Source organism: Paraclostridium bifermentans, assembly GCF_019916025.1.
Taxonomy (GTDB): domain Bacteria; phylum Bacillota; class Clostridia; order Peptostreptococcales; family Peptostreptococcaceae; genus Paraclostridium; species Paraclostridium bifermentans.
The window spans coordinates 1,038,084-1,095,754 of the sequence record NZ_CP079737.1; the positions used below are offsets into that span (position 1 = coordinate 1,038,084).

General features: G+C 28.3%; 58 protein-coding genes (1 of these 58 only partly in view). 53 read left to right on the forward strand and 5 right to left on the reverse strand.

The features are described 5' to 3' along the window. Nucleotides 1–28: 28 nt before the first annotated feature. The 14 genes from KXZ80_RS05000 (at nt 29) to KXZ80_RS05065 (ending at nt 15,195) form a co-directional block, all read left to right on the forward strand. Nucleotides 29–514 carry a hypothetical protein gene (locus KXZ80_RS05000; protein WP_021432357.1) on the forward strand — a complete coding sequence of 162 codons (486 nt, stop codon included), beginning with the start codon at nt 29–31 and terminating at the stop codon, nt 512–514. A 221-nt stretch (nt 515–735) separates the two neighbouring features. After that, on the forward strand, nt 736–921 hold the full coding sequence (locus tag KXZ80_RS05005; RefSeq protein WP_021432358.1) for a hypothetical protein: 186 nt from the start codon (nt 736–738) through the stop codon (nt 919–921). Between the two features lie 35 nt (nt 922–956). Beyond that, a complete protein-coding gene (locus tag KXZ80_RS05010) occupies nt 957–1,649 on the forward strand; it encodes an iron-sulfur cluster assembly scaffold protein (RefSeq protein ID WP_021432359.1) in 693 nt (230 codons plus the stop codon). Between the two features lie 22 nt (nt 1,650–1,671). Continuing rightward, the gene (locus KXZ80_RS05015) at nt 1,672–2,670 is read left to right on the forward strand and encodes a GGGtGRT protein (protein WP_021432360.1); all 999 of its coding nucleotides are present in this window, start codon (nt 1,672–1,674) and stop codon (nt 2,668–2,670) included. 215 nt (nt 2,671–2,885) lie between these two features. Continuing rightward, nucleotides 2,886–3,302, forward strand: a complete 417-nt coding sequence (locus KXZ80_RS05020) for a hypothetical protein (protein WP_021432361.1) — start codon at nt 2,886–2,888, stop codon at nt 3,300–3,302. 320 nt (nt 3,303–3,622) lie between these two features. Continuing rightward, nucleotides 3,623–4,852, forward strand: coding sequence for a nitrogenase component 1 (locus tag KXZ80_RS05025; protein WP_021432362.1), 1,230 nt, complete (start codon nt 3,623–3,625; stop codon nt 4,850–4,852). A 118-nt stretch (nt 4,853–4,970) separates the two neighbouring features. Continuing rightward, the gene (locus KXZ80_RS05030; RefSeq protein WP_021432363.1) at nt 4,971–5,495 is read left to right on the forward strand and encodes a hypothetical protein; all 525 of its coding nucleotides are present in this window, start codon (nt 4,971–4,973) and stop codon (nt 5,493–5,495) included. Nucleotides 5,496–5,629: 134 nt separating this feature from the next. Then, nucleotides 5,630–6,166 carry a hypothetical protein gene (locus KXZ80_RS05035; protein ID WP_021432364.1) on the forward strand — a complete coding sequence of 179 codons (537 nt, stop codon included), beginning with the start codon at nt 5,630–5,632 and terminating at the stop codon, nt 6,164–6,166. A gap of 189 nt (nt 6,167–6,355) precedes the next feature. After that, nucleotides 6,356–7,177 carry an N-acetylmuramoyl-L-alanine amidase gene (locus KXZ80_RS05040; RefSeq protein ID WP_021432365.1) on the forward strand — a complete coding sequence of 274 codons (822 nt, stop codon included), beginning with the start codon at nt 6,356–6,358 and terminating at the stop codon, nt 7,175–7,177. Between the two features lie 172 nt (nt 7,178–7,349). Further along, the gene (gene kdpA, locus KXZ80_RS05045) at nt 7,350–9,095 is read left to right on the forward strand and encodes a potassium-transporting ATPase subunit KdpA (protein ID WP_021432366.1); all 1,746 of its coding nucleotides are present in this window, start codon (nt 7,350–7,352) and stop codon (nt 9,093–9,095) included. A gap of 25 nt (nt 9,096–9,120) precedes the next feature. Continuing rightward, on the forward strand, nt 9,121–11,181 hold the full coding sequence (gene kdpB, locus KXZ80_RS05050; protein ID WP_021432367.1) for a potassium-transporting ATPase subunit KdpB: 2,061 nt from the start codon (nt 9,121–9,123) through the stop codon (nt 11,179–11,181). Between the two features lie 20 nt (nt 11,182–11,201). Further along, nucleotides 11,202–11,771: a potassium-transporting ATPase subunit KdpC gene (gene kdpC / locus KXZ80_RS05055; RefSeq protein WP_021432368.1), complete on the forward strand. Its 570-nt coding sequence runs from the start codon at nt 11,202–11,204 to the stop codon at nt 11,769–11,771. Between the two features lie 15 nt (nt 11,772–11,786). Continuing rightward, the gene (locus KXZ80_RS05060; protein ID WP_021432369.1) at nt 11,787–14,483 is read left to right on the forward strand and encodes a sensor histidine kinase; all 2,697 of its coding nucleotides are present in this window, start codon (nt 11,787–11,789) and stop codon (nt 14,481–14,483) included. Between the two features lie 16 nt (nt 14,484–14,499). Beyond that, nucleotides 14,500–15,195, forward strand: coding sequence for a response regulator transcription factor (locus tag KXZ80_RS05065; RefSeq protein ID WP_021432370.1), 696 nt, complete (start codon nt 14,500–14,502; stop codon nt 15,193–15,195). A 282-nt stretch (nt 15,196–15,477) separates the two neighbouring features. Here the strand turns inward: KXZ80_RS05065 and KXZ80_RS05070 are convergent, their stop codons facing one another. After that, the gene (locus KXZ80_RS05070; RefSeq protein WP_021432371.1) at nt 15,478–15,897 is read right to left on the reverse strand and encodes a flavodoxin; all 420 of its coding nucleotides are present in this window, start codon (nt 15,895–15,897) and stop codon (nt 15,478–15,480) included. Nucleotides 15,898–16,093: 196 nt separating this feature from the next. On the opposite strand from KXZ80_RS05070, the gene KXZ80_RS05075 reads away from it, so the two are divergent. From KXZ80_RS05075 to KXZ80_RS05090, 4 genes are all read left to right on the forward strand, one after another. Beyond that, nucleotides 16,094–16,813: a ribonuclease H1 domain-containing protein gene (locus tag KXZ80_RS05075; protein WP_021432372.1), complete on the forward strand. Its 720-nt coding sequence runs from the start codon at nt 16,094–16,096 to the stop codon at nt 16,811–16,813. 263 nt (nt 16,814–17,076) lie between these two features. Then, nucleotides 17,077–18,342 (forward strand): MFS transporter, encoded by a 1,266-nt coding sequence (locus KXZ80_RS05080; protein WP_021432373.1) that lies wholly within the window; start codon nt 17,077–17,079, stop codon nt 18,340–18,342. A 107-nt stretch (nt 18,343–18,449) separates the two neighbouring features. Continuing rightward, nucleotides 18,450–18,674: an alpha/beta-type small acid-soluble spore protein gene (locus KXZ80_RS05085; protein ID WP_021432374.1), complete on the forward strand. Its 225-nt coding sequence runs from the start codon at nt 18,450–18,452 to the stop codon at nt 18,672–18,674. Nucleotides 18,675–18,825: 151 nt separating this feature from the next. After that, nucleotides 18,826–20,781: a sensor histidine kinase gene (locus KXZ80_RS05090; protein ID WP_021432375.1), complete on the forward strand. Its 1,956-nt coding sequence runs from the start codon at nt 18,826–18,828 to the stop codon at nt 20,779–20,781. A 58-nt stretch (nt 20,782–20,839) separates the two neighbouring features. Here the strand turns inward: KXZ80_RS05090 and tnpA are convergent, their stop codons facing one another. The 3 genes from tnpA to KXZ80_RS05105 form a co-directional block, all read right to left on the reverse strand. Beyond that, nucleotides 20,840–21,241, reverse strand: coding sequence for an IS200/IS605 family transposase (tnpA, locus tag KXZ80_RS05095; RefSeq protein ID WP_021432376.1), 402 nt, complete (start codon nt 21,239–21,241; stop codon nt 20,840–20,842). Between the two features lie 9 nt (nt 21,242–21,250). Next, the gene (locus KXZ80_RS05100) at nt 21,251–22,318 is read right to left on the reverse strand and encodes an aromatic acid exporter family protein (RefSeq protein WP_021432377.1); all 1,068 of its coding nucleotides are present in this window, start codon (nt 22,316–22,318) and stop codon (nt 21,251–21,253) included. 124 nt (nt 22,319–22,442) lie between these two features. After that, complete coding sequence (locus KXZ80_RS05105) at nt 22,443–23,795, reverse strand: MATE family efflux transporter (RefSeq protein WP_021432378.1); 1,353 nt, start codon at nt 23,793–23,795, stop codon at nt 22,443–22,445. Nucleotides 23,796–23,984: 189 nt separating this feature from the next. On the opposite strand from KXZ80_RS05105, the gene KXZ80_RS05110 reads away from it, so the two are divergent. The 35 genes from KXZ80_RS05110 to KXZ80_RS05280 all read left to right on the forward strand — a co-directional run bounded on the left by KXZ80_RS05110 (nt 23,985) and on the right by KXZ80_RS05280 (nt 56,964). After that, entirely contained in the window at nt 23,985–24,623 is a 639-nt protein-coding gene (locus tag KXZ80_RS05110; RefSeq protein ID WP_021432379.1) for a nitroreductase family protein, read from the forward strand. 453 nt (nt 24,624–25,076) lie between these two features. Then, complete coding sequence (locus tag KXZ80_RS05115; protein WP_021432380.1) at nt 25,077–25,661, forward strand: accessory gene regulator B family protein; 585 nt, start codon at nt 25,077–25,079, stop codon at nt 25,659–25,661. 179 nt (nt 25,662–25,840) lie between these two features. After that, nucleotides 25,841–26,884, forward strand: a complete 1,044-nt coding sequence (cax, locus tag KXZ80_RS05120; RefSeq protein ID WP_021432381.1) for a calcium/proton exchanger — start codon at nt 25,841–25,843, stop codon at nt 26,882–26,884. A gap of 117 nt (nt 26,885–27,001) precedes the next feature. Beyond that, a complete protein-coding gene (locus KXZ80_RS05125) occupies nt 27,002–29,233 on the forward strand; it encodes an EAL domain-containing protein (protein WP_038285098.1) in 2,232 nt (743 codons plus the stop codon). Between the two features lie 74 nt (nt 29,234–29,307). Beyond that, nucleotides 29,308–29,973 carry a response regulator transcription factor gene (locus KXZ80_RS05130; protein ID WP_021432383.1) on the forward strand — a complete coding sequence of 222 codons (666 nt, stop codon included), beginning with the start codon at nt 29,308–29,310 and terminating at the stop codon, nt 29,971–29,973. Between the two features lies 1 nt (nt 29,974). Then, complete coding sequence (locus KXZ80_RS05135) at nt 29,975–31,414, forward strand: sensor histidine kinase (protein ID WP_038285463.1); 1,440 nt, start codon at nt 29,975–29,977, stop codon at nt 31,412–31,414. Between the two features lie 77 nt (nt 31,415–31,491). Then, nucleotides 31,492–31,905 (forward strand): hypothetical protein, encoded by a 414-nt coding sequence (locus tag KXZ80_RS05140; protein ID WP_021432385.1) that lies wholly within the window; start codon nt 31,492–31,494, stop codon nt 31,903–31,905. A 777-nt stretch (nt 31,906–32,682) separates the two neighbouring features. Then, on the forward strand, nt 32,683–33,624 hold the full coding sequence (locus tag KXZ80_RS05145; protein WP_021432386.1) for an SH3 domain-containing protein: 942 nt from the start codon (nt 32,683–32,685) through the stop codon (nt 33,622–33,624). 269 nt (nt 33,625–33,893) lie between these two features. Continuing rightward, a complete protein-coding gene (locus tag KXZ80_RS05150) occupies nt 33,894–34,868 on the forward strand; it encodes an arsenic resistance protein (RefSeq protein WP_021432387.1) in 975 nt (324 codons plus the stop codon). Nucleotides 34,869–35,032: 164 nt separating this feature from the next. Continuing rightward, entirely contained in the window at nt 35,033–35,911 is an 879-nt protein-coding gene (locus tag KXZ80_RS05155) for a Rossmann-like and DUF2520 domain-containing protein (RefSeq protein ID WP_226883759.1), read from the forward strand. After that, entirely contained in the window at nt 35,886–36,713 is an 828-nt protein-coding gene (panB, locus tag KXZ80_RS05160) for a 3-methyl-2-oxobutanoate hydroxymethyltransferase (RefSeq protein WP_021432389.1), read from the forward strand. The genes KXZ80_RS05155 and panB overlap by 26 nt, the downstream gene beginning before the upstream one ends. 13 nt (nt 36,714–36,726) lie before the next feature. Next, complete coding sequence (gene panC / locus KXZ80_RS05165) at nt 36,727–37,566, forward strand: pantoate--beta-alanine ligase (RefSeq protein WP_021432390.1); 840 nt, start codon at nt 36,727–36,729, stop codon at nt 37,564–37,566. A gap of 100 nt (nt 37,567–37,666) precedes the next feature. Further along, nucleotides 37,667–37,816 (forward strand): hypothetical protein, encoded by a 150-nt coding sequence (locus tag KXZ80_RS05170; RefSeq protein WP_021432391.1) that lies wholly within the window; start codon nt 37,667–37,669, stop codon nt 37,814–37,816. Between the two features lie 170 nt (nt 37,817–37,986). Beyond that, nucleotides 37,987–39,105, forward strand: coding sequence for an FtsW/RodA/SpoVE family cell cycle protein (locus KXZ80_RS05175; RefSeq protein WP_119472403.1), 1,119 nt, complete (start codon nt 37,987–37,989; stop codon nt 39,103–39,105). Between the two features lie 28 nt (nt 39,106–39,133). After that, entirely contained in the window at nt 39,134–39,820 is a 687-nt protein-coding gene (locus KXZ80_RS05180) for a response regulator transcription factor (RefSeq protein ID WP_021432393.1), read from the forward strand. Next, complete coding sequence (locus KXZ80_RS05185) at nt 39,810–41,210, forward strand: sensor histidine kinase (protein WP_021432394.1); 1,401 nt, start codon at nt 39,810–39,812, stop codon at nt 41,208–41,210. The genes KXZ80_RS05180 and KXZ80_RS05185 overlap by 11 nt, the downstream gene beginning before the upstream one ends. Nucleotides 41,211–41,368: 158 nt before the next feature. After that, on the forward strand, nt 41,369–42,499 hold the full coding sequence (locus tag KXZ80_RS05190) for a 1-propanol dehydrogenase PduQ (protein WP_021432395.1): 1,131 nt from the start codon (nt 41,369–41,371) through the stop codon (nt 42,497–42,499). A 187-nt stretch (nt 42,500–42,686) separates the two neighbouring features. Next, nucleotides 42,687–43,037, forward strand: coding sequence for an ethanolamine utilization microcompartment protein EutS (gene eutS, locus KXZ80_RS05195; RefSeq protein ID WP_021429273.1), 351 nt, complete (start codon nt 42,687–42,689; stop codon nt 43,035–43,037). A 2-nt stretch (nt 43,038–43,039) separates the two neighbouring features. Further along, nucleotides 43,040–43,465: a EutP/PduV family microcompartment system protein gene (locus KXZ80_RS05200; RefSeq protein WP_021432396.1), complete on the forward strand. Its 426-nt coding sequence runs from the start codon at nt 43,040–43,042 to the stop codon at nt 43,463–43,465. 20 nt (nt 43,466–43,485) lie between these two features. Next, a complete protein-coding gene (locus KXZ80_RS05205; protein WP_021432397.1) occupies nt 43,486–44,061 on the forward strand; it encodes an ANTAR domain-containing response regulator in 576 nt (191 codons plus the stop codon). A gap of 4 nt (nt 44,062–44,065) precedes the next feature. Further along, nucleotides 44,066–45,442: a histidine kinase N-terminal domain-containing protein gene (locus KXZ80_RS05210; RefSeq protein ID WP_021432398.1), complete on the forward strand. Its 1,377-nt coding sequence runs from the start codon at nt 44,066–44,068 to the stop codon at nt 45,440–45,442. Between the two features lie 160 nt (nt 45,443–45,602). Then, the gene (eutA, locus tag KXZ80_RS05215) at nt 45,603–47,036 is read left to right on the forward strand and encodes an ethanolamine ammonia-lyase reactivating factor EutA (protein WP_021432399.1); all 1,434 of its coding nucleotides are present in this window, start codon (nt 45,603–45,605) and stop codon (nt 47,034–47,036) included. Nucleotides 47,037–47,053: 17 nt separating this feature from the next. Then, nucleotides 47,054–48,418: an ethanolamine ammonia-lyase subunit EutB gene (locus tag KXZ80_RS05220; RefSeq protein WP_021432400.1), complete on the forward strand. Its 1,365-nt coding sequence runs from the start codon at nt 47,054–47,056 to the stop codon at nt 48,416–48,418. Nucleotides 48,419–48,429: 11 nt separating this feature from the next. After that, nucleotides 48,430–49,311 carry an ethanolamine ammonia-lyase subunit EutC gene (eutC, locus tag KXZ80_RS05225; protein ID WP_021432401.1) on the forward strand — a complete coding sequence of 294 codons (882 nt, stop codon included), beginning with the start codon at nt 48,430–48,432 and terminating at the stop codon, nt 49,309–49,311. Between the two features lie 22 nt (nt 49,312–49,333). Further along, complete coding sequence (gene eutL / locus KXZ80_RS05230; protein ID WP_021429304.1) at nt 49,334–49,987, forward strand: ethanolamine utilization microcompartment protein EutL; 654 nt, start codon at nt 49,334–49,336, stop codon at nt 49,985–49,987. A 9-nt stretch (nt 49,988–49,996) separates the two neighbouring features. Then, the gene (locus KXZ80_RS17795; RefSeq protein WP_021432402.1) at nt 49,997–50,566 is read left to right on the forward strand and encodes a BMC domain-containing protein; all 570 of its coding nucleotides are present in this window, start codon (nt 49,997–49,999) and stop codon (nt 50,564–50,566) included. Nucleotides 50,567–50,568: 2 nt separating this feature from the next. Beyond that, complete coding sequence (locus tag KXZ80_RS05240) at nt 50,569–52,038, forward strand: acetaldehyde dehydrogenase (acetylating) (protein WP_021432403.1); 1,470 nt, start codon at nt 50,569–50,571, stop codon at nt 52,036–52,038. A 60-nt stretch (nt 52,039–52,098) separates the two neighbouring features. Next, complete coding sequence (eutM, locus tag KXZ80_RS05245; protein ID WP_021429341.1) at nt 52,099–52,386, forward strand: ethanolamine utilization microcompartment protein EutM; 288 nt, start codon at nt 52,099–52,101, stop codon at nt 52,384–52,386. 74 nt (nt 52,387–52,460) lie between these two features. Further along, nucleotides 52,461–53,219, forward strand: a complete 759-nt coding sequence (locus KXZ80_RS05250) for a cobalamin adenosyltransferase (RefSeq protein WP_021432404.1) — start codon at nt 52,461–52,463, stop codon at nt 53,217–53,219. Between the two features lie 12 nt (nt 53,220–53,231). Beyond that, the gene (gene eutD / locus KXZ80_RS05255; RefSeq protein ID WP_021432405.1) at nt 53,232–53,864 is read left to right on the forward strand and encodes an ethanolamine utilization phosphate acetyltransferase EutD; all 633 of its coding nucleotides are present in this window, start codon (nt 53,232–53,234) and stop codon (nt 53,862–53,864) included. Between the two features lie 14 nt (nt 53,865–53,878). Further along, complete coding sequence (locus tag KXZ80_RS05260; protein ID WP_021432406.1) at nt 53,879–54,559, forward strand: TIGR02536 family ethanolamine utilization protein; 681 nt, start codon at nt 53,879–53,881, stop codon at nt 54,557–54,559. A gap of 13 nt (nt 54,560–54,572) precedes the next feature. Further along, nucleotides 54,573–54,845 carry a EutN/CcmL family microcompartment protein gene (locus KXZ80_RS05265; protein ID WP_021432407.1) on the forward strand — a complete coding sequence of 91 codons (273 nt, stop codon included), beginning with the start codon at nt 54,573–54,575 and terminating at the stop codon, nt 54,843–54,845. After that, nucleotides 54,838–55,395: a BMC domain-containing protein gene (locus KXZ80_RS05270; RefSeq protein ID WP_021432408.1), complete on the forward strand. Its 558-nt coding sequence runs from the start codon at nt 54,838–54,840 to the stop codon at nt 55,393–55,395. The genes KXZ80_RS05265 and KXZ80_RS05270 overlap by 8 nt, the downstream gene beginning before the upstream one ends. A gap of 2 nt (nt 55,396–55,397) precedes the next feature. Beyond that, complete coding sequence (eutH, locus tag KXZ80_RS05275) at nt 55,398–56,489, forward strand: ethanolamine utilization protein EutH (RefSeq protein WP_021432409.1); 1,092 nt, start codon at nt 55,398–55,400, stop codon at nt 56,487–56,489. A gap of 1 nt (nt 56,490) precedes the next feature. Then, complete coding sequence (locus KXZ80_RS05280; RefSeq protein ID WP_021429301.1) at nt 56,491–56,964, forward strand: cupin domain-containing protein; 474 nt, start codon at nt 56,491–56,493, stop codon at nt 56,962–56,964. A gap of 137 nt (nt 56,965–57,101) precedes the next feature. Here KXZ80_RS05280 and KXZ80_RS05285 read toward each other — a convergent pair whose 3' ends face one another. Further along, nucleotides 57,102–57,671: the 3' portion of a peptidoglycan-binding protein gene (locus tag KXZ80_RS05285; protein WP_021432410.1), read on the reverse strand. 672 nt of this gene lie beyond the right edge of the window; only the last 570 of its 1,242 coding nucleotides appear in the window; its start codon lies beyond the right edge, outside the window — the gene reads right to left on this strand; the stop codon is at nt 57,102–57,104.

The window sequence follows — 57,671 nt, forward strand, 5'->3', positions numbered from 1 at the left end:
TAATAACAAAAAAAGGGTGAATAGATTTATGACATGCAACTACAAAAACAAGTTTAATAAATGTAATCCAGGTTGTAATGAGGAATGCTTAAATGACTGTAGTGAGTGTAGTAAGTACCAACAATTAGCTCATGAAAAATGTGAACAAGCTAACTGTATGATAAACAAAGCTAGTAGAGTTGCTCAGCAAGCTAAACAAGCAGAACAAAGAGCTGATTGTTTAAAACAACAAGCACTAGAAGAATGTGCAAGAGCAAATTGCTTATGGGAAGAATATAGAAGATTAGCTAAACAAGGTGAATCTTTAATGAATGAAGCTAAAAATTGTATGGAAGCAAGTGTAAAATGCTATAAAGATTGCTACAAAGACGATTTTGGATGCAATATGGGTGACTATGGTTATAAACCATGTTTAAATGAAAACCATGGATGTAATCAAGAGTGTAACCATGAATGCAGTCACGATTGCAATCATGTAAATAAATGTAGTCACAATGATAATTGTGAATGCTAATAAATAAAATGTATTAATTAAGAGCAACACTATTTAAAAATAGTGTTGCTTTTGATTTTATATTAAATAAGAAAAGTAAGAAAAATAAGAATATTAGGTATTATACATCTAATATTGATTTAATTTTAACGTAGTCATATAATAAATTCATAATAAATTTTCAAAAATTTTACTTTTAATATTTAACGTATATGGAAATCCTAAACATGAGGTGATTTAATATGAAGGAAAACAATATCAAAAATAATATTAAAAGTGAAAGCTTACAAAAAAAAGAGAAAAGAATTAACTCTGTTGTAAACTCTATATTAAGTGAAAGTACTAGCAAATCAGATCCAGATGGACACTATACAGGTTGTCCTAAAGGAGAAGCTATTAGACCTATACAAGATGTGGATGATTTATAAGAAGAGAAAAATTACACCGAGGAAGGAGATTTCTTATGATTTACACAACAGAAATCACAAATATGTGTAAAATAAACAAAGGACCAAACCATGGACCAGCTCCAATACCAGAAGAAGGTAAATGGGTAAAAGCAAGTCAAATTACAGATATATCAGGATTAACACATGGTGTAGGATGGTGTGCCCCTCAACAAGGAGCATGCAAACTGACACTAAATGTTAAAGAGGGTATAATTCAAGAAGCCTTAGTTGAAACAATAGGATGTTCAGGTATGACACATTCAGCAGCGATGGCTTCTGAAATTCTTCCAGGAAAAACTATATTAGAAGCATTAAATACAGACTTAGTATGTGATGCGATAAATACTGCTATGAGAGAACTATTTTTACAAATAGTATATGGTAGAAGCCAAACTGCATTTTCAGAAGGTGGATTACCTGTAGGAGCTGGGCTTGAAGATCTTGGAAAAGGACTTAGAAGTCAAGTTGGAACTATGTATGGAAGTCTTGAAAAAGGACCTAGATATTTAGAAATGGCAGAAGGATATATTACCAAATTAGCATTAGACGAAGATAATGAAATAATAGGATATGAATATGTTCACCTAGGAAAAATGATGGAAATGGTGGCTAAGGGAATTGAAGCAAATGAAGCTCTAGAAAAAGCTAAGTCTAACTATGGTAGATTTGATGAAGGTGTTAAATTTGTTGACCCAAGACATGAATAAATAATAAGGAAGGTGAACTATAATGGCTTTATTTGAAAGTTATGAAAGAAGAATAAATCAAATAACTCCAGTATTAGAAAAATACGGAATTAATTCTATAGAAGAATGTAGAGAACTTTGCAAATCAAAAGGATTTGATCCTTATCAAATAGTTAAAGATACTCAAAACATAGCTTTTGAAAATGCATGCTGGGCATATACACTAGGAGCAGCTATAGCTATAAAAAAAGAGTGTAAAAAAGCAGCAGAAGCAGCAGAAGCAATAGGAGAAGGATTACAAGCGTTTTGTATTCCAGGTTCTGTTGCAGATGATAGAAAAGTTGGACTAGGACATGGAAACCTAGGTGGGATGCTTTTAAGAGATGAAACTAAATGTTTTGCGTTTTTAGCAGGACACGAGTCTTTTGCAGCAGCTGAAGGTGCTATAAAAATAGCTGAAAAAGCTAATAAAGTTAGAAAAGATGATTTAAGAGTTATATTAAATGGACTTGGAAAAGATGCAGCATATATAATATCAAGAATAAATGGATTTACATATGTACAAACTGAGTTTGACTATTATACAGGCGAATTAAAAGTAGTAAAAGAGAAGGCTTTTTCAAAGGGAGATAGAAGTAAAGTAAAATGTTATGGATGTGATGATGTTAGAGAGGGAGTTGCAATTATGCACCATGAGGGAGTGGATGTATCTATAACTGGAAACTCAACCAACCCAACAAGATTCCAACATCCGGTAGCAGGAACTTATAAAAAGGAATGCTACCAAGAAGGGAAAAAATATTTTTCAGTAGCTTCAGGAGGAGGAACAGGAAGAACTCTTCATCCTGATAATATGGGTGCTGGACCAGCATCTTATGGTATGACTGATACCATGGGTAGAATGCATTCTGATGCACAGTTTGCTGGATCTTCATCTGTACCAGCTCATGTTGAAATGATGGGACTTATAGGTATGGGAAATAATCCTATGGTAGGAGCTACAGTTGCAACTGCAGTTGCCGTAGAGGAAAGTTTTAAATAAATTTTAGTGTGTGTAAAATAAAAAGGCAGTGATTAAAATTTTTAATCACTGCCTTTTTACGTTTAAAATATTACAATTTTAACATTTTATTATAAAAATATATAATAGTATTTAATGATTTATATAGGTACTTTAATAGAAAAAAACTATACTAATAGACTATCGTTCATAAATACAAATCAACTTGATATAATAGAAGAAAAGGGGGGATTATTGTGAATTTAAATTCAATGGATTGCAGATTAGAAGAACAAAAGAAAAAGGTTATACAAGAATATAGACTACATTTAAACTCTAATTGTAATTGGGAGTATATACACCCAAAAGGAAAGTATCAGCCTATTGAATACTTTTCACAGAAATTTGTGGAAAAACATTCTGCGCTTGCTATGGTGTTTCAAATACATAAACTTTGCTTTGCTAAGATTAAATATTTTGAAAACAATGTAGATGATTTTATACCATATTCATACTCCTTTAAGTCTGGATTTGAAAGATGTGAAATGCATAAAGTTCAGTTTTTATACCACATATATAGTCAATATATGATTGGGATTGCTGAACTTCAGGATATAAAAGATATAAATGAATTTAAAAAATTATGTGCTTATTTAGAAAGCTTTAAAAACTAATTTTAAAAAAATAAAAAAATATGTTATAAATAGAAAAAAATGGGTATAAACAAAAATAAACGTTTAAATAAGTAATATTAAATATAAAAGCTTATATATGGACAATCCAACTATTGCTTTTGAAATTGTGAATATTTAAATGATTTAATAAAATTATATAGTTAAAATTAAAAATCTAAACAGTATATAAATTATTTAAAGTAAATCTTTTCCAAAATGGAATTCCAATATGTAAGCTGAAAATAGCTTTTAACTTATTTATACAATCTATATTTTAATGGGTGTATAAAATACATTGGCACCGTTGGAGGAATGATATTATGGATGAAGGATTTAAATATTTAAAAATACCTGATGATAAAATAGGAATGATATGGACCCTATCTTGTATAAGTGATATTTGTGTTATTGAATTTGGTACACATATAAAAACTCATCATGTTGTAGAAAACATAAATAAGATATGTAAAGAGGATAGATGTAAGATATATTCTATACATATTGATGAAAATGAAAATGTTTGCAGTATATTTGAAAAATTAAAAAATACTATTATAAATTTAGATAATGACATTAAACCTAAGTATATTTTTATTGTAGAATCTTCTCAACCTTCTATAATTGGTGAAAAAATATTAGATTTATGTAAAGATTTAAAGGGAATTTCAAATTGTAAGCTGTTACCTATAAATATGAGTAACTTAAATTATGATTATAATATAGGGAGAGAGTTTGCATTAGAATTTTTAGCTAAAAAAATAGTAAAACAAAATGAAAAAGATATGAATAAATATAATATAATAGGATTTAGTATTGATAAATATAATTATCTAGCAGATATAAAAGAGTTACAAAGAATGATGAAAGAATTATTTAACAAAGAAGTAAACACTATGTTTACCATTAACGCTAGTATTGAGGAAATAGAAAATGCATCTAAAGCATCACTTAATATAGTGGCTAGAAAAGATGCACTAAAAGCTGCTAAATACATGGAAGAAGAGTATGGAATTCCATATATTTATATAAATTTATATGGATTTAAAAATGCCATAAAATTTATAGAATCTATAAAGAAAATAGATGGATATGAATTAGATGAAGAAAAATACACTTATGAAATGGATCAAGTAAAAAAGAGATTGCTTCAAGTAAAAAAGAAATTTTACTTTTATAAAGGAAGTAAAGACTGTGCCATATTTGGTGACTTTGATACTGTTTTAGGAATTAGTGAAATGTTAAAAGAGCTTGGATTTAATGTTGATAAAAAAGAAATCATTTATAAGACTTGCGATGATGCAAACATTGTAAATGAGCAAGCATATCTAGAAACAACAAAATATTTAAATGATAAAGAACTATTGATACTCTTAGGCGATAGAGTTAGCATTGATATGAGACACAAATCTAAAAAAGATTTACAGATAAGCAATACGAGTTTAGACTCAGCTGATAAGTGTATTGATACACCATATATTGGGTTTAAGGGATGCATGTATATCATTAATCAAATTTTAAATATAGACATAAATAGTGAAATAGAAGCTTAGATAGCTTCTGTTTTTTTGTTTTAAAATAGAAGAAAATGTTAACAAATATATTATTTAGGCATATTATATATTACAGATAAAAAATCTGTAGAATAAATAAAAGGGTGTGTATTTATCTATGAGTTGTAAAAAGAATATGTGGAATAACTGCGAAAGTAATAAATGGGATAACGTATGCTATTACAAATGTAAAAATGGATGTTCTAAAAATTGTAATAAAGAAATAGCTAAAACAAAATGTCTTATAGATGATATAAGAGCTAAAAATAATTTATTAGGTAAAGACCTAAAGGATGCTAAGCAAAATCAAAAAGTTGTTAAATCAGCTTTAGATAATATAGATGATAATGTAGCTAACTTAGTTAAAGATATAGGACATATAGAAGATGCTTTAATTAATGCTGTAAAGAGCTTAAATTGCATAATAAAAGATTTAGATAACGCTATACCAGCACAAAATGCAGCATTAGAAGATATAAAAGATGCACAAGACAAACAAAAAGATTTAAAAGATTTAATAGACAATTTAGATTGTGCTTTTGATGATACAGTAGAATGCTTAAAAGAAAAAGACGGAAATCCAATATTAATACCTTTGGATGATTGTGATGAAGAAAAACCAGACTGGGGTTGCCATTGCTAGTTATATAGTATTTTTAGGAATGTAAATTTATTTACATTCCTTTTTTGTTTGGTCAAAAAGTAAACAAAAGCATGTGTTAGGCATAATATGGATTACAGGCTAAAAGCTTAAAAATTTGTAAGGGGGATTTAAAGATGAGCTATAAACAAAATGGTTGGAATGAATGTGAACATGCAAATAAATGGGAAAATGTATGCTATTACAAATGTAAGGATCATGGATGTGGTGGAGAAAATTGCAAAAAGGATATAGAGAGAACAGAAAATATTATAGATAGTATAAAATTAAGAAATGAAGAATTAGGAAACGATTTAAAAAATGCTAAAGAAAACCAAAAAGAAGTAAAATCAGCACTAGTTACAATTAATGATAATGTTGGAAACTTAGCAAATAATTTGGGAGAAATAGAAGCTGCACTAGCGCAAGCAGCTTGTGATTTAAAATCTATAATGGATGCATTAGAAAAAGCTGTTCCAGCGCAAAATGCAGCTATTAAAGATATAAAAGATGCTCAAGGCAGACAAAATGATATAAATGTATTAGCTGATGAGCTAGAAAAGTCATTTGAAAAAACTGTGAATTGTTTAAAAAGAAAAGATAAACCTCCAGTACTAATTCCTTGGGATGATTGTGATGATGATTCTGAAGAATCTGGATGTGATTGTGATTAATAATTAAAATAAAAAAGGTGCATTCAAGTTAGATTGAATGCACCTTTTTTATTTTAATTATTAATTTGATAAAATTTGGGTACAGACTCACAAAATGTCAAAAAAAATAAGGGTGTTGAAAAAAATGAAAAATTATGTATAATAGTTTGTGTAGTAAAAATTACACAAAAGTTAAAAAGGAGGAATATTTTGAAAATTACGACAATAAGGAAGAGTGTAGTAGCTGTAGTTTTATCAACAGCATTTATGTCGACAATGACAGTTTCTCACGCAAATAATTATAAGGTGTTCATAGATGCAGGCCATGGTGGAAATGATAATGGATCTGCTTATAATAATAGAATCGAAGATAATTTAAATCTTCAAATAGCTAATAAAGTTGAAGCAAAGCTAGAAAAACGTGGAATAGATGTTATGACTAGTAGAAAAAGTGATGAATATGTTTCACTAAGAGAAAGAACAAATAAGTCAAACTTAGCAGATATTGATATGTTTGTATCTATTCATCAAAATGCAGCAGAAGATACAACTACAAAAGGTATAGAAACTTTTTATTATAATGATGAAAATAAAGAGTTTGCAGATGTAGTTCAAAAAAGTTTATTAAGTAGCACTAATGGACTTAATAGAGGCGTTAAAAAAGGAAACTTACAAGTTTTAAGAGACAATGAAGCTCCAGCAGTACTTGTAGAGTGTGGGTTTATATCCAATGAGGATGAAGGAAGTAAGTTAACAACTAATGAATATCAAGAAAAAGTAGCTAATGGTATAGTTGACGGAGTTATTTCTAATTTAGGATTTAAAGATGAAAAAGGTCTTAAAGTTAATAAAAATGTAGCTATAGCTTTATCTGATGGAGTTTGTGTAAGAAACGGAAGAGGTAGTATGTTTAACACAATCGGTTACTTATCAAAGGGAGAAAAAGTTGAAGTTTTAGACACTAAGTTTGATTGGCATAAAATAAAGTTTAATGGACATATTGGATATGTATCTAACGTGTATGTAAAATAATAAATAGTATTTTAAAAGGTTATCTAATAAATTAGGTAACCTTTTTTTAGTTTAAGTCAATTTTGTTTACTCTTTTAATCTTTATACAATCTTAATACAGCAATAATTATCTTAACCTCCACTTTATACTAAAACACATAAAATGAGTATATAGAAAATTTAGGAGGAGATTATGAAGATGAGTATTGTAATTCAAGTATTTGTTTTTATTGCAGTAGTTATATTACTAGCAAAACCTTTAGGTATTTATATATCCAAAGTATTTAAAGATGAAAAGGTGTTTTTAACTAGGATAGTATCACCGATTGAAAAGTTTATATATAAAGTGTTAAATGTAAAAAAAGATGAAGAAATGAATGGTAAAGAATATATATTAAGTGTTATTTCATTTAGTTTAATAAGTTTAATAGTTGTATTCTTATTGCAAATGATTCAATATATACTTCCGTTAAATCCAGAAAATCTAAAAAATATAGATTGGAAATTAGCTTTTAATACAGCTACAAGTTTTGTTACAAATACAAACTGGCAAGCTTATAGTGGAGAAAGTACTTTAAGCTATTTAACTCAAATGGTAGGATTAACTGTTCAAAACTTTTTATCAGCAGCGGTAGGAATAAGTGTACTTATGGTATTAATAAGAGGATTTAAAAGAAGTAAATGCAATTATATAGGGAACTTCTGGAAAGATTTAACTAAGTCAACTTTATATATACTTTTACCACTTTCTGTTGTTTTAGCTGTATTTTTAACTACACAAGGAGTAGTACAAAATTTAAAGCCTTATCAAGAAGTTAAGTTAGTACAGAGTGTAGAAACAGAAAATAAAGGGGTAATAGATAATCAAATAATTCCAGGAGGGCCTGCAGCAAGTCAAATTGCTATAAAACAATTAGGAACTAATGGAGGTGGATTCTTTGGTACGAATTCAGCATATCCATTTGAGAATCCAACTTACTTATCAAATATGGCACAAGTTGTTTCTATAATTTTAATACCTGTAGCATTATGCTTTACATTTGGAGAGATGGTAAACGATAGAAAGCAAGGAAATGTAATTTTATGTGCAATGATGATTATATTCACACTAGCAATATCATCTGCAATGTATTTTGAATTTAAAGCTACTCCAGAGCTTGCACATAATAAATATATAACAAGTGAATTTAAATCTGACCAATCTGGTGGAAACATGGAAGGAAAAGAAGCTAGATTTGGAGTAATAAATTCATCTATATGGGGAGTAACAACTACTTCAGCATCAAATGGATCTGTAAACTCTATGCATGACTCTTTTACACCAATGGGAGGAATGATTTTAACACTACTTATGCAATTAGGTGAGGTTGTATTTGGAGGAGTTGGATGTGGACTTTATGGAATGCTTGCATTCGTAATTCTTACGGTGTTTATATCAGGGCTTATGGTAGGTAGAACTCCAGAATATCTAGGCAAAAAAATAGAACCATTTGAAATGAAAATGGCGTCAATTTTAATAATAACTACTCCAGCATTAGTATTAGTTGGAAGTGCTATCACATGTATGGTTCCAAATATAGATTTTTTCTTAACTAATAATGGACCACATGGTTTTTCGGAGATTTTATATGCACTAAGTTCTACAGGAAACAACAATGGAAGTGCATTTGCAGGATTTTATGTAAATAATAGTTTTATGAATATATTAACAAGTTTAATAATGATATTAGCTCGTTTTATACCAATAGTTTTAATTATAAAAATAGCACAATCATTAGCTAGTAAAAAAATAGTACCACAAAGTGCAGGAACACTAGCAACTAATAATATGTTATTTGTATTTTTATTAGTTGGAGTTGTTCTTATGATAGGGGCATTAGGATTTTTACCATCACTAGCTCTTGGACCAATCGCAGAACATCTGAATATGTTTTTTTAAACTTTAGTATAAGGGAGATATTATTATGAGTAATTCAAATAAAAGCTTTGTAAGCAAAGATATTATAAAAGATGCTATAAAAGATTCTATTAAAAAGTTAAGTTTTAAAGTACAGCTTAAAAATCCAGTTATGTTTGTAGTATATATAGGATCAATAATTACTAGTTTAATGACTATTATGTCATTTTTTAATATGACGAATGACAATACATCATTTGATTTAATGATAAGCATTTTCTTATGGTCTACAGTATTATTTGCAAACTTTGCAGAAGCTATAGCAGAAGGAAGAGGTAAAGCTCAGGCTAGTAGTTTAAGAGCTGCAAAGAAAGATGTATTAGCTAAAAAGTTAAAGTATTGCGACAAAAATAGTGAGTTTGAAATGATACAATCAAGCTTATTAAAAAAAGGAGATATAGTTTTAGTTGATGTAAATGAGCAAGTTCCTGCAGATGGAGATGTTATAGAAGGAGTTGCTTCAGTAGATGAAAGTGCTATAACTGGGGAGAGTGCTCCAGTTATAAGAGAATCAGGTGGGGATAGATGTGCAGTAACAGGTGGAACTACACTAGTTTCTGATTACTTAATAGTTGAAGTAACATCGAGTCCAGGTGAAAGTTTTTTAGATAAGATGATTGCTATGGTAGAAGGGGCTAAAAGGAAAAAAACACCAAATGAGATAGCCTTACAAACATTATTAATTGCACTAACTTCAATATTTTTAATAGTAACAGTAACTTTATATCCATTTAGTTATTTTGCAGTAAAACAAAATGGGGTAGGGACTGTGGTTTCTATAACTTCACTTGTGGCTTTATTAGTTTGTTTGGCTCCAACGACTATTGGAGGGTTACTTTCCTCAATTGGAATTGCAGGAATGAGTAGATTAAATAATAAAAATGTTTTAGCAACATCAGGAAGAGCTATAGAAGCAGCTGGAGATGTGGATGTGCTACTTTTAGATAAAACAGGTACTATAACTCATGGAAATAGACAAGCAAGTGATTTTATACCTCTTAAACATGTAGATATGGAAGAGTTTGTGGATTGTGCAAAATTGAGTTCTGTATTAGATGAAACTCCTGAAGGAAGAAGCATAGTTGTGCTTGCAAAACAGATGAATTCATTGGATGATAATGACTTATCAAATGATGATATAGAATTTGTAGCCTTTTCTGCAAAGACTAGAATGAGTGGAGCCAACTTAATTCAAGATAAGATAAGAAAAGGTGCAGCTAGTGCTATAAAACAGTTTGTAGAAGAACAAGGGGGTAAATATCCAAAGGAATGTGATGAAATTGTTGAGGAAATTTCAAAAAAAGGTGGAACGCCTTTAGTTGTTTGTAAAAATAATAGGGTATTAGGGGTTATATATTTGAAAGATATTCTTAAAAAAGGAGTATACGAAAAGTTTAATGATTTAAGAAAGATGGGAATAAAGACAATAATGATAACGGGAGACAATCCTTTAACAGCAGCGGCAATAGCAGCAGAAGCTGGAGTGGATGATTTTTTAGCAGAGGCAACACCTAAAGCTAAACTTGATTTAATTCATGAGTATCAAAGAAAGGGTCATTTAGTAGCTATGACAGGTGATGGAAGTAACGATGCTCCTGCACTTGCTCAAGCAGATGTTGCTGTTGCTATGAACACAGGTACACAAGCGGCAAAAGAAGCAGGGAACATGGTAGATTTAGATTCTAGCCCAACAAAATTAATAGAAATCGTAAAAATAGGTAAACAGCTACTTATGACAAGAGGAGCACTTACGACTTTTAGTATTGCAAATGATATAGCTAAGTATTTTGCAATAATACCACCATTATTTTTAGGGGTTTATCCACAATTGGATAAGTTGAATATAATGAATCTTAATAGTCCTGAAAGTGCTATAATTAGTGCGGTTATATATAACGCAATTATAATAATTGCATTAGTACCACTTGCGCTTAAAGGGGTTAAGTATAGGGAATTACCTGCAAGTAAACTTTTATCAAGAAATTTAATGATATATGGTGTAGGTGGTATTATAACACCATTTATATGTATAAAAATTATAGACATGATTATAGGTACAATTTTATAATATTATAAGGAGATTGAGATATGAAATATATAAAAAGAGCATCTTTAATATTTTTAATTATGACAGTCATAACTGGGGTTATATATCCATTAACAATAACTGCTTTTGCTCAAATATTTGTACCAGATAAAGCAAATGGTAGTATAATTGAAGAAAATGATAAAAAGATAGGATCAAAACTTATCGGGCAAAACTTTACAGACCCAAAATATTTCTGGTCAAGACCATCAGAGACACAAGATTATCCATATAATCCGCTAGGGTCTTCTGGAAGCAATATGTCTCCAACTGGAGAAGCATTTGATAAAGTATTAAATGAAAGAATAAAAATGTACAAAAAATATGATGAAAAAAATACAGAAAAAATTCCTGTAGATTTAGTAACTGCATCAGCCAGTGGGTTAGATCCAGATATATCTTTAAGTGGTGCTAAGTATCAAGTTGATAGAGTTTCTAAGTATAGTAAAGTTTCCAAAGAAAAATTATTAGAACTTATAGATAAAAATACAAATTCAAAGCTTATGGGTATGTTTGGAGAACCTACAGTAAATGTATTACAGCTTAATCTAGATTTGGAAAAAATTAAATAATTAGTAGGGGGATGTATGAATAGACCAGATCCAGAAAGTTTATTAAATAAAATAAATAAAGAAGAAAAAAGCCAAAAAAGAGGTCAATTAAAAATTTTCTTTGGATATGCAGCAGGAGTAGGTAAAACCTACTCCATGCTTGAGTCTGCACATAGTTTAAAAGAAAGTGGAATAGACGTAGTAGTTGGATATATAGAACCTCATTCTAGAAAAGAAACACTAGCGCTTCTAGATGGATTAGAGGTACTTGAATTAAAATATATAAAATATAAAACTATAGATTTAAAAGAATTTAACTTAGATTTAGCACTTAAAAGAAAACCAGAGGTTATACTAGTAGATGAACTAGCACATACAAATGCTAAGGGTTGTAGGCACAGCAAAAGATGGCAAGATATAGAGGAACTTTTAATAGCTGGAATAGATGTATATACAACTGTAAATGTACAACATTTAGAAAGTTTAAACGATATAATTGAAATTGTAGCTAATGTTTCAGTTAAAGAAACTATACCTGATAAGTTAATTGATATTTCATCACAATTAGAGCTTATAGATGTAGAACCAGATGTTTTGCTAGAAAGGTTTAACCAAGGCAAAATATATAAAAAAGAGCAAGCTGTAAAAGCACAAGAAAATTTCTTTGTAAAAGAAAACTTAGTAGCATTAAGAGAATTAGCATTAAGAAAAACAGCTGAAAAAGTTAATAAAGAAGTTGAGATAACCAGATTATCAAAAGGTGGAGTAGAAGTATTGCCAACAAGCGAGACTATTCTTGTTTGCATATCTCCATCACCATCTACTGCTAAGTTAATAAGAACCGCATCTAGAATTTCTCAATCATCACTATCAAGGGTAATTGCTATTTATATAAAAGACCCTAATAAAGAAGAATTACCTAAAGAAGCAAAAGCTCAACTAGAGTCTAATTTAGAACTTGCAAAGAAGTTAGGTGCAGAAGTTGTATTATTGCATGGAGATAATATGGTAGAAGATATACTAAGGTATTCTAAAATGAGAAATGTAACCAAAATTATAATTGGAAGAAATCATAGAAAACACAGTGTATTTTCGAGGTTTGTAAAAAGAGATGTAGTAGATAAATTAATTGATGAGGCAGATCATATAGATGTGCATGTAATACCATATAAAGGCGAAAAAAGCAGACATTATAGACCTAAAAAACAAAATGGATTTATTTCTAAATTTAAAATTAGTGGAATAGATATATTTAAAATATTTATTATAACGACAATAACAACGCTCATTGCACATGTATTAAAAAATGCTGGATTTATACAAGAAAATATATATTTAATGTATATGCTCGATATAGCATTAATATCTGTATTTACAAATGGATATGGAACAGGTATAATAAGCTCTATTTTAAATATAATTTTATTAAACTATCTATTTACAAGTCCACTATATACTCTAGATATAGATGATACCAACTATATAATTACTTTATTTGTATTTTGTATAGTTGGAATAATAACGTCATCACTTACATCAAGAATAAAGCAGCAAGTGGAAATTTATTCAAAGCGTGAGCAAAATACACAGATGTTATATAAAGTTGGAAGAAGTTTTTTAAGATTATCAAATAAAGAAGATATTATAAATACTGGTTTAGAGCTTTTATCAATAGGATTAAATAAAAATGTTGCATGCTATGCGATTGATAAAAATAAAAAGCAGTTAAATCTTTATAAAAATATAAAAAACAAACAAGATGAAGAATTTTTTATAAATGATTCCGAAAAAGCTGTTGCAACTTGGGCTTTTAATAATAATTCTATAGCAGGTACAGGGACAGATACTTTGCCAGGGTCAAATGGATTTTATATGCCTATAATTGGTATGAGCGAAACTCTAGGAGTGATAGGAGTAGCTTGTATTGATAAAAAACTTGATAATGAAGATATATGTTTAATTGAAGCAGTAATTGCTCAAATGGCTATAGCACTAGATAGAGAAATTTTATCAGAAGTTCAAAAAGAAGCTAGTCTTGAAATAGAAAGTGAACGATTAAGAAGTAGCTTATTACGAGCTATTTCTCATGATTTAAGAACTCCACTTGCTGGAATAAGTGGAGCTGTGAGCACTATAATTAAAAATAAAAACTTGATAGATGAAAGTATTATTGATGAACTGTTAAATGGAGTATTTGAAGATACACAATGGTTAATTAGGCTAGTCGAGAATTTACTTAGTATGACTAGGATAGATGAAGGAAAACTAGAGGTAACTAAAAATCCAGAAATAGTTGAAGAGGTTATATCACAATCTTTATCTCATATAAAAAAGAGAATCCAAGATATAAAAATTAAAATAGAAATGCCAGATAAAATACTTTTTGTGCCAATGGATGCAAAGCTTATAGAGCAAGTTTTTATAAACTTAATTGACAATGCTATAAAGTATTCAAATGGAGCATGTGAAATTAAAATAAGTGTATATGAATTAGATAATAAGGTAGCTTTTGAAGTTATAGATAATGGACCTGGAATTAATGAAAAAGTAATAGATAATATATTTGATAGGTTTTTTACTGGAGAATTAAATTATTCAGACTCAAGAAAAGGAGTAGGTCTTGGGCTATCAATTTGTAAGTCAATAATAAATGCTCATAAAGGCGAAATAAGCGTTAAAAACAACTTAGGGAAAGGTGCGACTTTCAAATTTACACTACCTAAGGAAGATTAATTAAATGGGGGACAATATGAATAAGTATAGTATTTTGATTGTTGAAGATGATGACACAATTCGTAAATTTATAAATGCCTCTCTTACAACTCAAGATTATATAATAAAAGAGGCAATAAATGGGAAAGAAGGAATATCGCTAGCTATGTCACATTCTCCAGATGTTATATTGTTAGACTTAGGTTTAGGAGATATGGATGGGATAGATGTAATAAAAAATATAAGAAACTTATCTGATGTTCCAATAATTGTAGTATCTGCAAGAGAACAAGATAGAGAAAAGGTAGAAGCATTTGATATGGGAGCTGATGATTATATAACTAAGCCATTTTCAATAGCAGAATTACTAGCAAGAGTTAGGGTAGCTATTAGACACTCTGAAAAAAATAAACCAAAGGTAAACTCGAAAACTGATTTTGAATATAAAGGTTTATTTATAGACTTTGAAAAAAGAAAAGTTAGTATTGATGGTGAAGAGATACATTTAACACCTAGTGAATATGATATACTATCATTACTCGTAAAATATCATGGAAAAGTTTTAACTCATAATTTTATTGCAAAAGAAATATGGGGAAGTGCACTTGGTAGTGAGATAAAATCATTAAGAGTATTTATGGCAACATTAAGAAGAAAAATAGAAAAAGAGCCAGCTAATCCTGAATATATAATAACTGAAATTGGGGTAGGATACAAATTAAATGATGAATAACAAAAAGGACTGTTTCAATTGATAAATTGGGGGACAGTCCTTTTTGAAATTTGTTTGTTTTAGGAAATATACAATATTTTAAAATATAGGCTTACTTATGAGCTAAGTGAAATGATATTAATTATCATTTACTCTAATATAATGATAATTGTTTTCAATTAAAAAGTCAAGATTAAATTGAATAAATTAAAAAAAAGTTTTATATAAAAAATAGAGCTAATTTCTTAGCTCTATTTTTATGAACATAATAATTTTAGGATGCATTTGTTGACTTTAAAAAATTTATAATTTAGCTATATTTTCTCCGAATTTAATACAAAGGTCTTTATCATCACCTTCGGGAGCTTCGTTTACTATTATTGATTCTAATGGAAGTTCAAACCCGTATGAATCCATTTGTTCTTCCCATTTTTTCATCCATTCACCATCGCCCCATCCATAAGAGCCGAATAAAAATGCTTTCTTACCTGCACCTAGACCTTTTAAAGATTCTATGAAAGGCTCAAAGTCAACCTCTTCTAGATTTTCATCACCCATTGATGGGCAACCTAGTATTAATATATCTTCATTTTTTAAATCATCTACATTTACTGACTCTACTCTTAAAAGCTCAGCTGACTTACCTTGATTAGATAGACCTTTACTTATAAGATTTGCCATAGTTTCTGTATTACCAGTACCACTCCAATATATAATTTTCATAACTTTACCTCCTAAATGGAATTGATAATTAGTATCAACTACTTAATACAATGATAATGGTTTTCAATTACTCTGTCAATATAAAAAGTTAAAATATAGAAAAAAGTTTATAAAGTTTATAAAATATTTGATAAATTAACAGATTCATAATAATATTAAGTTATATACAAGGAAACTAAAGATAGGAGAGTATGCTGTGATTAAAAAATTTTATGCAGTTAAAGTAGGAAAAAAACCGGGAGTGTATACAACTTGGGATGAATGTAAAGAACAGGTTAATAAAGTTCCAGGGTCTATATATAAGAGTTTTAAAACACTAGAAGAAGCTGAAAAGTTTGCAGGAATAAAATTAGAAAACATTTCAAAAAAATCTAAAGCTAATGTTAAAAGTAAATCAACACCAGAATCTAAAGATAAAGAATTAAAGCCAATAAAAAGTAAAGCAAATGTAGATTACTTTGAAAACTACATTGAACCAGAAGATGTAAAATGTAATTATGATATGATAGCTTTCGTTGATGGAAGTTATGATAGAGTATCAAAAATTTTTGGATCGGGTATTGCAGTAATTGATATTGAAAAAGATTTAATTCAAGAATATAAAACAGCAGGACATGATAAGTGGGATCAATGGAATATAGTAGGTGAAATAGAGGCTGCTAAATATGCTATAAAATTAGCTCATGATGAAGGATTAAAAAAGTTATGTATATATCATGATTTAAAGAACATTTCACTTTGGGCAGCTGGGACTTGGCAAGCTAAAAATGAATATACTCAATCATATGTTAGATTTGTAGAAGAGTATAGTAAAGATTTATCAATAACATTTATAAAAGTTAAAGGGCATAGTTGTAATAAATATAATGATATAGCAGATAGATTAGCTAGAGAAGCAATAGAAGAATATTTATAAATAATAAAAAATATAGATAGAAAGGGCTACTTTTATGTAGGCCTTTTTTAGTTTTAAGTAAATTATTATTTGCATTTTGGAATAATTTAAATATTTAAAAAATTAATAATACAATATTTAAATTGATAAAATTAATAAAATTAATGCTTAAAATTGAATAAATTAAAAATTAAATTGAATATTTTAAGTGAATTAGTGACAAATATTAATCTCGTGTATATACTTATAGTATAAAAAAATTAAAACTAAAAGGCGGGTTAATTGTGGAGAGTATAAAAAGCATTGAAAAACCTAAAAAATTATGGAATAAAAACTTTTTTTTATTGTGGCAAGGTCAGTTAGTTTCGTGTCTTGGGGACGCATTTTACTCTATGGCTTTAGGGTTTTGGGTTCTAGATAAAACAGGGTCATCATCTATAATGGGAATATTGATGGCAGCTATAAGCTTACCTAGAATTATAATTGGGCCTTTTGCAGGAGTTATAGTAGATAGATTTGATAGAAAAAAGATGATAATTTTAGGAGATCTAATAAGGGGAATAGGAATTTTATTTGTAGGGTATGCAGCATATAAAAACATATTAGAAGTTTGGATGGTTATTTTAATTGGAGTAATATGTGGTATATGTTCTGCATTTTTCAATCCGGCAATAAGTTCAGTTATTCCAGATTTAGTTTCTAATGATAACATAGTAAAAGCAAACTCAGCACAGCAAATGGCCGTGTCAACAACAAGTCTAGTAGGTAGCCTTTCAGGTGGGTTTATATATTCAATTCTTGGAGCTTCAGTTATGTTTATATTTAATGGAATAAGTTATATCATATCAACTGTAACTGAAATGTTTATAAATATACCTAAAGTAGAGCAAAAAGAATCAAAATTGACATTTAGAGAAGATTTTAAAGAAGGACTAAATTTTACATTTGGTTTTAGGGGATTAGTGGTATTGCTTGCTGTATGTTTTGCGTTAAATTTTTTCTTTGCTATTTTTTCGATACTTTTAAGACCATGGTTTATGATGGAAGAATCTTTGGGAGTGGCAAGATATGGAGTTATATCTGCTTTCCAAAGTATAGGAATGATTGTAGCAAGTATATTACTTACAAATATAAATATAAAAGCTGAAAATAGAGCCAAAACAATGCTTATATCATTATTTTTAACTATTATTTTTTTCTTTTTAGGAGTACTTATAAATAAATTTTATGTAATGTGTGTATGCTTTTCTTTTGGATTATTTTTTAATACAATATCAAATACAGTTATGATGTCATCAATGATGGTTACTGTGCCACAAGATATGAGAGGTAAAGTGATGAGTATAGTTATGACTTGTTCTATAGCTATACAACCAATAGGAACATTAATAGGTGGGGTTCTTGGTGACATTTTTTATCCAAGAAGCATTATGATAGGTTGTTTTTTAATTTGCATGATAGGATGTGTACCTTTATTTTTTAGTAGAAGTACGAAGAAAGTTTTAAACTATAATCCGGAAATCCAAAATTTAGAAGATATAAAAAGGTAAAATATTAATAAATTTTAAAAGATAAAGTTGATTAACAGAAAATGCATAATAATACTTTTTAAAACTGTAAAAATTATAGATAATTACAGTTTAAGGAGGTAATTTTTATGACAAATAAACCGTTAGTAAGTAATGCAAAAAAAGCTTTAAATCAAATGAAGTTAGAAATGGCTGGAGAATTAGGAATACAAAGTGAACATATTAATGGAGCGAATAAAACGTCTTATGAAAGCGGAATTATGGGTGGGAATTTAGGTGGAATGATGAGCAAAAAATTAGTTGAATTAGGAGAAAAAGAGTTAATTAGAGAATATAATAATAAAAATAATTAATTAATTGGGCTAAATTTTAGCCCAATTTTTAAATTGTTTTTTTATGTTTAAATTTGGAAATTACAAGCACGAGAAAGTAAAACTTGATATAATATTACTTGATAGGACAAATTCATACAAAAGATATTAAACAAGTAAGGGTTGGGGGAGAATGATACAAAAAAACAAAATAAATATATTATGTATTTTAGTTGGATTAGCATGGTTTTTGATTTTTAATACAACGTATGCATCTGAAAAAGAAAAGCATGTTTTATTTATAAGCTCTTATAATCCTAATGTTGAAACTTTTTCAGACCAAATTGAGGGGATACAGTCTGGAATAAATGAAGATGTAAATCTTCAAATTGAATATATGGATTCAAGAACATTTTTAGGAGAAGAAAATAAAGAAAAATTTTATGAATTACTAAAGCATAGGTTAAGAGATCAAAAAGGATATGATGCTGTTATTTTAGGGGATGACCAAGCTTTTGAGTTTGGCATGGAACATAGAGATGAATTATTTAAAAATACCCCAATAATCTTTTTAGGTGTAAGTTCTAATAATAATATTGAATTAGCAAAAAAATCAAAATTAGTTTATGGAGTAACAGAACCACAATCTGTAAAGGAAAATATAGACTTAATAAGAAAACTTCATAAAAACAAAGACATAACAATTGTAACTGATGCATATTCAAATTCTTTAAATTTAGATTATAACTTAGATGTATTAAAAAAGGAATTCAAAGATACAAAATTTAATTTGATTTCTTTAAAAGATATGAGTTTTGAAGAACTTAAAAAGAAATTAAAAACTTTAGGTGATAATGATGTATTATTTGTAATGTATGCATATAGAGATAAATTGGGAAATGTAAAGTCTATAAAAGGTTCATATAAGCTAATTAGCGAAAGTACAAACGTACCAATATATTCAACTATGAATTATGGGATAGAATGTGGATTTATTGGGGGCAAAGTAGTTAGTCATGTTGAACAAGGAAAAGCGGCAGGTAAAATAGCAAAGGAAATATTAGATGGTGAAAATCCAAAAGAAAAAATTATTGATGGAAATAAGATAGATAATTACATATTTGATTATAATAAGTTGAAATTTTATAATATAAATATAAAAAAATTGCCAAATGACTCTCAAGTAGTTAATAGTCCAATTGACACTCTTTATAAATATAAAGAAATGGTATATGGGTATTTGTCATTAACAATAAGCTTATTAATTGTTATAGCTTCATTAATATTATATACTGTAAAAAAAATAAACTATCAAAAAGAGTTAATAAAAGCAAAAGAAACAGCAGAGAATATGCAAAAATCACAAAGCAATTTTATATCTAATATTAGTCATGAGTTACGAACTCCAGTTGCAGTCATAATGTCTGCAAATCAAATATTAGATATTAATATGAAAAAAGTTAATAACAGTTATTCAGAAAGCAATTTGAATAAAACAAATATAATAAAGCAAAATTGCAATAGGCTTTTAAGACTTACTAATAATATTATTGATATAGCTAAAGTTGATTCGGGATTTATGAGCTTGAAATTAAAAAATTTGGATATAATATTTTTACTAGAAAGCATAGTTACATCTGTTATACCATATGCTGATTGTAAGAATATAGAAATAATATTTGATACTAATTGTGAAGAATTAATTATGAGCGTAGATCCTGATAAAATAGAACGAATAGTATTAAATTTAATATCAAATGCTATTAAATTTTCAAAAGACAATACAAATATATATATATATGTAGATGTAGATGAAGAACAAAATGTTCTTGAATTTTCAGTAAAAGATACTGGGATTGGAATGAAACCTGAAGATTTGGAACGAATATTTGATAGATTTACGCAAGTTGATGATATTATGGTCAGAAAAAATGAAGGAAGTGGAATAGGTCTATCTCTTGTTAAAATATTTACAAATATGCATAAAGGTGATGTTATTGTAAATTCAAAACTCGGAGAAGGAAGTGAGTTTATAGTAATTTTACCTATTAGATTTATTGAAACTGAAAAAGATAATGATTTTGAAATAAACTCTTATAGTTCAAGTAACTCAAAAGCTGCAGTAGAATTTTCAGATATAAATTTTTAAATACATTAAAAAATGGCATGTATATAGGGAAAACTATATCATGCCATTTAATTTAATGTTAACCTCTTTTTTTCTGAAGTTCTAAGTACTCATTTAAAACATCATCGTCAATTTCATCTTCTGTAGTTACAAAAGAGGCTCTAGTCCAAAGACTTTCCAAGTGGTTAAGATGATCAAACTCACTTCTCAAAACCTTAGAAGAATTTACTTTGAATTTTACAATAATATCATGAGGACTTATATCAGAAAGAGCATTGACTTGAAGTTTACAGTAATCTTCTCCGCAATATATAGATAAGATTTTTATATTTAAAAGTTCTGCTTCAGACTTTATTACATCATAAAATCTTTTTTTCACCTCATCATTCTCAAAAATCTTTCTTCTATACCTAGGACAAAATATGTAATTGTACTTCAAATAGCTTATTCTTTTTTTATCTATCCTATATTTTTCTCTCATATAAATATATTACATATTAAATTTAAAAAATTCAACACTCTGATAAGTATTATTTAGATCAATACTATCGATAGATTCTTTTAATTTAATCAAAGATTCTCTATATTCTAAAACTCGCCCTAACAATAAAACACTTAGAGAATTATTCAATTCAAATTTACTATAATCTATATCTAGTAGCTTAAAAACTGGAATATCATTATTGTTTAGAACATTATCTAATAAATATTTATGTTGGATAGTAAAATTAGATAAAAGTTCTTTTATATATAACTTTTCTTCAATCGATAAACTATTAAATTCGCCTAAATTTTTAGAAATCAAACTTAAGAAATCATAATAATTTTCACAAACAATTCCTAGATAATCTAGAGTATTAATTTTATATTTATAATGTTTTAAATGATTTTTAAGTGAATTAATTTTTGCTTCTTTATCTAAAGTTAATAAATTGGGTTTTATAGCTTGGCTATATAGATTTAAACTTTGAAGATTTAAAATATCTAAATTAGATATATTTAAAAGAATATAATCAGTAATTTTAAAAGCCTCTTTGGAAAAATTAAAAATCAATTCCTCTACTTTAAAGCCTTGGTTAATTGGCAAAATTAATTCATTTATAGTAATTGCTATAAGTGACCCAACTAAAATAGATGAAAGTCGTACTATTATTTTTGATGGATCACTCATAGTAAAAAATAAAATTAAACTACCTGAGACTAAGCTCATTAAACTGAGTTTTGTTTTATTTAGGTTAAATTTATAAAAAATAAATACATTAAAAGAACAAATTAATGCAAGGGAATATATATTCCAATTAAAAATAGTACCTATACAAAAAGTGAGTATTGCTCCTAATATATTTGCAACAAATCTTTGTAAACAGTAAGTTCTAGCACCTGAAACAGTTGGAAGCATTGCAAATACAATTCCTACTGTTATTACAGTGGTTGATACTCTTAAATAATTAGTTAAACTAGATAGATAAATGGCTATTATTGATGATAAAAGAACTTTTAAAGCTCTAGTTTCATCTTTTATTGATAGTCTTTGTAATATAAATTTATTATGACTCATAATTAGTCCTCCGATTAAATTATATTACAATATAGTATCAGTTTATAGAATTAATTGCAACAAAAAGTATCAGTTTAATATAAAAACTGATACTAAAAAACAGTCTTAAAATATTTTAAGACTGTTAAATATGAATAGATACAATGTCAGATTCACTTAATGTATTTATTTTTTTGATATAATCAAGTATTAATGGAATACAAGCTGCAATCCAAGCCATAGGACCTGCTAAGCAAACTCCAAAATAACCTAAGAATAAAGGTAGTGTAAATGCAACAACTGTTCTAGCTAATAGTTCACAAACTCCAGCCAACATAGGAACTAACGTGTAGCCCATTCCTTGAAGTGCATTTCTATATATGAATATTAAGCTAAGTGGTATAAAGAAAAATGCAACTGTAGTTAGGTATTTCATAGAGTAAGCAACTACATCTGGATCAGAATTTGATACAAATAGCTTAACAAATTGATCACCAAATAAAAATAGTATAAGACCTCCCACAAGACCTATAATAATATTTATAATAGTACATTTTTTAACGCCTTCTTTTATCCTATCTATATTTCCGGCTCCTAGATTTTGAGCACAATAAGTTGCCATTGTAACTCCAAATGTTATACTAGGTTGCATAACTAATTGCTCTACTTTAGATGCAGCAGTATGAGCGGCTACAACTGTTGAGCCAAATGCATTAACTGCACCTTGAAGTATAATTGCGCCTATAGCAGTTATAGAAAACTGAAGAGCCATTGGGATTCCAATACCTAAATGTTTTTTAAAATATAAACTGTCAAATTTAAAATGTTTTTTCTCAAGTTTTAATATAGGAAATTTTTTAGCTGTATAAAATAAACATAAAATTCCAGAAACACCTTGAGCAATTACTGTTGCGTAAGCTGCGCCGGCAACTCCCATAGATAAATTTATTATAAAGAATAAATCAAGAATTATATTTAAAATTGATGCTACTATTAAAAAATATAGAGGTGTTTTACTATCACCAAGAGCACGGAGTATACTTGATATCATATTATAGAAAAAAGTAGCAAATATTCCTCCATAGATAACTACTATATAAGATTGAGCGTCATCTATAATATCACTAGGTGTATTTATTAAGTGCAAAATTGATTTTGATGTAATAACACTTATAAATGTTATTACAATTGACATAATAATAGATAGAACAATTGCACTTCCAACTGCTTTTTTTACTCCATCAACATCATTTGCTCCAAACTTTTGAGATACTAAAACAGAAAAGCCTGAAGTAAGACCTAATACGAATCCTATTATTAAAAAATTCATAGATCCAGTTGATCCAACTGCGGCAAGAGCCTTGACCCCTAAAAATCTCCCTACTATTATAGTATCAACCATACTATAAAATTGTTGAAATATATTACCTATGAGAAGTGGTATAGAAAAGTATAAAATTAGTTTTACTGGATTACCAGCGGTCATATCTTTTGTCATAAAATCCCCCTTTGTAAAAAAATATATGCTTGCATATGATAGCATTATTTAAAAATTCCGACAATACTATTATATTAAAATTATTAAAAAAGGATAATAAATTATATAAATAAAATAGTTTGACATAAAACTATTTTATTTATATAATTTAAATTGTTAAATCAGTTTATAGACAAAGGAGAATTAAAAATGACAAACTTAGATTTCATATATAACCGTCAAAGTATAAGAAAATTCAAAGATGAACCTATTCCAAAAGAAGATATAATGGAACTTTTAAAGGCTGCAACATTTGCTCCATCAGCAAAGCATCAGCAAAACTGGCATTTTGTAGTACTTCAAAATAAAGATATGATAAATGAAATGGCTGATATAGTTACTAGAAGCCATGAAAAAATAGGTGAACTAGCAAAGACTGAAAAAGATAAAAAGATACATATGAGTGTTATAAATTATTATACATGTTTTAAAAATGCTCCTGTTGTTGTATTAGTTTATGGATGCGAATATAAAATGATAGAATACAAAATTTTAAAAGAAAATGGGGCTCCAAAGGATCTATTAGAGGTATTAGTATCTCCTCAATCAGGAGCTCAAAGCATAGGAGCAGCAGTTGAAAACTTCTTATTAGCAGCAACTAAAATGGGATATGGAACTTGTTATATGACAGGTCCTACTCATGCAAAAACTGAAATTGAAAATCTGATAGGATTTGAAAAGCCTGGATATGAGTTAATGTCAATGATAGCTTTAGGTGTTGCAGAGGACAATCAACCACAACAACCACCTAGAAAACCATTAGAAGATGTTACTACATTTATAGATTAAAACCTAAATTAAAATAAAGAGCTCAAATTAGTATACTAATTTGGGCTCTTTATTTTAAATAGAATAAAAAACAAATTAAAAAAATTTTACATAAAAAAATAATTATACTATGGACTAATAAAAAAATAAATGGTATATTGTATACATAGACAACGAGATTAGACAAAAAACAACGTGACAATAGGAAATGACATAATTTATATAAAATTAAAGCACTTTAATATAAATATATTTTAAACCAAGAAGACTTAAGGAAGTTTTCAAAATCCCCCTAAAAGTACAATAATACTATTTAAAGACTGTTTTTTAAAACAGTCTTTTTTGTTTGAAAAAGTCAGTTTTTGCACAAAAAAATGGTAAATATAAACATTTAATGACTAGTTTTTTAATTTGTATTGAATAAACAAATAGAAGATGGTAATTTAAAGTAAAAAGGTAAAAAGGGAGGACTTAATGATTGAATCACTTACCGACAGACTTGTGTCATTTCTTGTGCTAAATAATATAATAGACACAGAAAAATTTGAAAAATATAGAGATAAAATAAAATCTTTAATATTTTTGGCAATAAGCTTTGTAAGTGTAATTTTAGTTGGAATTATCTTCGGGAAAGTTACTCAAGGAATAATACTTTTAATATGTTATTTGATAATAAGAAAATTTGCCTGTGGATATAAAGCTAAAAGTTACATTATAAGATTACTAATGTTTATGGGGATATATATATTTACTATATATTCTAGTAGTTATGAGGATTTAACAACGTATAAGTTTTTAATTATTTTATTTACAGTATTAAGTTGGGGATGTATATATGTTTTAGCGCCTGTAGAGAATATAAAAAATAAAATGGATTTTAATGATGTACTAAGAAAAAAAATTATATCTAGAATAATAGGCACAATAATTACTTTTTTAACAATTATATTATTAAGGATAGAAATTATAAATGAATATGCGGCATTTACTTGTAGTGCTTTATATTGGAGTGCATTTATGTTAGTACTGGGGACTATAAAAAATTACATAAACAATTAAGTAAAAAACATTTATGGGTAGATTTTTAAATTAGGAAATCCTTACCTATAAATGTTTTTTATTTTTTATGCTTATTTTTATCTATAATAAGGTAGATAATATAGACAAAGGAAAATTATAGGAATATAATAAGTTAGAAAAAATACTATAAAAAAACTAAATATCTAAGAGGTGAAAATATGAAAATATTAAAATATTTACTTATATTTATACCGATAAGTATAATTGGAGAATTTATGCACTTGCCACCAACAGTAATGTTTTTATTGGCGGCATTATCAATTATACCACTAGCGGGACTTATGGGAGAAGCCACAGAAGAAATAGCTTTTTATACAGGACCTAAAATAGGAGGCTTTTTAAATGCTACATTTGGAAATGCGACAGAACTTATTATTTCGTTCTTTGCTTTAAAAGCAGGACTATTTGATGTAGTAAAAGCATCTATCGCAGGGTCGGTAATAGGAAACATACTACTTGTACTAGGAGCTAGTATGCTATTAGGCGGGATAAAGCATAAAAATCAAAAATTCAATAAAAAAGTTATAGAAGTATCATCAAGTATGCTTTTATTTGCAGTTATAGGACTTTGTGTTCCAGCAATTTTTACGCATACAATTAATCCTAGCTTGCTAAATACAAAATATGAGGGACTAAGCATTATTGTAGCTATAATAATGTTTATAATATACATATTAAGTTTAGTATTTTCGTTTTATACACATAAAGATATATATTCATCAGAGCCTGAGAATGATGGAGAGTCTAAGTGGTCACTTAAAAAGTCTATATTTGTTTTAGCAATAGCTACTATATTAATAGCTATTGAAAGTGAATTTTTAGTTAGTGGTGTAGATTCATTAACGGCAACATTAGGATTGAGTGAATTTTTTGTAGGGATAATAATAATACCTATAATAGGAAATGCGGCAGAACATTCCACAGCTGTTGTAATGGCAATGAAAAATAAGATGGATGTTGCTGTAGAAATTGCAGTTGGATCTAGCTTACAAATAATATTATTTGTTGCTCCTGTATTAATATTTTTAAGTTTACTATTTACTCCTATGAGCATTGTATTTAATCCGTTTGAATTAGTAGCATTAATTGCATCTGTTCTTATTGTAAATAGAGTTGCAAGTGATGGAGAATCAAATTGGCTAGAAGGTGTACAATTATTATCTGTTTATTTCATTATTGCAGCAGGATTTTTCATATTATAAATAAAAATAGACCTTTGAAAAGGTCTATTTTTATTTATAATATGAAAAGTTGTTTAGCATACTAAATAAATAGATATATATAACATTGGTACTAGATTAAAAATAAGAAAGAGGGGAATGGAGATAAAAAATCTAAATAAAAATATTTTAATAAGCTTAGTAGTGTTTATTCTAATGTTTGGATCTTATTATTTAATAAAGAAAGAAAATAATTACATTATAGAAGATATTGCATATAGTTATGAAAATGATAAAGAAATAGATAAAGAAAAAATAAAAAATGAAAAAATAGAGATTTTTTCTAAATCACATAAAGATTCCAATGATTATTTTGTATTAGGATATTATAATGAGAACGTAGTGAAAAATAATAAAGAAGCAAAACAATACTTTAAAAAGGTAATAGAACATCAAAATAAATATACAGATGATTTTGCTAAATTATATAGTTACTACTATTTAAGCAAAGATGCTATAGAAAATAGAGAAGTAAACAAAGCTTTAGATTATGCTAAGGAGGGCTTTAACAGTATAAGTCCAGCGAGTTATAGTAAGTATAAAAACATCATTTGGAATATTCATAGTGAGTTGATGGATTTAGAAAATGGTAGAGAATTAGCTATTAAAGACTATAGAAAGATAGAAGAAAATGAGAATTTACTAGACGATGAGTCAAAACTATATTTGTATCAAAAGTTGTCTACAGTAAGTTTAGCAATGTATGGCTATAATTATGATATAGAGGCTAATTTAAAAGCAATAGAGCTTGCTAAAAAGTTGGACAAAAAGGAAGAACTGTACAGATTTATAATAGACTTGGGAGTTTCAGCCAAACAAATTGGAGAGTATGAATCAGCTATCAAGATAATTAAATACACAGATAAATTGAAGATAGATAATAAATATGTAAATTCAATTTTAAACTGTTACAAATTAATAGAGTTAGCCCAAGTTGAAAGTAGACTGGGTAATTATGAAAAATCACTAAGTTATGTAAATGAAATAGACAAGTACAGTTACTCTATAAAAGCAGATGAACTAAATGATATCCAAGTTTTGCAGCTTTCAATAAAGAGTGAATATTATGCAGAAATAGGTGATTTTAAATCTGCGCATGATTGCTTAAAAAAAGCTGCATCTATGATTGATGACAATAGTAGCGAAATTTACGCAAATAAAGAAATGTATTATTATAAGGCACTAGCAAATGCTTATAAAAAAGAACATAAATACCAAGATTCTATAGAAGTGTACAATAAAGGTTTGAGTTTAGCAAATAAAGAAAATCGTATAGAGTACAAGGATATATATTTGCATGGATTAATAGATATATATTCAAAGTTAGGTGATGAAAAAAATGAATATAAATACAGTATTGAATTAGCGAACCTTATAAGAGAAAAGAATAAAGAGTTTTATAAAAATCATTATTATGAGAATGTGATAGCTAAATATGGTATGAATAAAGCTAAGAAAGAAAATACAACAATAAAGTCTTTAAATAACTTTTTTAAAGTTATAATATTTATACTATTTGCTGTAATATTTAAACTTCATATATATCCTATTATTTATAAATATATACATAGAGCTAAAGTGAAAAAATATATAAAAGAAGATAACTATTTTTTAAACTATCAGCCTATAGTTAACCCAAAAGAAAATAAAATTATGGGGTTTGAGGCTCTAATTAGGTTAGAATTGAAAAATAAACTAATTATGCCTAATATAATAATAGAAGAAATTAATAAGTGTGATATGATGGAAGAAGTTTCTGTTTGGATATTAAAGAGAATAGTTGAGGACTTTAAAAGATTGAAAAATGTAGAGAATATAAATGAAAAATTTTATATTTCTATAAATTTATCACTTAAAGAAATTGAAAGCATATATATAGTAGAAACATTTAAAGAGATAATAAAAGAAGCTGACTTACCTAGAAGGTCTATTTGCATAGAGATTACTGAAAATAATAGCTATAAAAATAAAGAGTCTGTAAGCAAAAATATAAAAATTTTAAAGGATAGCGGATTTTTAATAGCGTTAGATGACTTTGGAGTAGATTACTCAAATATATCTATGTTAGACAAGTTTGAATTTGACATAATTAAATTAGATAAATATTTTATTGATAATATAGGAACTTCATCTATAAATAAGACACTTATAGAAACAGCAGACTACTTATCTACTATAAAAGATAAAACTATAGTAGTTGAAGGTGTGGAGGAAAATTATCAAATGAAAATTATAAAAAATACAAAATCAGATAAAATTTATATACAAGGATATTTTTATAGTAAGCCTTTAAGTGTTCAAGTATTAGAAAAATTTAAATTATTTAAATAGAAGACAAGCTCTGGTGTTTAACCGGAGCTTGTTTTATGTTAACATAAAACAAAAAGTATGAAGGAGAATAGGAAATGGTTAACATATTAGTTGCTGATGATGATTTAAGAATACTAAGGTTAATAAATGATTTCTTAAAATTAGAAGGATTTAATGTATATAAAGCGGAAAATGGAAAAGAAGCAATTGAGTTATTTGAAAAAGAAAACATATCACTAGCTATATTAGATATAATGATGCCTATTGTAGATGGGTGGGATGTATGCAAACATATAAAATCAAAATCAGATATTCCAGTACTTATATTAACAGCAAAAGACAGTGATATAGATGAACTCTTTGGTTTTGATATAGGTGCAGATGAATATATGTCAAAGCCATTTAATCCTAAATTACTAATTGCTAGAGTAAAAAACTTATTAAAAAGAGTTAATTCATTGAAAGAAAAGCAAACTTTTAAATATGGAGACATAGTTCTTCAATTAAATAATAATGTAATAAGAGTTAGCGAAAAAGAAATTGAACTTACACCTATAGAATATGAATTAATGTTTATATTTTTAAATAATGTAGGAATATCGCTAAAAAAAGATAAATTATTAGATTTAGTATGGGGCTATGACTACTATGGGGATCCGAGAACATTAGATACTCATATAACAAGGTTAAGAAAAAAATTAGGCTATGAATCAGAGTTGATTAAGAACATAAGAGGTTTTGGCTATGTTTTTGGGAGTTAGTATGAAATCTATAAAAAATAAATTATTAACAGGGATAATACTTATCAACTCAATGATGTTAGTTGGAATATTAATATTTACTATTAACTTCAAAGATATATATATAAAGTATACTAGTTTACAATTAGATAAATTATCAAATGAAATAAAAGTGATATTGAATGAAAATTTAGATGAAAATACATCAAATAAGCTCCTAAAATTAACCGAAAGTAAGGGTGTAAATCTAGATATATATAATAAAGAAGGAAACTTAGCATTTAAGAACAGAATGAGTATGAATAATCATATGATGGGGAAGATGAAAAACAAATATGAAGTAGTAGATAAATACTATATAAATAGAGACTTAACCTCATATATAATACATGAAAACTCAGAAAATATTGAGTTTTTATCAATCATATCGAGCACAGATGATAACTTATACACGATAGTTATTAAAACACCTATAAGTTCAATTGAAAATAGTATAAAGATAGCCTCTACTTTTTTAATAATTATTTTTATTCCTATAATAATTATTTCTATTATAATGGCTATAATTTTTTCAATCAAGTTTACGAAGCCTATAAGAAAACTAAATGAAGTAACTGATAAAATTTCAAATTTAGATTTTAACGAAAGAGTTGATATAAAAACTAATGATGAGATTGAAAAATTAGGACAAAGTATAAACAAATTGTCTGATAAGATAAATAGTAGCTTAAATGACTTAAAATATAAAAATGACGAATTAGAAGTGCTTATTAAAAATAAAGAAACACAAGAAAATCTTAGAAGAGAATTTGTGTCGAGTGTATCTCATGAGCTAAAAACTCCGATAACGGTTATAAGTGGATATGCTTTAGGCTTAAAAAGTAATGTAGCAAAAAGTTATGAAGACCGAGAATACTATATAGATGTAATATATGAAGAAAGTGAAAAAATGGGGGTATTAGTTAAAGATTTATTAGATTTATATAAGCTAGAGTCTAAGACGTTCAGTATAAAAAAAGAACAAATAAGTATAAAAGACTTAATAATAGAAACTATTAGAAATTTTGAAATAAAGATTAAAGAAAAAGATATAAATGTAACCTTAAACATAAATGATATCTATATATATGTAGATAAAATTAGAATTCAACAAGTTTTATACAATTTTATAGATAATGCTATACATCATATAGATAATAAGCGTATTTTAAATATAACTACATATAGATGTAAGGAAAATTTAAAAGTATCTATATATAATAGTGGAGAAAACATAGAAGATGAATATTTAGATGAGATATGGGATTCTTTTATGAGAATTAATAAATCCAGAACATATAGTGACAATAGAGTGGGGCTGGGATTGTCTATTATAAGAGAAATAATAAATCTTCATGACGGTAAATGCGGTGTTTTGAACAAAAAAGATGGTGTCGAATTTTGGTTTGAATTAAAATTGTAAATTTTTTTACTTGTAACTAAGTTGTAACAATCGATAGTCATAATGATATTAAAGATAATTTAACAGGAGGTAGTTTTATGAAATTAAAAAAAATAATATTATCACTTAGTGTTATATCAGCTATTGGATTTGGATCTATGGGGGTTATAGCAAATGCAAATGAAAAATCATCTACAGATAATTCATTTAGTTACAGATACCAAAATAGACAAGAATGTAGACTTACAGATGAGCAACAAAAACTTATAGACAAAGGCTATAATGAACTTACAAAAGATGAAAAAACAATATTTGATAAGTACTACAAACAACCAAAAAGTAATTTAAGTGATGAAGAATTAAACAAATACTTTGAAATTCATGATAAAGCATATAAGTATTTAGGAAGTGATTTTTTAGAAAATATGAAGCAAAACAGATCTGAAAGATTAAATAGTGGACATATGAAAAATGGACAAGGACAAGGTAGAGGTATGTGTAATCAACGATAAAAGTTAATATAAATAAAAAATAAGGTTAGTAAAACTAACCTTATTTTTTATTTATATGAGGAAATGATAAATATTTATCGTTATAGAGAAGTAGACAAATGGCACCTATTCAATAACTTAACATTAAATTAACATAGAAAAAATCTATAACAAATATACAATGCATATAAAACAATTAAAATAAAAGCTATATATATAAATTAGCAATCAATATTAAAAAAATTAAAAAGCTAGAATTTTAGTATTGTATTGAAATTAAAAATTTAAGAGTTATATTAAATTGAGTTTGAATTACAAACTGGATAATCTGATTTTTTAATTAGTAACAAAATATATAAGCAGAGCTAACAAAAAAGAGCAAATACATTTGTAAAAACTAAAAGTTACAAAGTGAATTTACAAAATTTAAAATAGAAAAGGTGGTTAAGCTATAATTTATGCTATTTTTTACAATGATTATCATATAAAATAAGGAAAAAATAGCATAAATTATAATAGTTACAAAAAAAATTTAAAAAATTTTTAAGTGAATTTCACATACCTATGAATCCTTGCAATTTCAATAGATAAACATTGTTACCAATTGTAACTCTTTTGTAACCAAATTTGCTTTTTTTTGGTTCTAGGTGTTTACAAAAAGAAAAAAGTGTATTAACATTAATAACAAGTTAAAAAAAGTTACGAAAAAGTAACAAACACAAACAATATGAATTTAAAAAGACAATAAGGTCAATAATATATAATTTTTAATTTTATTTAATTGAATGGAGGAATTTTATGAGTATGAATAAAAGAGCAAAGAAATCAATAGTATTAACATTAGGTTTAGTAGTTGGAGGTATGTATGCTTCAACAAACAGCATATTTGCTGCAGAGAAAGAAATAGTTACACCAGAAAAATTAAACGTGAGAAAAGGACCATCTGTAGAAAATGATAAAATAGGATCATTAGATAGAGGAATGGTTGTTGAAATATTAGAAAGCAACAATGGATGGAACAAAGTTAAACTTTCAGACGGAAATGAAGGATGGGTAAGCGGAGATTACACTGCAAAAGAAAAAGCAACTGTAACAGCTACTGAATTAAACGTAAGAAAAGGACCATCTGTAGAAAATGATAAAATAGGATCATTAACAAATGGAACTGTAGTAGAAGTATTAGAGCATGAAAATGATTGGTATAAAGTTAAGCTTGATGACAATAAAGAAGGATGGATATCAGGAGATTATGCATTAACTGAATCTCAAGCTATGGAGCAACAAGCTAAAAAGACTGAAGTAAAAGCTGCTACAACAAATACAGTAGATCAAAAGAATGATTCAAAAGATTCAACTGTTAAAGAAGAGAAGTCAGAAGAAGCAGTTTCAAACAATACACAAAATAACAACCAAAATAATAATTCAAATGAATCATCAAAAACTGAAGAAACAACTTCATCAAACAACAATAGTGGAAGATTAATGACTGTAAATGCAAGTGCATATGCAGGTCATAGTATAACTGCTACAGGAACAACTCCTAAGTGGGGAACTATAGCTGTAGACCCTTCAGTTATACCTTATGGAACAAAGGTTTATATACCTAAGTTTGATATGGTATTCACTGCAGAGGACTGTGGAGGAGCTATAAAAGGAAATAAAATAGATATATTCATGAATAGTGAATCTGAGTGTACAACTTTCGGAAGACAAAACATAGAAATACAAATATTAGGATAATAAATAAAAGAAGTCTCGATGGAGACTTCTTTTTTATGCACCTCAAAAGCTATTTAAATCGATTTTAAGGGCTTTGATGATGCTTTAGGGGCAACTATGCTTAATGAGTGAAAGAAAACGTAAATTTGGATAAAAATGAGGTTAAAAAAAAGTGGGCTTTTATAAGTCTGCTTTTTTTATTGTATTAATTAAAATAAATGCAAAATAGGAATAATGAAAATCATTATTAACTATGATATACTATTAGAATAATGAAAGGAGGACTAGCTATGGAAAATATAAATAAATTTCAAAGTTTTATGATTTTATTAATGGTGGCTATTGGAATTTTTGTTGGACAATTTGACATAATTAAAATGTATAGTGAGTATCTAATAATGCCAGCTCTCATGGTAATGTTATTTTTAGTATTTTTACAAATTCCTTTAAAAGATATAGTTAAGTCATTTAGTAATAAAAAATTTACAATAACATCGATTTGTATAAATTTTATATGGACACCGATTCTTATTTTTATACTTGGAAAATTATTTTTAGGAAATAATCCAAGTTTGTTGATTGGATTTGTTATGTTGATGGTAACACCTTGTACAGATTGGTACCTAATATTTACGGGAATAACTAAAGGAAATGTTGCATTAGGGGCGTCGATATTGCCTCTAAATTTAATATTGCAATTATTACTTCTGCCAATATATGTATTGCTTATAGGTGGTTCTAGTGTAGAAATCGAAGTACTTAGTTTACTAAAGGGAGTAGCTATGAGTTTAATTATTCCATTAATACTATCTATTATTTTAAGAAAAATAATTATAAGTAAAAATGGCAAAGATTTTTTTGAGGAAACAATAACTTCAAAAGCTTGTGATTATCAAGGGCATTTTTTAAATATAGCTATTGTTGCTATGTTTGCATCTCAAGGTAAAGTTTTACTTCAACATCCGGAAGTTCTATTACAATTACTTGTACCTGTATTGTTGTTCTTTGCAATCAATTTAATAGTAGGAATATTTGTATCTAGAGGAATAAATTTAAATAGGGAAGACTCTATAGCATTAAATTTCACAACGCTTGCTAGAAATTCACCTATAGCATTAGCTATAGCTGTTGCTACTTTCCCAGATAAACCATTGATATCATTAGCTCTTATTATAGGACCATTAATAGAATTACCAGTACTTTTTATAATATCAAAAATACTTTTAAATAATAATTTTGTAATTAATGAAAGTGTCTTAAAGTAGGCACTTTCATTTTTATATTATTGACATGAAACAAAAATGAAGTTACATTTATCATGGGTGGTATTTTAATTAAACTGCACCAATTGGATATTAAAAAATTTTATTATAGGAAGCTCATATCTTTTTAGAATGAGACTGATTAGTAGTATCACACTCATTAGGAGGTGGTAACTATAAACTTTGGAATTATTGGAGCGGGGAAGATGGGATTTTCCCTGGGAAAATATTTAAAAGAAAACAATATAAATTTAGTTGGGTATTATAGCAAAAGTGAGCATTCTTCTAAAGAAGCATCAACTTTCACAAATACCAAACAATATGTTAAATTAGAAAATTTAGTACAAGATAGTGATGTTATATTAATCACTACTCCAGACTCACAAATAAAAAACGTGTGGGAGAATCTAATTAGCTTTCCTATTAATAATAAAATAATATGTCATTTAAGTGGAGCAAAATCCTCAGAAATCTTTTCGAATATAAACCAATATGGTGCATATGGTTATTCAATTCACCCAATATTAGCAATTTCAGATAAATATAATTCTTATAAAAATATTTCTAAAGCATTTATTACAATTGAAGGAGACAAAAAATACATAAATTATTTAAAAAATATATTTTTGTCAATTGGTAACAAGGTTTTATTAATCAATAAAGAAAATAAATCCTTATATCATGAAGCCTGTGTAAGCGCTAGTAACTTAATAATTCCTATAATTGATCAAAGTATAAAACATCTTGAAAAATGCGGATTTGAAAAAAATATAGCTATTAAAGCTTTATATCCGTTAATTGAATTTAATATAAAAAACATAAAGGAACAAGGTGTTTTGAACAGTTTAACAGGTCCGATAGAAAGATGTGATTTAGAAACTATAAAAGATCACTATGAAGTTTTGAATGATGAAGATAAAGAATTATATACTATCTTATCTAGGCACTTATTAAAAATAACTAAAGTTAAAAATTTTGAAAAAGATTATTCTAAAATTGAAAAATACTTGGGGGAACAATATGAAAAATACAATTGTAACTTTTAAAGAAGCTAAAGAAAGCAATGAAAAATTAACTATGCTTACGGCCTACGATTACTCAACTGCAAAGCTAATTGACAGTTGTGGTATAAATGGAATATTAGTTGGAGATTCATTAGGAATGGTGTGCTTAGGTTATGAAGATACATTATCTGTAACTATGGAAGATATGATACACCACACAAAAGCAGTATCGAGGGGATGTACAAATACTTTAATAGTTGCAGATATGCCTTTTATGTCCTATCAAACGTCCACATATGATGCTGTGGTAAATGCGGGGAGACTTATAAAAGAAGGAAGAGCACATGCAGTAAAATTAGAAGGAGGAGTAGAAGTTTTTAACCAAATACAATCGATAGTTAACTCTTCTATACCAGTTATGGGGCATATTGGACTGACTCCACAATCTGTAAATGCTTTTGGCGGATTTAAGGTACAAGGTAGAGATGAATTAGCAGCAAAGAAACTTATTGAAGATGCACTAGCAGTAGAAGATGCAGGTGCATTTGCTGTTGTATTAGAAGGAGTCCCATCAAAGTTAGCATCACTTATAACTAAAAAGCTAACTATACCTACTATTGGAATTGGAGCAGGTGCTAGTTGTGATGGACAAGTCCTTGTATATCAAGATATGTTGGGGATGTTTAGTGATTTTACACCTAAATTTGTGAAAAAGTATGAAAATATAGGAGAAAAGATGAAAAATGCATTTTCAAATTATATAGATGAAGTAAAAACAGAAGTTTTTCCAAGTGAAGAACATAGTTTTAAGATAAATGAAGATATAATAGAAAAACTATATTAAAGGGGATTTGGGCATGAAGATTCTAAATAACATAAAAGAAATAAAAAAACAAGTTAAGGATTGGAAAGATGATGGATTAAGTGTAGCACTTGTACCTACTATGGGATACCTACATGAAGGTCATGAAAGTTTGATAAAAAAAGCTAGTGAGGATAATGATAAAGTAATTGTAAGCATATTTGTAAATCCAATGCAATTTGGAATAAATGAAGATTTATCTACATATCCAAGGGATATAAATAGAGATAGTGATATATGTGAAAAAAATGGAGCTAGTTTAATATTTAACCCAAATGTTGAAGAAATGTATACAGATGGATTTAGCACTTTTGTAGATTTGAATAATTTAACTTCTGGACTATGCGGGAAAAGCAGACCAACTCATTTTAGAGGAGTTTGTACGGTTGTGAGTAAGCTATTTAATATAGTAAATCCAGACAAAGCATATTTTGGACAAAAAGATGCGCAACAACTTTCTATAATAAAGCAAATGGTAACAGATTTAAATTTTGATGTTGAAATTGTAAGTTGTCCTATAGTTAGAGAAGCTGATGGATTAGCTAAGAGTTCTAGGAATACATATTTAAGTAAAGAAGAAAGACAAGCTTCAACTATAATAAACAAATCATTAAAAAAAGCAAAAGCTTTAATAAAAAGTGGAGAAAGAGATTCTAAAAATATAATTAACTTTATAAAAAATGAAATTAATAAAGAACCTTTAGCAAAAATTGATTATATAAGTATAGTTGAGAATAACACTATAAAAAACATAAAAACTATTGAGGATGGATCATTGATTGCAGTAGCTGTTTTTATCGGAAATACAAGATTAATAGATAATTTTATTTTCTAAGTTGTGTAAAAAAATTTCATTCAATTTGGCTGTATGATTATATAGGAAAATTAAGGGTATATTTATTAACATAATTATACAAAGATTGGAGAAAAATAAAATGAAATCTAATATGAATGAAAAAGAGTATGAAGAAATAAAAAAAGATGAAGAATTGAAAGATAGAGAATTATTTGGAGAAAAAGAGTTAGAACAAGAACACAAAGATTTAAAAATAGAAAAAGAATTAGATCCAATGAAAAGATTATAAGTTTTAAATTATTTATAAATAAATAGAGTAAACATAAAAGGGATATTTTAAAATATCCCTTTTATGTTTACTCTCAAATAATCTCCATAATTTCTCCATAATTAATTTCTATAATCCATTTATAAATTTGTAGTTTATATAACTGGAAAATAGAAATTAGAAAGAGGATTATGATTATGGAAAAATTAACACTTAAGCATATAAAAAATTTAAACTGGAGATTAATATTAAATGTTACACTTATATTTATATTTGGACTTGTAATGCTAACAACTGCAACTCATGCAAATAGAACCGGTAACTATAGAGAAATAATGAAACAATTGTTGGCATTTGGAATAGGGGTTACGTTAATAATTTTCACTATAAAAATTGACTATATTAAAACAGGTAAATTTTATAATGTTTTTTATATATTTACTATAATATTGTTATTAATTATATGGGTACCTGGATTAGGAGTAGTACAAGAAGGATCTAGAAGATGGATAAAACTAGGGCCACTATACCTTCAAACATCAGAAATTGCCAAACTTACTTTCATAATAAGTTACGCTAAAATTGCAGAAGAATATAAAGGTAAACTAAATACCATAAAACAAATAATACCAGCAGTATTAAAAGCTATGCCAGTTTTATTTTTAATGTTAATGCAGCCAGACTTAGGAGGGACTATAGTTTTTATATGTATAATGTTTGGAATGTTATTTGTATCAGGGCTTAATGGTAAAATAATAAGAAATACTATTTTAATAGGGGTATTATTATTACCATTAATTTATACATGTTTAGCTCCGCATCAAAAAGTTAGAATAGAAGCTTTCTTAAATCCTAATGATTTAAGTTACAAAGGAAATTATCAAGTTGTACAATCTATGATAGCTATAGGATCAGGAGGTATAAAAGGTAAGGGTATTTATGAAGGAACACAAAGTCAAAATGGATTCTTACCGGTACCAGATAGTGACTTTATATTTGCTGTTATAGGAGAAGAATTTGGGTTAATAGGAATGGGAGCTTTAGTGCTATTATATGGAGCATTTTTATTGACGATGATAAAAGATGCAGGAGAATCCAAGGATTTTTATGGAACTTTAATTATAATTGGAGTAACTAGTATGTTTGCATATCAAATTATTCAAAATATAGGTATGACTATGGCATTAATACCTGTTACAGGAATAACGCTTCCATTTATTAGTTATGGAGCAAGTTCTTTGGTTGGATCTTTAGCAGCATTAGGGCTAGCTCTTAATGTTGGAATGAGGAAAAGAAAAATTAATTTTTAATTTAAATTAATAAGAGACGAGGTAGGCGATGATAAATATACTACTTATAGATGATGAAAAAAAGATTTGCGAGTTTGTAAAAGCTTATTTAGATAAAGAAGGCTATAAAACTGATGTAGCATACAATGGAAATGATGCTGTGGATTATCTTGACAACAATCAATACGATATAGTTTTATTGGACAGGATGTTACCAGATATAAGTGGTGAAGAAATTTGTAGCTATATACGAAATAATTGTAAGCTGGTTAATATAGCTATAATTATGCTAACCGCAAAAACAGAAGATGATGATAGGATTGAAGGTTTTGAATTAGGTTGTGATGATTATATATGTAAACCATTTAATGTGAAAGAATTAATTCTAAGAATAAAAGCTGTATTAAAACGAAGTCATGATTTAGAAACTAATGAAAAGATAAGTTTTAAAAATGAAATTGAAATAAATACAAAGACACATGAAGTGAAAGTTAGAGGGAAAAGTGTCATTTTAACTAACACAGAATACAAACTATTGTTAGTAATGGCATCGAATCCTAAAAAAATATATACTAGAGAAGAACTTTTAGAAAATGTAGTAGAAGACCATTTAGAAAAATTTGATAGAGTTATAGATAGTCATATAAAAAATTTAAGACAAAAGATAGAAGTTGATTCTAGAAATTGTAAAATAATAAAAACTGTCTATGGAGTAGGATATAAATTTGAAGAATAATAAAAAATATATTTCTCTAAATAGTCAAATTTTAATAGCATTTTCAGTCATAGTTACTTTAATAACAATTATCATTTCAATATTTATAAATTCATCATTTAAAAGTGTATTTAGTAAATATGTTGATGAGAACAATAAAGATGAGGTAAATCACCTTGTATTTGATTTACAAAATGTATATGACAATGATAAATGGGATGTAGAAAACATAAAACTTTTAGGTGAAGATGCAATAAGAAAAGGGATAGCTCTAGAGGTTTATAATAAAAATGGGGACTTGGTTTGGAGTGTTTTTGAAGATGAAAAGCTATTATCAAATCAAAGATTGAATACAATAAAAAAGAATATGAAAAGTATTAATCAAAATTGGAATGGAAAACTCAAAGAATATAAGTTTGACATATATGATGATAAGAAGTTAGTAGGGTATGAAAGGATAATACATTATGATTCTATTTACTATATGGAAGATGATCTTGAATTTTTAAATATTATGAATAAATTTATGATATTTATAAGTATAGTAGCTGTAATAAGCGTTATAATTATATCTGCAATAATTTCAAAATCTATTTCTAATCCTATAAAAAATGTATCTAAAATTGCTAAAGTCATAGGGAGTGGAAACTATAAAAATAGATTGAATTATAAAAGTAATATAAAAGAAGTTAATGAACTTACAAAGTCTATAGATATGTTATCTGAGGAACTCAACAAGCAAGAACTTTTAAGAAAACAATTAACAACTGATATAGCACATGAACTTAGGACTCCTGTAACTAATATTCAAGGACATTTAGATGCTATTATTGATGGAATTTGGGATCCAACACCAGAAAGACTTACAAGTATAAGAGAAGAAGTTCAAAGGTTAGGAAAGTTAATAGGATCAATTAAAAATTTATCAACATTTGATAGTTCACTAAGTAGGTTGAATAAAACTAAAACTAACTTAAGTGATTTTATAAAAAATATAACATACACTTATGAATCAAAAGCTTTAGAAAAAAATATAAAAATTGAATATGAATTAAATGAAGTTTTTGCATATGTAGATAAGGAAAAATTTTCTCAAGTTATAGTCAATATTTTAGTCAATGCAATAAAATACACAAACTATGGAGGAACTATTTTAATTAAAGTAGAAAATTATGATGACAGTATAAATATAGCTATAAAAGACAATGGAATTGGAATACCTAAAGAAGAATTACAATATATATTTGAAAGGTTTTATAGAGTTGATAAGTCAAGATCTAAAGACACTGGAGGCATAGGGGTTGGACTTGCTATATCAAAAGCTATAGTAGCTGAGCATGGAGGAGACATCCTAGTATATAGTGAATTAGGTCAAGGTAGTGAGTTTGTAATTAAGCTTCCAATCATGTAAATAAAATATAACTTATTTATTGACAATGATAAATTTTATATAGTATATTTAAAATAGCACAAAGAGGTGCATTAGGAAGCAACGAAGCTCCATAGATTAATCTATGGAGCTTTTTTGTACTTAAATTTGTACTTATATAAAGAAAAGGGGAATACAAAATGTACAACTTTGAAATAAAGACAAAGATAAGCTGCGGTAGAGGAGCTTTAGAATCATTAAAAGATATAAAAAATAAAAAAATATTTATAATAACAGACCCATTTATGATTGAATCTAAAACAATAGATAAAATATTAATCAATCTAGAAGGAAATGATTGTGATATATTTAGTGAAATTGTACCAGATCCTCCAATTGAAACAGTTGTAAAAGGTATGGAGAGAATAAAAAATTACTCTCCAAATATAATTATTGCATTAGGTGGAGGCTCAGCAATTGATGCAGCTAAGGCAATTATGGATTTTTCAAAACAAATATTTAAGATAAATGAAATTGAATTTATTGCGATTCCAACAACTAGCGGAACAGGATCAGAAGTAACGTCTTTTTCTGTAATAACAGATGCTCAAAAAGGTACAAAATATCCACTTGTTTCAGATGATTTAATACCTAATAAAGCGATATTAGATCCAGAATTAGTAAAAACAGTTCCAAACTTTATAACGGCAGATACTGGGATGGATGTATTAACTCATGCTATAGAAGCTTATGTATCAACAGATAGTAATGATTTTTCTGATGCATTAGCAGAAAAGGCAATAAAACTTGTACACGAATATTTAATTGATGCATATAAAGATGGATCAAATTTAGAAGCTAGAGAAAAAATGCACAATGCATCATGTATGGCAGGGTTAGCATTTAACCAAGCGTCGTTAGGTTTAAATCATGGGATAGCACATATAGTAGGTGCAAAATTCCACATACCTCATGGAAGAACTAATTCAATATTACTTCCTTATGTTATAGAATATAATGCTAATATTTCAGGATACAATAATGCATCTTACTCAGACACTGCTAAAAAATATGCACAAATAGCTAAAATGTTAGGGCTAGAATCTTCTAATGTTAGATTAGGCGTGAAAAATTTAGTAAATGAAATTAAGAAAATGCAAAAAAGTATGAACATGCCGATGAAATTAACAGACTGTAAAGTTAATAAAGTTGATGTGGAAAATTTATTACCAGAAATTGCACAATTAGCGTTAAAAGATGGATGTACTAAGACAAACCCTAGAATTCCAAATGATTCGGGAATAATCGACATATTAAAACAAATAATTTAATAAAAACTTAGTAAAATGGTTTTTTAAATATTTTGAAATAAATATTGACAAGTGGAAAACGTATATCTATAATTAAATTATCACAAGGGCGTGATAATTGATTAAAAAGCAACGGAGCTTCTTAAAGATATATTGATAGTATATATTTTTAAGGAGCTTTATTTGATTTAAGAAAGAAGGTTTCAAAATGACAGAAGAAACTAAAAGCAGAGTTATTCAGGAATATGTTCCTGGAAAACAAGTTACATTAGCACATGTAATAGCGAATCCAAATGAAGATATATACAAAAAATTAGGACTTATAATAGATAAAAAAGATGCAATAGGCATACTTACAATAACTCCAAGTGAAGCATCGATTATAGCTGCAGATGTAGCAACAAAAGCATCAGGTGTACAATTAGGATTTATAGATAGATTTAGTGGATCTGTAGTTGTCACAGGAGATATAAGTTCTGTTGAATCAGCACTTAATGAAGTTGTAGAAGTGCTAGGAAATATGTTAAACTTTACATCAACAAAGATAACGAGGACTTAATTATGAAAAATATAATATTTATGGGTAAAACAGGTAGTGGAAAAACAACACTATGCCAAAAGCTTGATGATTTAGAAATAAAGTATAATAAAACTCAATCAGTTGAATTATACAATCAATCAATAGATACACCTGGAGAATATATTGAAAATAGAAGTTTGTATAGTGCACTTATAACTACAGCTGTAGATGCAAAAACTATAGCATTAGTATACGACCCTACACAAGGCGAAGGATATATTGCACCAGGATTTGCTAGTATGTTTGCTAAAAATGTAATAGGAATAATTACAAAAATAGATATAGCAAATGAAGATGAAATTGAACTAGCAAAAGAAAAGCTGAAAATGGCAGGTGTTAATGAGATATTTTTAGTAGATACTATCAAAGGCATAGGTATTGAAGAGTTATTTGAATATTTAAGTTAGCTAAAGTGAGGTGGCAACATATGAAAGGAAATATATTGGTAGTCGATGATGAACCAATAATCAGAATGGATATAAAAGACATTTTAACTGATAGAGGATATAATGTTGTTGGAGAAGCATGTGATGGATTTGAAGCTGTTGAAGCATGCAAAAAGTATAATCCCGATTTAGTTATAATGGATATAGATATGCCAATGTTAGATGGACTTAAAGCTGGTAAGATAATAACAAAAGATAACTTAGCAGGAGGAATACTTTTATCAACTTCTTTTGAAGGAGATGAGTATTTGAAAAAAGCAAAAGAAATAGGTGCCTTTGGATACCTAGTAAAACCTATTAATGAAAAAATATTTATACCTACAGTTGAAATGTGTATAGGTAAAGTAAGAGAATTTGAAAAGATGAAAAAAGACCTCGATAAGATAAGCAATAAGTTGACTGAAAGAAAGTTAGTAGAAAGAGCTAAAGGGATACTTATAAGAGAATTTGAAATTGATGAGGAAGAAGCATATACAAGAATAAGAAAACTTAGTATGGATAAAAGAACTTCTATGCTTGAAATTGCAAAAACTATTATTATAGGTTACGAGGAATAATCATATGATAAAAGAGTTATGTCAAGAATATTCTAACTTAAATAGTGAAGAAATTGACAAAGTAATTGATATTTCAAAATCCTTAGATCTAATGGCTAACTTTTATGAAAGCGATGTCTTTATAGACATATTAACGAAAAACCAAGAAGAGGCTATAGTGGTGGCTCATGGAAAAGCTAAAAATAGCTCTATTTACAAAAACACTGTAGTAGGAAAAAAGGCTCTGAGTATAAATGAACCAGGAGTTATAAATACACTATTAACAGGATTTGCCTCAAAAGATATAAAAGCTTTAACACAAGAGTATAAACTTGTGAGGCAAAGCATACAACCTATAGAACTAAATGATAAAACAATTGCAGTATTGATTGTAGAAAAAGACATAAGTAAAGAGTTAAAAGATGAATTTGATACAAATAAAAAAGAATCAAAAGAATTAATAAATTTAATAAAGCAAAACAGTTTTATAACTGATAATTTAAATGCTGCTATACTTGTGTTTGATAAATACGGAAATTTAAAATTTAAGAACAAAAATACTGTAAAAATATATGAAGCTATAGGAATGAAAAAAGATTTAGAAGATGTTAAATATGACGAGATATCATTAGAAAGTGAAAAATTTATTGATATTATAAAAAGTCATAAAATAGAACAAGTAAGAGAAGTAAATATAAACTATTGTTTCTTTGAAGTAAAAACAATAGTTAGAAAATCTGAAGAACTTAGAGTAATTCAAATAATACAAGATATAACTGAATTGAAAGAAAAAGAAGCTGAACTTGTTTTCAAATCAATAGCAGTTAAAGAAACTCATCATAGAGTAAAAAATAATCTTCAAACTGTAATTTCCTTGCTTAGAAAACAAAGTAGACTAACAGATAACGAAGAAGTTAAGATGTGTCTAGACAATGTGACTAACAGGGTATTTGCAATACTATCTAATCATCATTTGTTATCAAAGCAAATGGATAATAGTATAAGTATTTTACAGGCTATAAATTTATTAATCAGCAATATTCAAGGTGGATATTGTGATGATAAAAATATAAACATATACATTACAGGTGAAGATTTTAAAATAAATGGAGAAAAATCCAGTGCATTGCTACTAGCTATAAATGAAGCTATCCAAAATTGTTATGACCATGCTTTTGAAGGTAAAGAAAGTGGCAATATACAAGTACTAGTAAATGAAGAAGGAAATAAAAATATTATAGCTATCGTTGATGATGGAGTTGGATTTAAAAATGATGCTAAATTAAAAACTAATTTAGGTACATTTATAATCGATAGTTACATAAAACAGGTTCTAAAAGGTGATGTTGAAAAAATATCCACTGATAAAGGAACAAAAATAATTTTTAAAATTCCAAAATAATTTAATATATGTATTAATAACTATATCTACAAGGTGGTAGTATTAATTAAGCAAAGGGGCTTAAGGTTATTGATAAGTTAGGTAAATATATACCTAAACTTATTATAACTTTAAGCCTCTTTGCTTGTTTAAAACACACTTTGTGTATGGAGGTGAATAAATGAAAGAAGAGTTATTAAGTGTTGGAATTGATATAGGAACAAGTACTACACAACTTATATTTTCAAAGTTAATAGTAGAGAATATGGCTTCAAGCTTTTCAGTTCCAAGAATTAGTATTGTAGATAAAGAAATTATTTACAAGAGTGAAGTTTATTTTACTCCACTTATTTCTAACACTGAAATTGATAGAGATAAAATTAAAGAACTAGTAGAACTAGAGTACAAAAAAGCTAATATTTGTAAATCAGATATACAAACTGGAGCAGTTATTATAACAGGTGAAACTGCTAGAAAAGAAAATGCAAATGATGTACTTCATTCATTAAGTGGTTTTGCAGGAGACTTTGTAGTTGCAACAGCTGGACCTGACTTAGAAAGTATTATTTCTGGAAAAGGAGCAGGAGCACATATATATTCAAAAGAACACTCAACGAGTGTTGTGAATCTAGACATAGGAGGAGGAACAACAAACTTAGCGCTTTTTAAAAGAGGTGAAGTTTGTGACACTGGATGTTTAGACATAGGTGGAAGGCTTATAAAAATTGATAAGTCAACAAAAGAAATTATATATATATCACCTAAAATCAAAGAGATTATAAAAAATAACAATTTAAATTTAGATTTAGGAACTATTGCTACAGTTGAAAATTTAAAGCCTGTTATAGATATAATGGTTAAACTGTTGCTTGAAAGTGTAGGCATAAGACCTAAAAGTGAACTATTTGATTATATAGTTACCAACAAAAATATTAAATTAGATGAAGATATAAAATGTATATCTTTCTCTGGTGGAGTTGCAGATTACGTTTACTATGATGGCGAAATTGATGACTACTTCAAATATGGAGACATAGGTATTTTACTTGGTCAAGCTATTAAAAACTGTGAAGAATTCAAAAATCTTAAAATTATAAGATCTATGGAAACTATAAGAGCAACTGTTGTAGGAGCAGGGTCTCACACAACTGAGGTTAGTGGAAGTACTATAACATATACTAGCGAAAGTTTTCCTCTTAAAAATTTACCAGTTTTAAAATTATCAAAGGAAGATGAAATAGGAGATAGTCAGCACATAAGTAAAGCAATAAAAAATAAATTAAATTGGTTTAAATTAGAAAATGATCTTCAAAATATTGTAATTGCTATTGAAGGTAAATCAAATCCTAGTTTCTCAGACATACAAACATATGCAGATGGACTAGTAGATGGAATGCAAGAAATAATCGATAGAGATTTAGAATTTATAGTTATTGTTGAATGTGATATGGCTAAAGTTTTAGGTCAAAGTATGTATTCTAAATTGAATTTTAAAAAGAACTTAATATGCCTAGATAGCGTTAAAGTTGAAAATGGAGATTATATAGATATTGGAAAGCCAATAGCACAAGGTCAAGTATTACCAGTAGTAATAAAGACACTGGTTTTTAACTAATAAAAGGAGGTAAGTCAATGATTTTACAAACGAAACTATTTGGACATACGTATAAGTTTAATGGGTTATACGATGTAATGGCTAAGGCTAATGAAGAAAAATCAGGAGATAAGTTAGCAGGCGTTGCGGCTACTTCTTCAGAAGAAAGAGTTGCAGCTAAGGTTGTTTTATCTAATATAAAGTTAGAAGATATAAAAAATAACCCAGCGGTACCTTATGAAATAGATGAAGTTACAAGAATAATAATGGATGACTTGAATGAAAAAATATATGAGGAAATAAAAGATTGGACAGTATCAGACTTAAGAGAATGGTTACTAGACTCAAACACTACAGGTGATGATATAAGCAGAATTTCAAGAGGATTAACTTCTGAAATGATAGCTGCAGTTGCAAAATTAATGTCTAATATGGATTTAGTTTACGCAGCTAAAAAAATAATAGTAAAAGCACATTGTAACACAACAATAGGAGAACCAGGAACTTTATCAGCAAGACTTCAACCAAACCATCCAACAGACGATCCAGATGGAATTTTAGCATCACTTTTAGAAGGATTAACTTATGGAATAGGAGATGCAGTACTTGGATTAAACCCTGTTGATGACTCAGTTGAGAGTGTAACTAAAGTTTTAAAAAGGTTTGAAGAAGTAAAACAAAAATTTGATATACCTACTCAAATTTGTGTACTTGCACATGTTACTACTCAAATGGAAGCTGTTAGAAAAGGTGCTCCAACAGACCTTATATTCCAATCAATTGCAGGTTCTCAAAAGGGAAATGAAGCATTCGGATTTGATGCTGCAACAATTGAAGAAGCAAGACAATTAGTTTTAAAGCAAGGAACTTGCACAGGACCGAATGTAATGTACTTTGAAACAGGACAAGGTTCAGAACTTTCATCAGAAGCTCACCATGGAATAGATCAGGTTACTATGGAAGCTAGATGTTATGGATTTGCAAAGAAATTTAATCCTTTCTTAGTAAATACAGTTGTTGGTTTTATAGGGCCTGAATACTTATACGATGCAAAAGAAGTTATAAGAGCGGGACTTGAAGATCACTTTATGGGTAAATTAAGCGGATTACCAATGGGTGTTGATGCTTGTTACACAAACCATATGAAAGCAGATCAAAATGATATAGAAAATTTAGCTATTTTATTAACAGCAGCAGGATGTACATACTTTATGGGAATACCTCATGGAGATGATGTAATGCTTAACTATCAAACAACAGGATACCATGAAACAGCTGCTCTTAGAGAAATGTTTGGATTAACAGCAATTAAGAAGTTTGACAGCTGGTTAGAAAATATGGAATTTAGTAAAGATGGTAAGTTATTAGAAAAAGCAGGAGATGGATCTATATTATTAGGATAGGGGGCTAAGTTATGAACGAAAAAGATTTAAAAACATTAGTAGAGCAACTAGTTGGCCAAATGGTTGGACAAATTGATACAAATTCAATAAACGAGGTAACAAAGCAGGTTGCTACACAAATAGATGGAAATGATGAATTTATAGAAGATATAACAACAGTAGATATAAAGAAACAATTATTAGTTGAAAACCCAAAGGATAAAGATGCTTACTTAGATATGAAAGCAAAAACTCCTGCAAGATTAGGAACTGGAAGATGTGGAGCAAGATATAAAACAGCTACTGCACTAAGATTTAGAGCAGACCATGCTGCAGCACAAGATTCTGTTTTCTCATATGTTTCTGATGAATTTATAAAAGAAAATAACTTATTCGAAGTTGAAACACTTTGTGAAAGTAAAGATGAATATATAACAAGACCAGATCTTGGAAGAAGATTTTCAAAAGAAACTATAGATAAGGTAAAGTCTAAGTTTGGAACTAATCAAAAAGTATTATTAATGGCAGGAGATGGGTTAAGTTCAGCAGCAATAGAAGCTAACTTAAAAGATATAGTGCCAGCTATAAAGCAAGGTTTAAAAATGTATGGAATAGATTCTAGTGAAATATTATTTGTTAAACATTGTAGAGTTGGAGCTATGGATCACCTAGGAGAAGAATTAGGAAGCGAAGTTATATGTATGTTAGTAGGAGAAAGACCAGGTCTTGTAACTGCAGAATCTATGTCAGCATACATTGCATACAAACCATATATAGGAATGGCAGAAGCTAAGAGAACTGTTATATCAAATATCCACAAAGGTGGAACTACAGCAGTTGAGGCTGGTGCACACATAGCAGAATTAATAAAAACTATGTTAGAGAAAAAAGTTTCAGGAATAGATCTTAAGTAATCTATATAGGAGGAGTTAAACTATGAAAAATGATGCAATACGCCCTAATGTCCTAGGAGTAAAGATAATTTCAAATGTAAGTCCGGAAATGGCTAAAAAATTAAATTTAGAACAACATCATAAAAGTTTAGGATTAATAACAGCTGATTGTGATGATGTAACATATACTGCTCTTGATGAAGCAACAAAAGCCGCTGAAGTAGACGTGGTTTATGCAAAATCAATGTATGCAGGAGCGGCAAACGCTTCAACAAAATTAGCTGGAGAAGTAATCGGGATTATAGCAGGACCAAGCCCAGCAGAAGTAAGAAGTGGATTAAATGCAGTTTTAGATTTTATGGAATATGGAGCAACTTTTATAAGTGCTAATGATGATGATTCAATAGCATATTATGCTCACTGTGTTTCAAGAACAGGAACTTACCTTTCAAAGGTAGCAAACATAAGAGAAGGAGAAGCATTAGCTTACCTAGTAGCACCTCCTCTTGAAGCAATGTATGCTTTAGATGCAGCACTTAAAGCAGCAGACGTTTCTTTATGTGAGTTATTTGAACCACCTACAGAAACAAACTTTGCAGGAGCACTTCTTACAGGTTCGCAGTCAGCTTGTAAGGCAGCATGTGATGCTTTTGCACAAGCTGTTATAGCTGTAGCAGATAACCCAACAGGATTTTAAGGTTAGATAATGAATGCTTTAGGATTAGTTGAAACAATTGGTTATGTTGCTGCGATAGAAGCTCTAGATGTTTGTTTAAAATCTGCAAGCGTAGAAGTTGTTGGAATACAAAAGGTAGGACAAGGTATAGTTACAATTGAAGTAAGTGGAGATGTTGGAGCTGTAAAGTCGGCAGTAGAAGCTGCTAAGTATGCTGCTGAGAAAGTAGGAGTACTAAGAGCTACACATGTGATACCAAGATTACATGCAGATGTACATGATGCTTTATTTAAAAAAGAAGATATTAAAAGTGTAGAAGAAATTGTACATGAAATAGAAGAAAAAGAAATAGAAACAGAAGTTGAAATAAAAGAAGTAGAAGATATTCAAGAAGAGATAGAAATAGATAGTGTAGACGTAGAAAAACACAATGATAAGAAAGATGAGTTAGAAAAACCTAATTTATCAAATCTTAGTGTAAAAGAACTTAAAAACTTAGCTAAGTCATTGGGATCAAAGAAGACATATAAAGAATTAAATGCTTTAAAGAAAGAAGAATTAATTTCTTTAGTAGATAAGTTTTATAGAGAGGATGAGTAAAAATGACACTTTTAGATAAAGATTTAGTATCAATACAAGAAGTTAGAACTCTTGTGAAAAATGCTAAAGCTGCACAGCAAAAACTAGAATCTATGAACCAAGAACAAATAGACAAAATAGTAAAAGCTATTGCAGATGCAGGATTTGAAAATGCTGAAAAGCTAGCTAAAATGGCTAATGAAGAAACTGGATTTGGAAAATATGAAGACAAAATAATTAAAAATGTATTTGCATCTAAGATGGTTTATGAAACTTTAAAAGATACAAAAACAGTTGGGATAATAGGTGAAGATAGAGAAAACAAAATTATAGACATAGCAACTCCAGTTGGAGTAGTAGCTGGGCTTATACCATCAACGAATCCAACATCTACTGTAATATACAAAGCTATGATAGCTTTAAAAGGTGGAAATGCTATAGTATTTTCTCCACATCCAAATGCTAAAAAATGTATTCTTGAAACTGTAGAAATAATAAGAAATGCAGCAGTTAATGCAGGATGCCCAAAAGATGCAATAGGATGTATAACAACACCTAGCTTACAAGGTACAAGTGAATTAATGAAGCATAAATTAACTTCATTAATACTTGCAACAGGTGGAGAAGCAATGGTTAAAGCTGCATATTCATCAGGAACACCAGCTATAGGGGTTGGACCTGGAAATGGACCAGCTTTTATAGATAAAAGCGCAGATATCAAACTAGCTGTTAAGAGAATAATAGATTCTAAAACATTTGACAATGGAACTATATGTGCATCAGAACAATCTATAGTAATAGAAGAATCTATTGAAAATGAAGTTGTAAGTGAACTTAAAAATCAAGGAGCTTATTTATTAAATGAAGAGGAAAGTCAAAAACTTTCAAAATTCATAATGAGAGCTAATGGAACTATGAATCCTCAAATAGTTGGTAAAAGTGTTGAAACTATTTGCAAGTTAGCAAATTTAAACAACGTACCAAGTACAGCTAAAGTATTAGTAGCAAGAGAAACAAAAGTAGGACCAGATGTAGCTTACTCTAGAGAAAAGCTTACACCGATACTTGCATTCTATGTAGAAAAAAATATAGATGCTGTAATAACTAGATGTAGAGAAATACTATTAAATGAAGGGGCTGGGCATACATTCTCAATGCATGCTAACAATGAAGAACTAGTAAAAATATTTGCTCTTCATATGCCAGTATCTAGAGTTTTAGTAAATACTCCATCTACGCTTGGAGGAATAGGAGCTTCAACAAACTTAACTCCAGCTCTAACATTAGGATGTGGAGCTATAGGTGGAAGTTCAACATCAAACAACATAGGACCACTTGATTTAATAAATATTAAGAAAGTAGCTTATGGAGTTAAAGAAATGGAAGAACTAAGAGGAAATAGACCTCAAAGTACAAATGCAAACATATCTTTAGGTGATAATGAAGATTTAATAAATATTTTAGTAAAAAGAATAATAGAAGAATTAAGATAATTAAAAAAGTATATTAAATAAAAATTAAAATAAACTATAAAAATTTTGGAGGATAAGATTATGGCAAACGCAAACGCATTAGGAATGATAGAAACTAAAGGATTAGTAGGAGCAATAGAAGCAGCAGATGCAATGGTTAAAGCAGCAAACGTTCAATTAGTTGGAAAAGAGCAAGTTGGTGGAGGATTAGTTACAGTAATGGTAAGAGGAGATGTTGGAGCTGTTAAAGCTGCAACAGATGCAGGAGCAGCTGCAGCTGAGAGAGTAGGAGAATTAGTATCAGTACACGTTATACCAAGACCACACTTTGAAGTAGACGCTATATTACCAAAAGTTAGCGAAAAGTAATAAAAATTTAAGTAAATAGGGGTTGTTTCAGTTGAGACACCCCTTTTTACACATCCGATAGGAGTTGTGAGGATATGGGTGTTTTAACAGAAAGTGAAGTAAGAAAAAAAATAGGACATACAGATGCAAAAGAGTTTTATATAGAAAAGGGGCAAATTATAACTCCTTCAGCAAAATCGTATTTAACTGATAAAAATATAGTTTTAAAATACGTAAACTCATTAGATGAAATAGAAAAAAATAAAGATAATGAAGTTAAAGCTGATATAAAACAAGAAAAAAAATATAAGTATGTTACTGTATTTGGAGCTAACTTAGACGAAAAACCTGAACATATGACTTCTCTAAATGGTAATTTACTTGTATTTAAAGATCATAAAAGAATTATTTTAAGAGGCAAGGTAGATTCCTTAGAAGCTAGAATTTTACAAGCTCAAATTTTATGCAAAAAGAATGAAATGAAAAATTTGCTAAAAGATCTTCAAGAAGTTTTAGTGTTTGTTAGAACTATAATGAGATGTGAAGTTTTAGAAGAAAAGCTAGAAGAATTTAAACTTTTAGGATTAACACCTGAAGAGCTAAGAGAACAATCTCATTATCCTAAAAAATACTTTGGAATAGGGCATGAATTTCCAAATTATGAAATGGGAGAAATGGTAGTTGAGATAAATAGTATAAGAACACTAACAAGAGAGGTTGAGCTTGCTGCATATGAAGCTTTTAAAGGGGAATATGGACAAGTTGAAAGAGAAGATTTAATAAAAGCTTTAAACCGATTATCCTCAGTATTTTGGATTATGATCTATAAAATTAGAACAAATAAATATAAATAGTTGGAGGATAGAATGAATATAGCATTAGATAATATCGTAGATGAAGTTGTAAAAAGAGTAAAAAAAGAAGCGTTTATAGAAGTTGAAGCATCTGGAAGACATATTCATTTAAGTAGAGCGGATATAGATAAATTATTTGGAAAAGGTTATCAACTTACAAAGCTAAAGGATTTGTCTCAACCAGGGCAATATGCTTGTAAAGAAAGAGTTTGTATAAGTGGACCTAAAGGCGAATTTAAAAATGTTATAGTACTTGGACCAGAAAGAGCACAAACTCAAGTTGAAGTGTCTTTAACTGATTGTTCTCAATTAGGATTAAAAGCACCTATAAAGCAAAGTGGAGATTTAAACGGAACACTAGGTGTAAAAATATATACAGAAAAAGATAGTGTTGAATTAGAAAAAGGTCTTATGGTAGCAAAACGACATGTGCATATGAATGAAGAAGATGCTAGAAAGTTCAATGTTTGTGACAATGAAGTTGTAAAAGTTAAGGTGTTTGGACAAAGACCATTAATATTTGATGATGTTGTTATAAGAGTTAACAAAAACTTTGAGACATTTATGCATATTGATTATGATGAAGCCAATGCATGCGGATTTAGCAAAGGATGTTTAGCTAGAATAATAAAAAATAATCTATAAGGTAGGTGATATGTATGGATTATGATAAGCTTATAGAATTTATAGTAGATGAAATATATATAAAACTTGAAAATCAAGGTGTAAAAGAAAATAATGATCTTCCTAAGTGTGTATTAATGTGGGAAAGAGATGAAGACAAATATAAATTCTTAAATGATAAATTTAAAGTTTTAAACTATAACAAAGATATAAAAGATTGTGATGTTTTAGTAATATCAAGGCTTTGTTTGAGAGGGCTTTGTAATTTAGCTATGGGAAATAGCGTATCAGATGAAGAACGTTTTATATTAAAGATGATTATGAGCGGAAAAAAAGTTTATGTAATGGAAGATGGACTTGAATATAAAAGGTATAAGCAAACAGCACCTAAGACTTTATATAATAAATATTTAAACTTTGAAAAAGAAATTAAGAGCTATGGAGTAGAAATTATAAATAACCCTAAAAGCATATTAAATGAAACTAAGGTTAACTACAAAGCGGAATATACAAAAGATAATACAGAAATTAAAGTAAATGTAAATTTAACTGAGAATACACTTGATTTGAGAAGCAAAAAACTTATATCAGAATCTGATTTAAGAAAACCTCAAATAAATGGTATAGATAAAATTTTATTAGGTAAGAAAAGTATAATAACACCACTAGCTAATGATTTTATAAGAATACACAACTTAAAATTAGATAAAGAGTAAAGGAGATATTCTTATGGAGATTGGAAAAGTAGTTGGAAATGTTTGGGCCACAAGAAAAGATGAGAAATTATGTGGACAAAAACTATTAGTTTTAAAACTTTTAAAAGATAACAATTCATATTGTGATGGATTTTTAGTTGCAGCTGATAATGCAGGAGCAGGTAATGGAGATTTAGTATTAGTAACACGAGGGTCTGGAGCTAGAGAATCTTTGGAGGATAGATCTATACCGGTTGATGCTACTATAGTTGGAGTTGTAGATTCACTAGAGGTACATGATGAATAAAAGCATAGGCTCTATAGAGTTTAGAAGTATTGCAAAGGGAATTGAAGTATCTAATGAAATGGTTAAAAAATCTTATGTTGATATATTATACTTAAAAAGTATTTGCCCTGGAAAGTTTATAATAATTATAAGCGGTGATACAGGAGAAGTTAACACAGCTATTGAGTATGGACTTAGTATATCACAAGGATTTGTAGTAGATAGTTTTGTTATAAACTCAGTACACAAAAGTATAATAGGTGCATTGAAAAACAAATATGAACCTATAAATGAAGTTAATTGCATCGGGGTTATGGAAACTAGCAAAGTGTGTGCAGGATTAAGAGCTTTAGACAAAACATTAAAAAGTAGCGATACAACCATAATTAAACTTCAATTGTCATTTGCAATAGGTGGAAAACTTGTATATATAGTTTGTGGAAGTTTAAGTAGCGTAAATTATGGAATAGATGAAGGTAAAAAAGAGTTGAAGGACAAAGATGTGATACAAGCTTTAGTAATGCCTCATGTAGATGAAAAAATAATAAAACATTTAATAGGGAGAGGATAGCCATGAGTATAAATGAAATTATAATCTATATAATGGTAGCATTTATGGTATTGGGTGCTATAGATAAGTGCATAGGCAATAAATTTGGTTTAGGTGAACAATTTGAAGAAGGTATTGTTGCTATGGGATCACTTGCAGTTGCAATGGTAGGGGTAATATGTTTAGCTCCAGTACTAGCAGATGTATTAAGACCTATTATAGTTCCTGTATTTGATATGTTAGGAGCTGATCCAGCTATGTTTGCAGGTTCTATATTAGCAAATGATATGGGTGGAGCACCGTTAGCAATGGAACTTGCAAAAGATCCAAACGCAGGATTATTTGGAGGACTTATAGTTGGAGCTATGATGGGGCCAACTATAGTATTTATAATACCAGTAGCACTTGGAATAATAGACAAAGAAGATCAAAAATTCTTAGCAACAGGAATTCTTGCAGGGATAATAACTATACCTATAGGAGCGTTTATAGGAGGGTTAGTTGCAGGATTTGATGTAATGATGATAATTAGAAACTTAATTCCTATAATAATATTTGCAGCAATAATAGCTTTAGGATTATTAAAGTTTGAAAGTGCAATGATAAAAGGATTTACTTATTTTGGTAAAGGTGTTGTTATCGTAATAACTTTAGGTCTTGCAGCAGCAATAGTTGAAGCTTTAACTGGAATTGTTGTGATACCAGGTATGAACCCTATTAGTGAAGGGATAGAAATTGTTGGAGACATAGCTATAGTTTTAGCAGGAGCATTCCCACTAGTATTTGTTATAACTAAGGTTTTCAATAAACCATTAATGGCTTTAGGAAAAGTTTTAGGAATGAACGATATAGCAGCAGCTGGATTAGTAGCAAGTTTAGCTAACTGTATACCTATGTTTGGTATGATGAAAGATATGGATGATAGAGGTAAAATTATAAATGTAGCATTTGCTGTATCTGCAGCATTTGTATTTGGAGATCATTTAGGATTTACTGCTGGATTTAATGCTGATATGATAGCTCCAATGATAGTTGCTAAGTTAGTAGGCGGAATCACTGCAGTTATTTTAGCTATGAGATTAGCAAATAAGATGTTAAAAAAGGAGAATGCTTAAGATGGATATAAAGAATTTAGATAAATCTATGTTAGAACAGTTAGTAAGACAAATTATACAAGAAAAGATAAACGGTAGTGAAAATAGTGTTGATTTTTTAAGAGATAAAGATGAAAGTGGAGTAATTTCTATAAAACTTCCAACTGTAAAAGTTGATGAATCAAATAGATTAGACACTGGTAATCCAAGCGATGTAGTATACACTAAAGACTTATTTACATTAGAAGAAAGTCCTAGATTAGGATGTGGAATAATGGAGATGAAAGAAACTACATTTGACTGGACACTAAATTATGATGAAGTAGATTATGTTATAGAAGGAACACTAGATATCATAATAAATGGAAAAACTGTATCAGCATCTGCAGGAGAATTAATATTAATACCAAAAGGTAGTAGTATACAATTCTCAGTTAAGGATTATGCTAGATTTATATATGTAACTTATCCTGCTGATTGGGCTTCACAAAACTAAATTAGATTTAAAAACTAATATTCAAAATACTATATAGGTGAAGGATACAATATAAGTTTTGCTTCCAAAGCTGGAAAGATGCTTTAAAGGTCGCTAAAACTTACATTGTATCCTTCGCTATTTTGTATTATTTTAATTTATATTTCAAACTCTGCTATTTTAGTTACTGCTACATAAATTTTAGATATAGCATACCAAGTAGCAAAATCAACGTTTCCACTTTGGGTCATTCTAAATATTTCTTGGAATTTACGAACGCTTTCTTGTGTTTTTGGACCGTAAATACCATCAACATCAACTTTAGGTAAAGCAGGATAAGCATTGGCTATAGCGTTTAATTGATTTTGTATAGTTTTAACTGGTTCTCCTGTAGACCAAAGAGTAAGCGTATATCCAGGGAATGAAGAAGGAACTCCTTTTATCATATCTGTACCTTGAAGGCCTATGTCTTGGCCATAGTAATATCTTAAAATTTCATCAAATTTATAACCTTGATCACCTAGGTACTTACTTCCCCATTGAGTCATTTTACCAGGGCATTGAGTTTGAATTCCATCACAGTACTGAGCTAAAAGTGGTTGAGGATTTCCTTTTGGTCTTTGAATATAGACATTAAATATATTATCAACAACAACACTTATAGTATCAAAAATATTTCTATTGTATATAAATTTATGGTCATAGGCTGTAGTAGATGTAATTGTAAA

Excerpts from the sequence above, each read along its gene's own strand:
- KXZ80_RS05240 (WP_021432403.1), top strand. The coding sequence starts at position 50,569 with ATGACACTTTTAGATAAAGATTTAGTATCAATACAAGAAGTTAGAACT.
- KXZ80_RS05070 (WP_021432371.1), bottom strand. The coding sequence starts at position 15,897 with ATGAAAATTATATATTGGAGTGGTACTGGTAATACAGAAACTATGGCA.
- KXZ80_RS05150 (WP_021432387.1), top strand. The coding sequence starts at position 33,894 with ATGGAAAATATAAATAAATTTCAAAGTTTTATGATTTTATTAATGGTG.
- panB (WP_021432389.1), top strand. The coding sequence starts at position 35,886 with ATGAAAAATACAATTGTAACTTTTAAAGAAGCTAAAGAAAGCAATGAA.
- tnpA (WP_021432376.1), bottom strand. The coding sequence starts at position 21,241 with ATGAGAGAAAAATATAGGATAGATAAAAAAAGAATAAGCTATTTGAAG.
- KXZ80_RS05175 (WP_119472403.1), top strand. The coding sequence starts at position 37,987 with ATGATTATGGAAAAATTAACACTTAAGCATATAAAAAATTTAAACTGG.
- panC (WP_021432390.1), top strand. The coding sequence starts at position 36,727 with ATGAAGATTCTAAATAACATAAAAGAAATAAAAAAACAAGTTAAGGAT.
- KXZ80_RS05105 (WP_021432378.1), bottom strand. The coding sequence starts at position 23,795 with ATGACAAAAGATATGACCGCTGGTAATCCAGTAAAACTAATTTTATAC.
- cax (WP_021432381.1), top strand. The coding sequence starts at position 25,841 with ATGAAAATATTAAAATATTTACTTATATTTATACCGATAAGTATAATT.
- eutL (WP_021429304.1), top strand. The coding sequence starts at position 49,334 with ATGAAAAATGATGCAATACGCCCTAATGTCCTAGGAGTAAAGATAATT.
- KXZ80_RS05135 (WP_038285463.1), top strand. The coding sequence starts at position 29,975 with ATGAAATCTATAAAAAATAAATTATTAACAGGGATAATACTTATCAAC.
- KXZ80_RS05170 (WP_021432391.1), top strand. The coding sequence starts at position 37,667 with ATGAAATCTAATATGAATGAAAAAGAGTATGAAGAAATAAAAAAAGAT.
- KXZ80_RS05035 (WP_021432364.1), top strand. The coding sequence starts at position 5,630 with ATGAGCTATAAACAAAATGGTTGGAATGAATGTGAACATGCAAATAAA.
- KXZ80_RS05125 (WP_038285098.1), top strand. The coding sequence starts at position 27,002 with ATGGAGATAAAAAATCTAAATAAAAATATTTTAATAAGCTTAGTAGTG.
- KXZ80_RS05015 (WP_021432360.1), top strand. The coding sequence starts at position 1,672 with ATGGCTTTATTTGAAAGTTATGAAAGAAGAATAAATCAAATAACTCCA.
- KXZ80_RS05060 (WP_021432369.1), top strand. The coding sequence starts at position 11,787 with ATGAATAGACCAGATCCAGAAAGTTTATTAAATAAAATAAATAAAGAA.
- KXZ80_RS05210 (WP_021432398.1), top strand. The coding sequence starts at position 44,066 with ATGATAAAAGAGTTATGTCAAGAATATTCTAACTTAAATAGTGAAGAA.
- eutC (WP_021432401.1), top strand. The coding sequence starts at position 48,430 with ATGAACGAAAAAGATTTAAAAACATTAGTAGAGCAACTAGTTGGCCAA.
- KXZ80_RS05190 (WP_021432395.1), top strand. The coding sequence starts at position 41,369 with ATGTACAACTTTGAAATAAAGACAAAGATAAGCTGCGGTAGAGGAGCT.
- KXZ80_RS05180 (WP_021432393.1), top strand. The coding sequence starts at position 39,134 with ATGATAAATATACTACTTATAGATGATGAAAAAAAGATTTGCGAGTTT.
- KXZ80_RS05115 (WP_021432380.1), top strand. The coding sequence starts at position 25,077 with ATGATTGAATCACTTACCGACAGACTTGTGTCATTTCTTGTGCTAAAT.
- KXZ80_RS05000 (WP_021432357.1), top strand. The coding sequence starts at position 29 with ATGACATGCAACTACAAAAACAAGTTTAATAAATGTAATCCAGGTTGT.
- KXZ80_RS05270 (WP_021432408.1), top strand. The coding sequence starts at position 54,838 with ATGAATAAAAGCATAGGCTCTATAGAGTTTAGAAGTATTGCAAAGGGA.
- KXZ80_RS05265 (WP_021432407.1), top strand. The coding sequence starts at position 54,573 with ATGGAGATTGGAAAAGTAGTTGGAAATGTTTGGGCCACAAGAAAAGAT.
- KXZ80_RS05090 (WP_021432375.1), top strand. The coding sequence starts at position 18,826 with ATGATACAAAAAAACAAAATAAATATATTATGTATTTTAGTTGGATTA.
- KXZ80_RS05130 (WP_021432383.1), top strand. The coding sequence starts at position 29,308 with ATGGTTAACATATTAGTTGCTGATGATGATTTAAGAATACTAAGGTTA.
- eutM (WP_021429341.1), top strand. The coding sequence starts at position 52,099 with ATGGCAAACGCAAACGCATTAGGAATGATAGAAACTAAAGGATTAGTA.
- eutA (WP_021432399.1), top strand. The coding sequence starts at position 45,603 with ATGAAAGAAGAGTTATTAAGTGTTGGAATTGATATAGGAACAAGTACT.
- KXZ80_RS05100 (WP_021432377.1), bottom strand. The coding sequence starts at position 22,318 with ATGAGTCATAATAAATTTATATTACAAAGACTATCAATAAAAGATGAA.
- KXZ80_RS05280 (WP_021429301.1), top strand. The coding sequence starts at position 56,491 with ATGGATATAAAGAATTTAGATAAATCTATGTTAGAACAGTTAGTAAGA.
- kdpC (WP_021432368.1), top strand. The coding sequence starts at position 11,202 with ATGAAATATATAAAAAGAGCATCTTTAATATTTTTAATTATGACAGTC.
- KXZ80_RS05145 (WP_021432386.1), top strand. The coding sequence starts at position 32,683 with ATGAGTATGAATAAAAGAGCAAAGAAATCAATAGTATTAACATTAGGT.
- KXZ80_RS05010 (WP_021432359.1), top strand. The coding sequence starts at position 957 with ATGATTTACACAACAGAAATCACAAATATGTGTAAAATAAACAAAGGA.
- kdpA (WP_021432366.1), top strand. The coding sequence starts at position 7,350 with ATGAAGATGAGTATTGTAATTCAAGTATTTGTTTTTATTGCAGTAGTT.
- eutH (WP_021432409.1), top strand. The coding sequence starts at position 55,398 with ATGAGTATAAATGAAATTATAATCTATATAATGGTAGCATTTATGGTA.
- KXZ80_RS05085 (WP_021432374.1), top strand. The coding sequence starts at position 18,450 with ATGACAAATAAACCGTTAGTAAGTAATGCAAAAAAAGCTTTAAATCAA.
- KXZ80_RS05140 (WP_021432385.1), top strand. The coding sequence starts at position 31,492 with ATGAAATTAAAAAAAATAATATTATCACTTAGTGTTATATCAGCTATT.
- kdpB (WP_021432367.1), top strand. The coding sequence starts at position 9,121 with ATGAGTAATTCAAATAAAAGCTTTGTAAGCAAAGATATTATAAAAGAT.
- KXZ80_RS17795 (WP_021432402.1), top strand. The coding sequence starts at position 49,997 with ATGAATGCTTTAGGATTAGTTGAAACAATTGGTTATGTTGCTGCGATA.
- eutD (WP_021432405.1), top strand. The coding sequence starts at position 53,232 with ATGAATATAGCATTAGATAATATCGTAGATGAAGTTGTAAAAAGAGTA.
- KXZ80_RS05110 (WP_021432379.1), top strand. The coding sequence starts at position 23,985 with ATGACAAACTTAGATTTCATATATAACCGTCAAAGTATAAGAAAATTC.
- KXZ80_RS05220 (WP_021432400.1), top strand. The coding sequence starts at position 47,054 with ATGATTTTACAAACGAAACTATTTGGACATACGTATAAGTTTAATGGG.
- KXZ80_RS05025 (WP_021432362.1), top strand. The coding sequence starts at position 3,623 with ATGGATGAAGGATTTAAATATTTAAAAATACCTGATGATAAAATAGGA.
- eutS (WP_021429273.1), top strand. The coding sequence starts at position 42,687 with ATGACAGAAGAAACTAAAAGCAGAGTTATTCAGGAATATGTTCCTGGA.
- KXZ80_RS05205 (WP_021432397.1), top strand. The coding sequence starts at position 43,486 with ATGAAAGGAAATATATTGGTAGTCGATGATGAACCAATAATCAGAATG.
- KXZ80_RS05005 (WP_021432358.1), top strand. The coding sequence starts at position 736 with ATGAAGGAAAACAATATCAAAAATAATATTAAAAGTGAAAGCTTACAA.
- KXZ80_RS05260 (WP_021432406.1), top strand. The coding sequence starts at position 53,879 with ATGGATTATGATAAGCTTATAGAATTTATAGTAGATGAAATATATATA.
- KXZ80_RS05250 (WP_021432404.1), top strand. The coding sequence starts at position 52,461 with ATGGGTGTTTTAACAGAAAGTGAAGTAAGAAAAAAAATAGGACATACA.
- KXZ80_RS05200 (WP_021432396.1), top strand. The coding sequence starts at position 43,040 with ATGAAAAATATAATATTTATGGGTAAAACAGGTAGTGGAAAAACAACA.
- KXZ80_RS05065 (WP_021432370.1), top strand. The coding sequence starts at position 14,500 with ATGAATAAGTATAGTATTTTGATTGTTGAAGATGATGACACAATTCGT.
- KXZ80_RS05030 (WP_021432363.1), top strand. The coding sequence starts at position 4,971 with ATGAGTTGTAAAAAGAATATGTGGAATAACTGCGAAAGTAATAAATGG.